The sequence below is a fragment of the Colwellia sp. TT2012 genome, assembly GCF_001440345.1.
Lineage (GTDB): Bacteria > Pseudomonadota > Gammaproteobacteria > Enterobacterales > Alteromonadaceae > Colwellia.
The window spans coordinates 173,015-230,685 of sequence record NZ_LJYX01000006.1; the positions used below are offsets into that span (position 1 = coordinate 173,015).

At 38.2% G+C, this 57,671-nt stretch carries 52 protein-coding genes and 2 pseudogenes (1 of these 54 cut by a window edge); 37 read left to right on the top strand and 17 right to left on the bottom strand.

The genetic code is table 11. The features are described from left to right. The 13 genes from ASU03_RS02540 to ASU03_RS02565 form a co-directional block, all read left to right on the top strand. A protein-coding gene (locus tag ASU03_RS02540; RefSeq protein WP_057830327.1) for an HlyD family secretion protein crosses the window boundary here: on the top strand, positions 1-1,218 show its 3' portion. It extends 27 nt beyond the left edge of the window; the window shows 1,218 of its 1,245 coding nt (coding positions 28-1,245); its start codon lies beyond the left edge, outside the window; it ends in the stop codon at positions 1,216-1,218. Beyond that, the gene (locus ASU03_RS02545; RefSeq protein ID WP_057830328.1) at positions 1,219-3,438 is read left to right on the top strand and encodes a peptidase domain-containing ABC transporter; all 2,220 of its coding nucleotides are present in this window, start codon (positions 1,219-1,221) and stop codon (positions 3,436-3,438) included. Positions 3,439-4,657: 1,219 nt separating this feature from the next. Beyond that, complete coding sequence (locus ASU03_RS19655) at positions 4,658-4,762, top strand: class IIb bacteriocin, lactobin A/cerein 7B family (protein WP_082627107.1); 105 nt, start codon at positions 4,658-4,660, stop codon at positions 4,760-4,762. Positions 4,763-4,950: 188 nt separating this feature from the next. Beyond that, on the top strand, positions 4,951-5,055 hold the full coding sequence (locus ASU03_RS19660) for a class IIb bacteriocin, lactobin A/cerein 7B family (protein ID WP_082627107.1): 105 nt from the start codon (positions 4,951-4,953) through the stop codon (positions 5,053-5,055). Positions 5,056-5,243: 188 nt separating this feature from the next. Next, positions 5,244-5,348, top strand: coding sequence for a class IIb bacteriocin, lactobin A/cerein 7B family (locus ASU03_RS19665; RefSeq protein ID WP_082627107.1), 105 nt, complete (start codon positions 5,244-5,246; stop codon positions 5,346-5,348). A 960-nt stretch (positions 5,349-6,308) separates the two neighbouring features. Further along, entirely contained in the window at positions 6,309-6,413 is a 105-nt protein-coding gene (locus tag ASU03_RS19670; RefSeq protein WP_082627108.1) for a class IIb bacteriocin, lactobin A/cerein 7B family, read from the top strand. Between the two features lie 3,005 nt (positions 6,414-9,418). Next, positions 9,419-9,619, top strand: coding sequence for a microviridin/marinostatin family tricyclic proteinase inhibitor (locus ASU03_RS02550; protein WP_057830329.1), 201 nt, complete (start codon positions 9,419-9,421; stop codon positions 9,617-9,619). Positions 9,620-9,729: 110 nt separating this feature from the next. After that, complete coding sequence (locus tag ASU03_RS02555) at positions 9,730-9,930, top strand: microviridin/marinostatin family tricyclic proteinase inhibitor (RefSeq protein WP_057830329.1); 201 nt, start codon at positions 9,730-9,732, stop codon at positions 9,928-9,930. A 110-nt stretch (positions 9,931-10,040) separates the two neighbouring features. Continuing rightward, on the top strand, positions 10,041-10,217 hold the full coding sequence (locus ASU03_RS19675) for a microviridin/marinostatin family tricyclic proteinase inhibitor (protein WP_082627109.1): 177 nt from the start codon (positions 10,041-10,043) through the stop codon (positions 10,215-10,217). 110 nt (positions 10,218-10,327) lie between these two features. Beyond that, the gene (locus ASU03_RS19680; protein WP_082627109.1) at positions 10,328-10,504 is read left to right on the top strand and encodes a microviridin/marinostatin family tricyclic proteinase inhibitor; all 177 of its coding nucleotides are present in this window, start codon (positions 10,328-10,330) and stop codon (positions 10,502-10,504) included. 110 nt (positions 10,505-10,614) lie between these two features. Then, positions 10,615-10,791 carry a microviridin/marinostatin family tricyclic proteinase inhibitor gene (locus ASU03_RS19685; RefSeq protein ID WP_082627110.1) on the top strand — a complete coding sequence of 59 codons (177 nt, stop codon included), beginning with the start codon at positions 10,615-10,617 and terminating at the stop codon, positions 10,789-10,791. Between the two features lie 68 nt (positions 10,792-10,859). Then, complete coding sequence (locus tag ASU03_RS02560; protein ID WP_157465795.1) at positions 10,860-11,864, top strand: MvdC/MvdD family ATP grasp protein; 1,005 nt, start codon at positions 10,860-10,862, stop codon at positions 11,862-11,864. Then, positions 11,854-12,840, top strand: coding sequence for an MvdC/MvdD family ATP grasp protein (locus ASU03_RS02565; protein ID WP_057830331.1), 987 nt, complete (start codon positions 11,854-11,856; stop codon positions 12,838-12,840). Before ASU03_RS02560 ends, ASU03_RS02565 begins: the two co-directional genes overlap by 11 nt. Before the next feature lie 109 nt (positions 12,841-12,949). Here ASU03_RS02565 and ASU03_RS21010 read toward each other — a convergent pair whose 3' ends face one another. The 7 genes from ASU03_RS21010 to ASU03_RS02590 all read right to left on the bottom strand — a co-directional run bounded on the left by ASU03_RS21010 (position 12,950) and on the right by ASU03_RS02590 (position 17,603). Continuing rightward, positions 12,950-13,138, bottom strand: coding sequence for a hypothetical protein (locus tag ASU03_RS21010; RefSeq protein WP_197411178.1), 189 nt, complete (start codon positions 13,136-13,138; stop codon positions 12,950-12,952). Positions 13,139-13,186: 48 nt separating this feature from the next. Then, on the bottom strand, positions 13,187-13,408 hold the full coding sequence (locus ASU03_RS21725) for an IS66 family transposase (protein ID WP_197411205.1): 222 nt from the start codon (positions 13,406-13,408) through the stop codon (positions 13,187-13,189). Continuing rightward, entirely contained in the window at positions 13,386-14,087 is a 702-nt protein-coding gene (locus ASU03_RS21020) for an IS66 family transposase (RefSeq protein ID WP_057830332.1), read from the bottom strand. The genes ASU03_RS21725 and ASU03_RS21020 overlap by 23 nt, the downstream gene beginning before the upstream one ends. After that, entirely contained in the window at positions 14,087-14,260 is a 174-nt protein-coding gene (locus ASU03_RS21025) for a hypothetical protein (RefSeq protein ID WP_197411179.1), read from the bottom strand. The genes ASU03_RS21020 and ASU03_RS21025 overlap by 1 nt, the downstream gene beginning before the upstream one ends. Before the next feature lie 306 nt (positions 14,261-14,566). Then, a complete protein-coding gene (locus ASU03_RS02575) occupies positions 14,567-14,926 on the bottom strand; it encodes a hypothetical protein (protein ID WP_057830333.1) in 360 nt (119 codons plus the stop codon). 1,101 nt (positions 14,927-16,027) lie between these two features. Next, complete coding sequence (locus ASU03_RS02585; protein ID WP_057830335.1) at positions 16,028-16,969, bottom strand: 2-hydroxyacid dehydrogenase; 942 nt, start codon at positions 16,967-16,969, stop codon at positions 16,028-16,030. A gap of 52 nt (positions 16,970-17,021) precedes the next feature. Then, positions 17,022-17,603, bottom strand: a complete 582-nt coding sequence (locus ASU03_RS02590; protein ID WP_057830336.1) for a TetR/AcrR family transcriptional regulator — start codon at positions 17,601-17,603, stop codon at positions 17,022-17,024. A 126-nt stretch (positions 17,604-17,729) separates the two neighbouring features. Between ASU03_RS02590 and ASU03_RS02595 the strand changes: the two genes are divergently transcribed. Beyond that, positions 17,730-18,785 (top strand): alkene reductase, encoded by a 1,056-nt coding sequence (locus tag ASU03_RS02595; RefSeq protein ID WP_057830337.1) that lies wholly within the window; start codon positions 17,730-17,732, stop codon positions 18,783-18,785. Positions 18,786-18,925: 140 nt separating this feature from the next. On the opposite strand, the gene ASU03_RS02600 is transcribed toward ASU03_RS02595, so the two are convergent. Next, positions 18,926-20,203 (bottom strand): bifunctional O-acetylhomoserine aminocarboxypropyltransferase/cysteine synthase, encoded by a 1,278-nt coding sequence (locus ASU03_RS02600; RefSeq protein WP_057830338.1) that lies wholly within the window; start codon positions 20,201-20,203, stop codon positions 18,926-18,928. An 805-nt stretch (positions 20,204-21,008) separates the two neighbouring features. On the opposite strand from ASU03_RS02600, the gene selD reads away from it, so the two are divergent. Both selD and mnmH read left to right on the top strand, forming a co-directional pair. Further along, entirely contained in the window at positions 21,009-22,043 is a 1,035-nt protein-coding gene (gene selD, locus ASU03_RS02605) for a selenide, water dikinase SelD (RefSeq protein WP_157465796.1), read from the top strand. After that, complete coding sequence (gene mnmH / locus ASU03_RS02610; RefSeq protein ID WP_057830340.1) at positions 22,043-23,164, top strand: tRNA 2-selenouridine(34) synthase MnmH; 1,122 nt, start codon at positions 22,043-22,045, stop codon at positions 23,162-23,164. Before selD ends, mnmH begins: the two co-directional genes overlap by 1 nt. A 35-nt stretch (positions 23,165-23,199) precedes the next feature. Here the strand turns inward: mnmH and ASU03_RS02615 are convergent, their stop codons facing one another. The 5 genes and pseudogenes from ASU03_RS02615 to ASU03_RS02635 form a co-directional block, all read right to left on the bottom strand. Then, positions 23,200-24,270, bottom strand: coding sequence for a cysteine synthase A (locus ASU03_RS02615; protein ID WP_057830341.1), 1,071 nt, complete (start codon positions 24,268-24,270; stop codon positions 23,200-23,202). Positions 24,271-24,325: 55 nt separating this feature from the next. Then, a complete protein-coding gene (locus ASU03_RS02620; protein WP_057830342.1) occupies positions 24,326-25,609 on the bottom strand; it encodes an ATP-binding protein in 1,284 nt (427 codons plus the stop codon). Positions 25,610-25,661: 52 nt separating this feature from the next. After that, a pseudogene (locus tag ASU03_RS02625) lies at positions 25,662-26,353 on the bottom strand (response regulator). Beyond that, positions 26,353-26,757: a DUF3019 domain-containing protein gene (locus ASU03_RS02630; RefSeq protein ID WP_057830343.1), complete on the bottom strand. Its 405-nt coding sequence runs from the start codon at positions 26,755-26,757 to the stop codon at positions 26,353-26,355. Before ASU03_RS02630 ends, ASU03_RS02625 begins: the two are co-directional and overlap by 1 nt. Beyond that, positions 26,747-27,640 carry a MipA/OmpV family protein gene (locus ASU03_RS02635; RefSeq protein WP_057830344.1) on the bottom strand — a complete coding sequence of 298 codons (894 nt, stop codon included), beginning with the start codon at positions 27,638-27,640 and terminating at the stop codon, positions 26,747-26,749. The genes ASU03_RS02630 and ASU03_RS02635 overlap by 11 nt, the downstream gene beginning before the upstream one ends. A gap of 165 nt (positions 27,641-27,805) precedes the next feature. Between ASU03_RS02635 and ASU03_RS02640 the strand changes: the two genes are divergently transcribed. Continuing rightward, positions 27,806-29,959, top strand: a complete 2,154-nt coding sequence (locus ASU03_RS02640) for a beta-propeller domain-containing protein (protein WP_057830345.1) — start codon at positions 27,806-27,808, stop codon at positions 29,957-29,959. 243 nt (positions 29,960-30,202) lie between these two features. Here the strand turns inward: ASU03_RS02640 and ASU03_RS02645 are convergent, their stop codons facing one another. Then, a complete protein-coding gene (locus tag ASU03_RS02645; protein WP_057830346.1) occupies positions 30,203-30,847 on the bottom strand; it encodes a cupin domain-containing protein in 645 nt (214 codons plus the stop codon). A gap of 108 nt (positions 30,848-30,955) precedes the next feature. Here ASU03_RS02645 and ASU03_RS21730 point away from each other — a divergent pair, with 108 nt between their 5' ends. Both ASU03_RS21730 and ASU03_RS02655 read left to right on the top strand, forming a co-directional pair. Then, positions 30,956-31,084 (top strand): hypothetical protein, encoded by a 129-nt coding sequence (locus tag ASU03_RS21730; protein WP_269432988.1) that lies wholly within the window; start codon positions 30,956-30,958, stop codon positions 31,082-31,084. Between the two features lie 426 nt (positions 31,085-31,510). Then, a complete protein-coding gene (locus tag ASU03_RS02655; protein ID WP_057830348.1) occupies positions 31,511-32,122 on the top strand; it encodes a 3'-5' exonuclease in 612 nt (203 codons plus the stop codon). A gap of 257 nt (positions 32,123-32,379) precedes the next feature. On the opposite strand, the gene ASU03_RS02660 is transcribed toward ASU03_RS02655, so the two are convergent. Next, complete coding sequence (locus ASU03_RS02660; protein WP_057830349.1) at positions 32,380-33,291, bottom strand: LysR family transcriptional regulator; 912 nt, start codon at positions 33,289-33,291, stop codon at positions 32,380-32,382. Positions 33,292-33,507: 216 nt separating this feature from the next. Between ASU03_RS02660 and ASU03_RS02665 the strand changes: the two genes are divergently transcribed. The 13 genes from ASU03_RS02665 to ASU03_RS02720 all read left to right on the top strand — a co-directional run bounded on the left by ASU03_RS02665 (position 33,508) and on the right by ASU03_RS02720 (position 52,738). Continuing rightward, on the top strand, positions 33,508-34,194 hold the full coding sequence (locus ASU03_RS02665) for a type 1 glutamine amidotransferase domain-containing protein (protein WP_057830350.1): 687 nt from the start codon (positions 33,508-33,510) through the stop codon (positions 34,192-34,194). A 26-nt stretch (positions 34,195-34,220) separates the two neighbouring features. After that, positions 34,221-35,429, top strand: a complete 1,209-nt coding sequence (locus tag ASU03_RS02670; RefSeq protein ID WP_057830351.1) for an iron-containing alcohol dehydrogenase — start codon at positions 34,221-34,223, stop codon at positions 35,427-35,429. 15 nt (positions 35,430-35,444) lie between these two features. Next, entirely contained in the window at positions 35,445-36,488 is a 1,044-nt protein-coding gene (locus ASU03_RS02675; protein WP_057830352.1) for an NADP-dependent oxidoreductase, read from the top strand. A 108-nt stretch (positions 36,489-36,596) separates the two neighbouring features. After that, positions 36,597-37,694, top strand: a complete 1,098-nt coding sequence (locus tag ASU03_RS02680) for a site-2 protease family protein (RefSeq protein WP_057830353.1) — start codon at positions 36,597-36,599, stop codon at positions 37,692-37,694. Between the two features lie 167 nt (positions 37,695-37,861). After that, positions 37,862-38,011: a winged helix-turn-helix domain-containing protein gene (locus ASU03_RS21360; protein WP_231731498.1), complete on the top strand. Its 150-nt coding sequence runs from the start codon at positions 37,862-37,864 to the stop codon at positions 38,009-38,011. Between the two features lie 629 nt (positions 38,012-38,640). After that, on the top strand, positions 38,641-41,697 hold the full coding sequence (locus ASU03_RS02685) for an immunoglobulin-like domain-containing protein (protein ID WP_057830354.1): 3,057 nt from the start codon (positions 38,641-38,643) through the stop codon (positions 41,695-41,697). Positions 41,698-41,826: 129 nt separating this feature from the next. Then, on the top strand, positions 41,827-42,318 hold the full coding sequence (locus ASU03_RS02690) for a TlpA family protein disulfide reductase (RefSeq protein WP_057830355.1): 492 nt from the start codon (positions 41,827-41,829) through the stop codon (positions 42,316-42,318). Next, a complete protein-coding gene (locus tag ASU03_RS02695) occupies positions 42,318-42,548 on the top strand; it encodes a DUF4266 domain-containing protein (protein ID WP_231731469.1) in 231 nt (76 codons plus the stop codon). Before ASU03_RS02690 ends, ASU03_RS02695 begins: the two co-directional genes overlap by 1 nt. A gap of 136 nt (positions 42,549-42,684) precedes the next feature. Further along, positions 42,685-43,998 (top strand): DUF3570 domain-containing protein, encoded by a 1,314-nt coding sequence (locus ASU03_RS02700; RefSeq protein ID WP_197411180.1) that lies wholly within the window; start codon positions 42,685-42,687, stop codon positions 43,996-43,998. Between the two features lie 107 nt (positions 43,999-44,105). Then, entirely contained in the window at positions 44,106-46,088 is a 1,983-nt protein-coding gene (locus ASU03_RS02705) for a hypothetical protein (protein WP_057830357.1), read from the top strand. A gap of 132 nt (positions 46,089-46,220) precedes the next feature. Continuing rightward, positions 46,221-48,266: a protein-disulfide reductase DsbD gene (gene dsbD / locus ASU03_RS02710; RefSeq protein ID WP_057830358.1), complete on the top strand. Its 2,046-nt coding sequence runs from the start codon at positions 46,221-46,223 to the stop codon at positions 48,264-48,266. 178 nt (positions 48,267-48,444) lie between these two features. After that, on the top strand, positions 48,445-49,320 hold the full coding sequence (locus ASU03_RS02715; RefSeq protein ID WP_231731499.1) for an FAD:protein FMN transferase: 876 nt from the start codon (positions 48,445-48,447) through the stop codon (positions 49,318-49,320). 391 nt (positions 49,321-49,711) lie between these two features. After that, positions 49,712-52,738 carry an ATP-binding protein gene (locus ASU03_RS02720; RefSeq protein WP_057830360.1) on the top strand — a complete coding sequence of 1,009 codons (3,027 nt, stop codon included), beginning with the start codon at positions 49,712-49,714 and terminating at the stop codon, positions 52,736-52,738. A gap of 199 nt (positions 52,739-52,937) precedes the next feature. On the opposite strand, the gene ASU03_RS02725 is transcribed toward ASU03_RS02720, so the two are convergent. Next, on the bottom strand, positions 52,938-53,405 hold the full coding sequence (locus tag ASU03_RS02725; protein ID WP_057830361.1) for a helix-turn-helix domain-containing protein: 468 nt from the start codon (positions 53,403-53,405) through the stop codon (positions 52,938-52,940). Positions 53,406-53,665: 260 nt separating this feature from the next. Here ASU03_RS02725 and ASU03_RS02730 point away from each other — a divergent pair, with 260 nt between their 5' ends. The 5 genes and pseudogenes from ASU03_RS02730 to ASU03_RS21365 form a co-directional block, all read left to right on the top strand. Beyond that, positions 53,666-53,905, top strand: a complete 240-nt coding sequence (locus ASU03_RS02730; protein ID WP_057830362.1) for a type II toxin-antitoxin system ParD family antitoxin — start codon at positions 53,666-53,668, stop codon at positions 53,903-53,905. Continuing rightward, entirely contained in the window at positions 53,905-54,198 is a 294-nt protein-coding gene (locus tag ASU03_RS02735; RefSeq protein WP_057830363.1) for a type II toxin-antitoxin system RelE/ParE family toxin, read from the top strand. The genes ASU03_RS02730 and ASU03_RS02735 overlap by 1 nt, the downstream gene beginning before the upstream one ends. A gap of 249 nt (positions 54,199-54,447) precedes the next feature. Next, positions 54,448-54,960, top strand: coding sequence for a cytochrome P460 family protein (locus tag ASU03_RS02740; protein ID WP_057830364.1), 513 nt, complete (start codon positions 54,448-54,450; stop codon positions 54,958-54,960). A gap of 411 nt (positions 54,961-55,371) precedes the next feature. Continuing rightward, complete coding sequence (locus tag ASU03_RS02745; protein WP_057830365.1) at positions 55,372-55,626, top strand: hypothetical protein; 255 nt, start codon at positions 55,372-55,374, stop codon at positions 55,624-55,626. Between the two features lies 1 nt (position 55,627). Next, positions 55,628-55,804, top strand: a pseudogene (locus ASU03_RS21365) (tyrosine-type recombinase/integrase); the annotation flags it as partial. A gap of 286 nt (positions 55,805-56,090) precedes the next feature. On the opposite strand, the gene ASU03_RS02755 reads toward ASU03_RS21365, so the two are convergent. Further along, positions 56,091-57,632, bottom strand: a complete 1,542-nt coding sequence (locus ASU03_RS02755) for a pentapeptide repeat-containing protein (protein WP_057830366.1) — start codon at positions 57,630-57,632, stop codon at positions 56,091-56,093. Positions 57,633-57,671: the final 39 nt, after the last annotated feature.

A 57,671-nucleotide genomic window follows, 5' to 3' on the forward strand; every position in this document is an offset into this window, starting at 1 on the left:
ATTTCGCATCAAGGGCAAAAGCTAGATGGTGAAGTAACTATAGCAACACATATGTCATTTAATGTCATTATCGCCTTGGTTGTAATGATTATTTTAGTAGGTTTTACGTACCTGTTACTAGGTGAGTATCATCGAAAAGAAGTAGTATCCGGTTACCTAAGGCCAACCACGGGGCTGAGTAAGGTCTATCCTGTAGTTGCAGGCCGTATTGATGAAATATTTGTAAAAGAAGGCCAGTTAATTGAAAAAGGGCAGTTATTAGCGCGTATTCGAATGGATAAGCATCTGAGTTCAGGGATAGAAGTCAGTGAGTCCATTATTCATGACCTGTTATTACAAAAGGGTTTGATAGTAAAAAATATAGCTACACAAGAAAAATTATTTGTTGTGAATAAAGCAAAGTCGTCTTCACAAATTAAAAATACACAAGCGCAATTGTTACAAGCACAAAATCAAAAGTCGCTATTAAAAGAGCGTCTAGCCTTGAGTAAAAGTAAATTAGATGACACATTTTCTTTAATTAAGAAAGGTTATGTTTCTGAACGTGAATATCAAGAACAACAAGATCGACATTTAGCCATGAAACAGCAAATTGAAGATACTCAGGCGCAAGTGTTGACGCAAATTGAACAGTTAAGTCAATTAACATTCCAAGCGCTACAATTGCCACTACAATATGAAGAAACAATAGGCCAGCTTAAATCTAAACTAGCAGGTTTGAGTCAGCAAATTTCACAAACTGATGCACAAAGAAGTTTAGATGTGCGTAGTAATAGAGCCGGTAAGATCACCAATCTTCTGTTAAAACCAGGCATGATGACACAAGTCAATAGGCCTTTAATGACCATTTTACCCGAAGGCGCTACGTTAGAGGCCGTTTTATTTGTTCCAACGAGAGCCTACGGCTTTGTACGAACAGGTCAAAAAACGCGTATTAGATATCAAGCTTTTCCTTATCAACGCTTTGGTATTTATTTAGGCGAAATCGTAGAGGTATCACAATCCGTTATTTTACCGAATGAAACAATATTACCTGTAATTTTCCAAGAACCTGTATATCAGGTCGTGGTGAAGTTAGATGAGCAAGGTGCAAAAGCTTATGGAACCCAAGTCCCGCTTCAATCCGGTATGCTTTTAGAAGCCGATATCATGGTTGATCGACGAACATTATTTGAATGGTTATTTGAACCTATATATAGCATTAAAGGAGGCGTTTAAATGGAAAACCCAAAAAATTTACTGAAATTTAGCGGATTAAAACGCTTGCCTATGATTTTGCAAACTGAAGCTGCAGAGTGTGGTTTAGCTTGTTTGGCAATGGTTAGCGGATTTCATGGTCACAAAACCGATTTAACCCAATTAAGACAATCACATGCTATCTCTCTAAAAGGGGCAAATTTAGAAGATATAATGAGCATCGCTGATAAGTTGAATTTAAGCTCAAGAGCATTAAGATTAGAGCTCGAGCACCTCCCTCAACTGAAAACACCCTGTATATTACATTGGGATATGAATCACTTTGTTGTTTTAAAAAAAGTAACAAAAAAGAGTATTGAAATACATGATCCAGCACTTGGTGAACGACGTTATACCATGGAGGAGTTTTCGAAACACTTTACGGGTGTTGCCTTAGAACTTTCTCCAACTAAAGAATTTGTATCGGAAGATAATCGCGTCAATATGCGCTTGTCAGACTTCTGGGGTGTTATAACTGGCTTGAAATCAACCTTGGCTAAAGTTTTTATATTATCACTGTTGTTGCAAGTATTTGCGATTGCAAGTCCCTATTATATGCAGCTTGTCATTGATGAAGTTATTTTAAGCCATGATCAGAACCTCTTAGCCGTTTTGGGCATAGGCTTTGGCATATTGATGCTTATTGAGATGATTACTGGCGCGGTTCGGAGCACATTATTATTACATTTTGGTAATTTAATGAGTATTCAATTAGCAGCAAATCTATTTCATCACCTAGTTCGCTTACCTTTACAATATTTTGAGAAACGACATATTGGTGATGTAGTATCAAGGTTTGGTTCGTTACAACAAGTAAAAGAGCTATTAACCAAAGGTGTCATTGAAGCCGTTGTTGATGGTTTGATGGCAATTACTACGTTAATAATGATTTTTTTATACAGTCCTAAATTAAGTGTGATTGTGCTAATTTCTATTGTTATTTATGCTATTTTCCGTATTGCCATGTACCGCCCATTAAGGCAAATGTCTGAGGAAGTTATTGTCAACCAAGCCAAAGAGCAATCTAACTTTATGGAAACGGTACGAGGTATACAAACAATAAAGTTATTTGGTCGTGAAGTACAAAGGCAAAGTGTTTGGCATAATAAATATGCGGATAGTTTGAATTCTGGTATTAGGGTTGGCCATTTAAATATCGGCTACGAAGCCGTTAACAAATTGATATTTGGTATCGAGAATGTCCTGGTTATATACTTTGCCGCTTTATTAGTTATGGAGGGTGATTTAAGTGTGGGGATGTTATTTGCTTTTATGGCCTATAAACGTCAATTTACTGAAAAAATGGCAAGTCTTATTGAAAAAGTCATTGAATTTAAAATGCTAAGTTTGCACTTTAATCGTTTAGCCGATATCTCGTTAACGAAAAAAGAAGCGAATTTACACAGCCAATCAACCAGCAAAGTATTGTCAGGTGGTATAGAACTTAAAAATGTCACTTATAGATATAACGAGCGGGAGGCACCTATTTTTTCTAATTTAAACTTGACCATTAAACCAGGGGAATCTGTTGCCATTGTTGGGCCATCGGGCTGCGGTAAAACAACCTTAGCAAAAATAATGTTAGGTTTGTTTGAGCCAGAATCGGGCAAGGTTGAAGTGGATAATATTGACATTAAACAATTAGGTTTAAGCCAGTATAGAAGTCAAATAGCGGCGGTAATGCAAGACGACCAACTGTTATCGGGCTCTATTGCTGACAATATTAGTTTTTTTGATCCCGAGCTAGATATGGCACAAGTTGAATGGGCCGCTAAAACCGCAGCAATAGATAAAGATATTATGCAAATGACCATGGGCTATAATACCTTGGTTGGTGATATGGGGGCGGCGCTTTCTGGTGGGCAAATTCAACGTTTATTCTTAGCCAGAGCATTATATAGAAAACCGAAGATACTCTTTATGGATGAGGCGACAAGTAATTTAGATACTACGTTAGAAGCATCGGTTAACTATGCGGTAAAAGATTTAGCGGTTACCCGTATCATTATTGCACATCGGCCTGAAACTATTGCTAGTGCTGATAGGGTGCTTGAGCTGAGGTACGGTAAAATTACCGAAATTGAAAAACCAGATCTGAGCGGTAGAGAAATCATGAGAAAACTACCCGAGTTAGATGTGTCAAATATTGAACCGACTGGAGTGGAAGAACCATTAGGTTGTGAGTTTGAATTAGCAAAATAACCCCCTTTCTAAAATAAATAAAAAGCCTACCTTGCGTAGGTTTTTTTTGGCTGAAATTATCCCTTCTTATTAATAGCATTTGTATTTATTAATATTACAGAGTCCAGTGAGAATAAATGTTTAATATCAATACGGCTGATTGAGTAATAGCAGGCTACAGGGATTTACAGCAAGGATATTACTGGGTATTTAGGTCATCTGAAAAGGGTTACTTAATGAGTACAATTGGTATTATATGGTTGTAAGTCTTATTTAGGTTTTAGATGTTTCAGTTTTCAATTAACTTCATTGGCATATCCATGATATCTAATCAACCATATTTCAATGGGGTAGCTATCGTTTAAATTGAGTGAAGTAATTACTGCCGATAATCAACGTATACTCATTACCTTTTAAATTGCCAAATATAAAAGGTAATAAATGTGGACAATAAAAGACTTATACCTTTCAAGTTTCCCCCAAGCCTTACCGGTTCTCAGTAACCTTATTAATTTTTTATTATTTGCATAACGTCATAGATTTATTTTTCTCTGTTAGCAGCACTATAGAAGATTTAACCAGGGACTATGCAGGAAATTCCATGCTTTATAGGAAGTTTTAACCAAGCTATTTAATAGAGGCGTTGGGTTATTGTTTATTACCAATGCAAGTTGTTAAGTACAACAAACACTCAATAATACTCGTTCTACTATTTTCAGACGTTGCGTATGCAAGTTTAAATTATCACAAAGGGTTATATTTTTAAGCCTTAATTTTTTTTGACACACAGTTAAGCACTCTTGATAGTAATAAGTTGTTTTTTTAATCTGTGTCTATTTCTTTACTTAGCCTTCATTCGTATTTCTTATTTGTTGATGTAATAGTTTGTTTTTAGCCATAAGGTTCTGATGTATCATTTTGTTTTTATTGTATTTTATTGTATTTTATTGTATTTTACTTTGACTTACTTGTTCCTTGATTTTTATTTTAATTAAGTAGATTATTCATCTCGTCAAACGTAATTAACAATGAAACATATTTTGTTAATGGTAAATTTAATACGTATTGATGTGATAAATAGCTTGAGTTGATTTTTCAATTTCATCTTGAAAAATAAAAAATTGAATATTACCAAAAGTAAATAACCAGTTGGCCCGTTTAGCAAAAACTTAAAGCCAACTAAACAACTAACCGGGTAATTACATATCAGTAAGGACCGGACATTAACAGGATAAATAAAATGAAAGAATTAAACACAGTAGAAGTACAAGAAGTAAATGGCGGCGTTATTTTAATCGCTTTAGCGTTTTGCGCAGGAGTTGCTTACGGTTATGCGATGCGGTAAGTAAATATTCATTGTTGATTTTGTGAGAAAATATTTTCAATTAAAATCAGGCAATGAACGTTTAGAATATCATTACTGAATGCACTTTAAGAGTCAGTTGGCCCGTTTAGCAAAAACTTAAAGCCAACTAAACAACTAACCGGGTAATTACATATCAGTAAGGACCGGACATTAACAGGATAAATAAAATGAAAGAATTAAACACAGTAGAAGTACAAGAAGTAAATGGCGGCGTTATTTTAATCGCTTTAGCGTTTTGCGCAGGAGTTGCTTACGGTTATGCGATGCGGTAAGTAAATATTCATTGTTGATTTTGTGAGAAAATATTTTCAATTAAAATCAGGCAATGAACGTTTAGAATATCATTACTGAATGCACTTTAAGAGTCAGTTGGCCCGTTTAGCAAAAACTTAAAGCCAACTAAACAACTAACCGGGTAATTACATATCAGTAAGGACCGGACATTAACAGGATAAATAAAATGAAAGAATTAAACACAGTAGAAGTACAAGAAGTAAATGGCGGCGTTATTTTAATCGCTTTAGCGTTTTGCGCAGGAGTTGCTTACGGTTATGCGATGCGGTAAGTAAATATTCATTGTTGATTTTGTGAGAAAATATTTTCAATTAAAATCAGGCAATGAACGTTTAGAATATCATTACTGAATGCACTTTAAGAGTCAGTTGGCCCGTTTAGCAAAAACTTAAAGCCAACTAAACAACTAACCGGGTAATTACATATCAGTAAGGACCGGACATAAAAAGGACAAATAAAATGAAAGAATTAAACAATGTAGAAGTACAAGAAGTAAATGGCGGCGTTATGATGATTTTAGCAGCTTTCGTCATAGGTAGCGCTATAGGTTATGCGATGCGGTAAGTAAATATTCATTGTTGATTTTGTGAAAAATTATTTTCAAGAAAAATCAGGCAATGAACGTTTTGAATATAATTACTGAATACACTTTAAGAGCCAGTTGGCCCGTTTAGCAAAAACTTAAAGCCAACTAAACAACGAACCGGGTAATTACATATCAGTAAGGACCGGACATAAAAAGGAAAACAAAATGAAAGAATTAAATAAAGTAGAAGTAGAAAATGTAAACGGTGGGAGTCCAGCAACAGCGATAGTTACTCTTGGTATTCTATTTTACTTTTTATACGTATATTAATGGCTGTGTTGTAGTTAGCTGTTGTTAACAACGTAACCTATTGATTTTACAGTGAGTGTTGGTGATGTGATAAAAGCGATCGTCACAAGCATGGATGCTTGTGTAGAGCCCCATGGATGGGTTTATGCGTCTCGCTTGTTTACTCACCCACACTAAACTACAACAGAACCATATTAATTCATTGTAATGTGTGCGCTATTTTAAATAGTAAATATTTGTAGCTAGCTTTGTTAAAGGTTTTGACACAGCTACGCTATAAATTTTGAGCTAAAAGCCTCTTTAAAATAATCAGTTGGCCGTTTAGCAAAACTTAAGCCAACGAAACAAACTACCCGTGATCATAAAAATGAAAGCTGGACATAAAAGGAAAACAAAATGAAAGAATTAAACAATGTAGAAGTAGAAAATGTAAATGGTGGATTTGCAGGAATAATTGTTGTTGGTGTTTTAATATATTTAGGATACATAAAAATGTATTAAATATCTGTATCTAGCTTTATTGATATTTTTTTCAAAGTTAGGTTATAAATTTTCATGCCTATGCAGATAACTCAGGATTGAACTATACTGTACATATAAACACACTGTATAGGTAGACATAATCATGAACATGCCAGTAGAAGAAGTAAACGGCGGGAATCCAGCAGTGGCAGTTGTTACTGTTGCTATTGTAATTTATTTTTTATTCATATATTAATTCATTGTAATGTGCGCGCTATTTTAAATAGTAAATATTTATAGCTAGCTTTGTTAAAGGTTTTGACACAGTTACGCTATAAATTTTTTGAGCTAAAAGCCGCTTCAAAATAATCAGTTGGCCCGTTTAGCAAAACTTTAAGCCAACGAAACAAACTACCCGTGATCATAAAAATGAAAGCTGGACATAAAAGGAAAGTAAAATGAAAGAATTAAATAACGTAGAAGTACAAGAAGTAAATGGTGCAGGCGCTACCGATCAAACAGCAGAGCAAATTATTCGTAATGGCGGTTGTGTCTTTTTACGTCCATAAGCCTAAACCAATATTAGCTATAAAGCGCTTGAACTGAGCCAATCTATTAGTGAAACCTAAAGTCAACTAATCAGGTAATTATATTACTGCTAAGTGTAGAACTGGATATTAAAAGGAAAGTAAATTGAAAGAATTAAATTACGTAGAAGTACAAGATGTTAATGGTGGTATGAGTATTGTAGAGCCGACTATAGAATACATTGTAGACTTTATTAATAAATACCTGTTTTAGATTTATCACATATGTGAATAACCCGTAGGCCCGTTTAGCAAAAACTTAAAGCCAACTAAACAACGAACCGGGTAATTACATATCAGTAAGGACCGGACATTAAAAAGGACAAATAAAATGAAAGAATTAAATAACGTAGAAGTACAAGAAGTAAATGGCGGTATTTTTATTGGTTTGTTTGAAGGGATAGTTCCAATTCCATTTTACATACCAAAGCACCTTCGTTAAACATTCAATGACTTAAATCATTAAATATAGCTTATATGATAGAACACCAGACATTTCGAGTTGGCTTTTTTGAAGTACTTTGAAAAGCCAGCTAAAAAATTTGTTATCGCTGATAAAAATATCGTTATAACAAATACAATCGTTGTCCCGTTTAGCGACAAAGGCAACAAACAACTAAACCGATATAATTTAATAAATATCGGACATTAAAAGGAAAGTAAAATGAAAGACTTAAATCAAGCGCAATTACAAAAAATTGTTGGTGGAGTATGGGCCGGAGAAAAAGGTGGAGGTTCTTGTACCCCTACCGGCCCAGTAATTATTATTAAGTAAAGTGTAAATGAGCCATAGGTAAAACTGCTTTTTAAATAACAGCTCAATACATAAGGTATTTTAATAATGAAAGAATTCACACAGCAAGATTTAAAAACAGTAATTGGTGCCGTAAATAATAATCTAGATATTATTATTTTGTTTGGTGGCTGTAAAATACTACCATAAGCATTATATTCACCCGGTTGAATTTTGGTCGCTTAACATTACCCTTCTTACAGAGGTAATTGGCTAGTGATAGCTATAGGGAATTATCTATAGCTATAAATTTAATCTACCTCATTTAATAGTAAACGTATTATCAACACCCTTCACTAGCTTGGTTCACTCCCCGTTTATCAGATACTATCAAGTCTCTCAAAATACTGTTTTTCACTTCATTGCAAACAGGTCATTATTACTATTTTGTATCATTAGGTTGTGGAATATAATTGAAGAACTCTGCACTAACTGTATTTTTTATAACGTTTTTAGTCTAACTCGACCTTTTCCAATAGTAATCAAAAAATCACAGCGACGGCATTATCATGATAGCTTTCACGTCGTGATTTTCGATAATGCTTTGCTAATTAACGAAAGTATATTGAATACCTGTTCAGAATTTACCCGTACTTTGTTGGTCAGTGTTCTTCGTTAAGTGACAATCAATATAACACCAGTAGCATGACGAGAGCACAACTCGCTAAGCACGTTCAAGCATAGCCAAGCCACATGTGTTTTAAGTTTGCTAAAATCAGTCACTCGACGAGATAAAGTTTTAATTCTACAGATTTTTTATTGATGAACACTGCTTGCGTGTTTCTATTAAACTCACGTAGTTAAGCTGACGGTTTTTGTATATTTAATTGTTAGGATTACTGCTAAAACCAAAGTTTTTAAGTTTTAGCATTTATTGGGGAAGGGGGTTATAACTAAGAATTATGAAAAATTGGCTGGCCTCCCGTTTAGCGACATAAAGCCAGCCACATCAACTACCGATTTCATCGGACATTAATAGCTAAAATATAGCAACGATGGGCACAGATGTAAATAAATAATAGCGCTATTTTACTATTTATTTAGCATCACAGTATTTTCTAAAGGGATTTTTATTATCGTTATAGTGGCAATACAGTTATTTTTTAAGGTTTTGCTATAGCCTAACGCCCATTAATGTATGCCGTGAAAAATTTTATTGCAGAGATATCTGTACTAGCAAAGGCTTAGTAGATAGCTATTGAAAGCGTTTGCACTATAGACACCCCCTTTTTTATTGCATTGAAAGTTAACTTAATCGATAAGCTTTAATATTGTTTATGTTTTTCTTCATTACCTTTTCTTATTTTAACTTAATCCAATTGTTTTATTTCATAATATTCTGTGCTAATCATTTGTTTTTAATGGTTATAATGTTTTCAATGTTGTTTTTTTACTATTTGTTTTTTTTGATTTTTTAGTTGAAGATGCTCCTGGTCGAATCATAGGCGAATGACAGAAAATAAGAGTTTTAGCTATTTATTACTATTGAATATTTTAATACCGGAGTGTCAAGCCACTATTAAAGTAAGCAAGGTGAAGTATTAACTACTACATGAATTTAAAGTGCAGTTGGCCCGTTTAGCGACATTAGCCAATGGATATATAACCCGATAACGACAAACAATAGAGTCAACGTCGGACATTAATATTAAAAGGAAAAAACAATGAACAAACCATTTTTTGCAAATTTTTTAGAAGAGCAAGATGTTAAAGAAGTATCTGGCGGTACATATAAAGGGCTTCCGATTGGTGTTGCTCCTGGCGGTGGTGGTTGTGTCATTACCGACCCACGTAAAGATCAGTTAGAAGTTACAATGAAAGCCCCTTCTGATGGTGATGAAGGTGCAGAATTAGAATTATTCTAATTTTTTAAATCTTATATTGGCCCGTTTAGCGACATTAGCCAACAAACAACTACACGACAGATACTCAAAATAGGGTAAGCGTCGGACATTAATATTAAAAGGAAAAAACAATGAACAAACCATTTTTTGCAAATTTTTTAGAAGAGCAAGATGTTAAAGAAGTATCTGGCGGTACATATAAAGGGCTTCCGATTGGTGTTGCTCCTGGCGGTGGTGGTTGTGTCATTACCGACCCACGTAAAGATCAGTTAGAAGTTACAATGAAAGCCCCTTCTGATGGTGATGAAGGTGCAGAATTAGAATTATTCTAATTTTTTAAATCTTATATTGGCCCGTTTAGCGACATTAGCCAACAAACAACTACACGACAGATACTCAAAATAGGGTAAGCGTCGGACATTAATATTAAAAGGAAAAAACAATGAACAAACCATTTTTTGCAAATTTTTTAGAAGAGCAAGATGTTAAAAAAGTAACAGGCGGCATACTTCCAGGCGATGGAGGTTGTGTTATTACCGACCCACGTAAAGATCAGTTAGAAGTTACAATGAAATACCCTTCTGATGGTGATGAAGGTGCAGAATTAGAATTATTCTAATTTTTTAAATCTTATATTGGCCCGTTTAGCGACATTAGCCAACAAACAACTACACGACAGATACTCAAAATAGGGTAAGCGTCGGACATTAATATTAAAAGGAAAAAACAATGAACAAACCATTTTTTGCAAATTTTTTAGAAGAGCAAGATGTTAAAAAAGTAACAGGCGGCATACTTCCAGGCGATGGAGGTTGTGTTATTACCGACCCACGTAAAGATCAGTTAGAAGTTACAATGAAATACCCTTCTGATGGTGATGAAGGTGCAGAATTAGAATTATTCTAATTTTTTAAATCTTATATTGGCCCGTTTAGCGACATTAGCCAACAAACAACTACACGACAGATACTCAAAATAGGGTAAGCGTCGGACATTAATATTAAAAGGAAAAAACAATGAACAAACCATTTTTTGCAAATTTTTTAGAAGAGCAAGATGTTAAACAAGTAACAGGCGGCATACTTCCAGGCGATGGAGGTTGTGTTATTACCGACCCACGTAAAGATCAGTTAGAAGTTACAATGAAATACCCTTCTGATGGTGATGAAGGGGCTGAATCAGAATTATTCTAATTTTTTAACTGAGCGGTTTGTCCGCTCTTTCTTCAAACGACTTATCAGCTATTTAAAAGATTATGACTATGAACAATACTAATGTGCTTTTTTTAACTCACAGTAAAGACTCTTATGTACCTCAACTTATAGAGAAGTGCTTAGCAAAGAAGGGGTTGAAAATGGTACGGATGAATACTGATTCATACCCGCTTAATATTAAACTAACGGCTTTTCAGAGTAATGAGGTTGTGTCAGGAGAGCTGACAGTTGATGGAGTAACATATCAACTTGATGAGTTTTGTGCGGTATATTTTCGAAAAAATATGCAAGCTAATTTAACTAGCGAACTTTCTGGTGATCTATTAAAGCAGGCAACTAAAGAAGCCTCAGCAGCTAAGAATGCAATTTTGTATGCGCTTGAATCAGTATTTTGGATCGATTATCCCTTTGATATTCAACGCGCGGAAAATAAACAGTTGCAATTACTTTTAGCTAAACAAGTAGGCTTAATAATTCCTAATTCGCTACTAAGCAATGATCCTACAAAGGTAGAGAAGTTTTACCACCAAGAGCAAGGTCATATCATTAGTAAAATGCTGACCCCTTTGAAAAATTTTATGCAATCAGCTAGCTCGTTTGTTTATACCTCAAAAGTTAAAGAAGAACATTTATCACAATTAGAAAGCTTGAAGCTATGCCCTATGCAATTTCAACAAGAAATTGAAAAAGCTTACGAACTTCGTGTCATTTATGTTGATGGTCATTTTTTTACTGGAAAAATTTCTACTACAGCTATAACTGATAGTAACAAGCCTGATTGGCGAAGAGCCAATAGTAATGATTTCTTTTGGCAAGAATACTGTCTACCAACGGAGGTTTCCGACAAAATAACTCATCTAATGAATCGATTATCTTTAAAGTTCGGTGCACTTGACCTTATTAAATCAATAAACAATGAATATGTGTTTTTAGAGGTAAACCCTTGCGGAGAGTGGGGGATGTTACAGCAAAGCTTAGACCTACCTATTGCAGAACAAATCGCAGAATGTATTCATAATAATGTAATGAAAGGAAAAAAACATGCAGCATAAAATAGTATTAATTATTACCCATAGTCATGACAATAATTCAATTGAAGAAGTTTCTGGTTTTCTAAAAGAACAAGGCATAAAAGCGGTAAGGTTTAATACTGATTTATTTCCAACTAAAATTACAATTGAATCCTACCAAGGAGATATAAATCAGCAAATATTAACTATTGAAAATGGCGAGCAATACAAACTTTCTGATATTGGTGCCATTTGGTATCGTAGATTTCATACTGGCCGAGACCTTCCTAAGGATATTGAGGCTCAAGCGAGAAAAACTTGCTTTGAAGAATCAAAGCGTACTCTGTTAGGTTACTTTGATGCGCTCGATGCGTTTAAAATGGATGATTATTGGGCTATTCGACGTGCATCATCAAAAGAATTACAGTTAATCAAAGCACGTGAGCATGGTATTGACATTCCTGACACATTAACTACTAATAGCCCTCAAGCTGTAGTTGATTTTTATCATAAACATAACGGCGACATCATTAGCAAAATGCAAACAGCCTTTGCTATTTACAGTGAAGGCAAAGAAAGTGTAGTTTATACAAATCCAATTAAAGAATCAGATCTTGAAAAGTTGGATGAATTAAAATTTTGCCCTATGCAGTTTCAACAAGCATTAGCCAAAGAATTAGAATTACGTGCCACAGTAGTTGGTGATAAGGTGTTTTGTATAGCCATTGATAGTAATAAATTTCAAGACGAAAATTATGATTGGCGTAAAAAAGGTTCATCTACTTTAGAAGCTTGGTTTCCTTACTCGCTACCAGAACATGAAGAGAAAAAGTTGATCGCACTTACCAAAGATTTGGGTCTTAATTACGGAGCAGCGGACTATATTTTAACACCAAAAGGGGAATTGAAATTTTTAGAAATCAATCCGTGCGGTGAATTTTATTGGGCTGTGAAGTATCAAAAACAAAAAATCTGTCAGGCGATTGCGAATCATCTAGCTTTAAATATGCATTGTTAGATATTTTTTAGTAAACAAAGTAAAGAGCAAAACGTAAGTAAGCATAATCAGAAGAGTATTATGCTTAACAACTTCACTAAAACCGTTCGGTTAAAAATAATTTAAGTCGTTAGTATGTCGTGAGCTTACGGCAGCATAGCGTGACATCGTGAATTTCAGGGTGTGCTTTTACTTGCTCTTTTTCTCGTTGTAAGGTGGTGAAGTAGTCAAATACATTGATGCCCGCCTCACTTCCCGTCGCGATGACAGAGGTGATCACATCGCCGATCGTCGCACCCAATAAAGTTTTGTGGAACATCGCGTTTTTCTGTCTCTTACGATGATTTTTAGCATCGCTTCAATGCGATTATTGTCGATTTTTACACCCTCTACGGTGCAAAACACAACTCAAGCCAACATAGTGTTTGATAAAATAGCGAATAGCCTTGCCTAAACCACTGTTTTCTTCAACCGTTTCATTAGCTAAATGGATTTCTCCCCAAGATTTTATTTCTGCCATGATGGGGGCTGAGTGTTTCTGATGATAAGCAGCCTTGCGCTCGGCGTTAACTTTTCTTCTTTCGTGCAGTCATCAAAGACCCATATTTCACTATAGCGTTTGAGTACATGCTCAACTTCCTCAGGGAAGTAATTGATAACATAAACAAATTGTCGTCTGGCGTGACATTACACAATGACATGGTCACATCGCGACCCGTCGGTCGATTACTCGCTAGTGCATCACTCCTGATAAGTGGTTTGGCGCATGATTGACTACGTTTGTGTAAAATACTGTCAATAAACTCTCCTGCATTGCCAATGTTGATTTCGAACAAGACTATGTGCTTATTATCCATCAGTGTCGCGATAACACTTGAGGTATAAACGCCTGATCGTAGACGCGTTTTATCACTGTTACGCACTGTTTTCTCTATCGGCTTTGCGTCAAAAATACGGTTAGTGGTGTCATCTAAATAATAATGTTTAGCGTCGCTCGCTAAATTGAAGAGTAATTGGACCACCGGATAAATATCATTACAAACAAGCTCAACTTGGTCGAATACTGTTGATGCAGTGATCTTGATCCCGAGTAACTTTTGAATACTGCTCTGTCGATAAAAAGGCAGTCCGGCCAAATATTTGTAAATCGCCATGAGTGAGCGTGCGGAATAACCATACTTTTGACCAGCGGTGCCATCGGTTAAGACCTCTGCCGGTAGTGGTGCGGTAAAGTAAGCGTCGCAGGTATTACAGCGAAGGCGCTCCATCACATGTTGCTCAGGTTTAAACGGGTTTGTGTAGTCGCTAAGGTCAACAATGCGTCGAGTAATAACTGGTAATCATCAGGACTCAACGCCAGATTATTTTCCTTGGCTTCGCTGACGCGCGTTATCAACGCTTCAAATGCTTTGCCATCAATGTCGGTAAAAGGTTTTCTCACGGGTTATCCAAAGTCAGTGTTGGGTACAGGTTGATTTTGCAGGCATTATGATCCGATAAAATGAAAAATTAAGTCTTTATATTGTGCTGTTTATTCGTTGGCGTGGATCTGTTTTTTCCCATAAGGGATCGTTATCGCACGCACCATGGTTTTATTGCGGTTTATAAAAACGAACACCGTGCCTGAACGTGGGTTGACCAAGAGTTTATGAACGACAGACAGTCGCTAAACTATCAATACCCTGACGAAAGTCTGCGGGTACAATAGCGACCAATATATGGGTATCGGCAGTAAGGTGGCTCATGATCACATCGCGCCAATTAGTGAAATGAGCAGTTCAGCATTAACTGCACCCGATAAATTCATCTGATCACCACTGGCAAAGCACCGTTCAACCTTTACAGAAGACTGTGTTGGTGAGGTGGAAATCGGTAGATGAACAAATTGCGGTTTTGTCTCGGTGGACGCAACACACTTTCGCCATTGTTTGAGCTGACGACCACTGATCTTAAGTGCGGATGTTATTTGACTAGAGGAATAATGATTGAGTAATGCGATGGCTTGCTCACGCAATATGACAGGTGTTGGCACTTGACGGCCATTTCGATTGCTACGCCAGTACTCAAAGACAGTAACGAGCGTTGATAATGGATCTGGGGGTGACATAATTGCATCCTAATAATAGAGGTTGCGTACATTAAATCAGATCAAAAGATGGAAGTTGAACTATGCTGCCGTAAGCTCACGTGTTATCCCGCATTAGCTGCTGTGCTATATATTTTGTTTTTTCCTATCATTTCAAATTTGTCTACGTTGGTATGAATATTTCTAGATAAGCATTTGAACCTGTTTACATCTAAAGTTATAGAAAATAAGGTACCTATCAGTAAGCAAGAGCAACAAGCATTATTTGAGTACATGAGAGATAAAACGGCAGAACATATTAAAGAAAAAGAGAGCTTGAAGAAAAACTATCTGCGATGCTAAAGATTACGAAAAATACCAGTGAAAAAATATAGTAACGATGAACTTTGTTGATGAACTTGAATCATCTAGTTCTTCTACGCTGAAGTCTTGGGGGGATAATGTTTTTGGTTCGTCACTTATAGCAAAATTGAATTCTGAGAAGGGTTGCTACCTTATGAACAAAAAAGTGGCAGATATGCTTCATAAGCGGGTTGATAATCCTATACATAAAAAGATATTTCCTATGTTGTTGAACTGCTAAAATCTATTGTTCAAGCATTCCCTGAAAGCTTTACCTCAAAGGGTATAAGAATTGAATCAACTAATTTAAGTGAGCAGCATGTATCATCTATACGTGTGATTTTGGAGTCTATGGAGTTGGTTGAAAAATTAACTGCACGTGACGGTGACTTGACGGATACATATAAATTTACAGAATTAGGAAAGGAAAATATTCTGTTAGTTGTAAGTGAAATAGATAATGGTTAAAGTACGAGCTTAGGGTAGTAAATCACCAAAGTAGCTAATGAATTTATTGGGCTGGCGCAGAGCTGTTCGAGTCCGACCGCTGGTAGCACTCTCCCTTGTTCTTCAAAGGCTATAACGAAACAAGCAGACTTCTAACGTCGGTTTTTTTGTGCCTGAAATTCAATCTGTACCATTGCTTGTAGCACCTAGATATTTCAAGGGTGACGGTTCAAGTTCGTCCATCGTTAATCTTTGCTGTCTCGCTGAATACGGCAGAAGAATAAAGACCAGGCCGCTAGAATAGAGTTATTGCTTCAGCCACACTGGCATTGGCTAATATCCTCGCTGAACATCTACAGCATGGGGCATGATGTTGTTTTCACGATACCTTATTATATTCTTAGCAATAACCTTTGCTGCCGAGTGCATATTGGTTGGTGCTGAAATATGGGGTAAGACAGTGATATTGGGGTTACCCCACATGGCATCGTTTGGCGTTAAAGGTTCATGTTCAAATACATCGAGCACGGCATGAGCTATATGGCCAATTTCTAATAGTTTCAACAATGCTTCGCTATCAATAACAGCGCCCCGAGAGAAATTTATTAGCTTTGCTCCCTGAGGAAGTTTACTTAATAATGCCTTATCAAGCAGGTGATAAGTCTCTGGAGTCAGCGGTAATAGATTAATTAAAATATCAGTTTTACTCAGCATTGTTTGTAAACCAGCAGAGCCTAGGTAATTTTTAATACCCTGAAGCTGCTTTGGCGTTCTGCTCCAACAACTCACTTGGTAATCTAATTTTTTAAGGCTAGCTAAAGCGGCAATGCCAAGTGCGCCGGCCCCTAAGACACTGACTCTCAGTTCTGAAGATGTTATACAAGGTAACTGCTGCCACTGTTTATTGACTTGCTGTTGAGCATAGTCGACCATGTTTTTTTGCAAATATAAGGTCCAGGCCAGTACAGATTCAGCCATTGTTTTTGCCAATTGCGGATCGTCTAACTTTACCAGCTTTATTGGCTTGTCAACGACGGCAGCGATTAACTTTTCTACCCCAGCCCATAAGCTTTGTATCCAAACTAAATTAGGGAATCGGGCCAAGTCTTTTGCCTCTGGGTTGGCCACAATGGCAATGTCGATATCTTTAGCTTGAGAGTCACTGATCTGTTCAGGTAAAAGTATGCTTTCATTGACTAATTCTTGCTTGAGTATTGCTAGCCATTGAGACTGAATATCGGCTGTAGCACCGCTGATAAAGACGATATTTTTCATAAATTAAAAACCTCTTTAAGCGCTAGTGTTATTGCGTTTTTTATGACTTAAATTACTGAGAAACATCATGATAAAGCTGCTCAGCAAGTTGTTCTAATATTTTCGCCTCAGGGTGAGTATGGGCAAAAGTTCTTAAACCATAGATACCCATTAAAAAGTACCGTGCTAGATGATCGCAATCTTTGTCCGTGCTAATACTTTTTTCGGTTTTAGCTTGGGTAAATTTTTCCGCCAGCGCCTGTTGTAACATCGATAAATTAGCCGTAATTACCTGTTGAATTTCACTGTCTTGTTCTGCTACCTCATTCAAAGCCTTGGTTAATAAACAAGCCTGAGCACTATCACAGCTAATACATTCAATAACGACATTATCAAGATAAGATTTTAAATTAAGCAGAGTTAAGTTTGAGTTAGCAAAAAACTGCTCAAATTCCGTCGCTCGGTCAACACGGTATTGTTCAAGTGAAGCCAGCAATAAACCACGCTTATTTTCAAAAGCACAGTAAATAGAGCCAGGGTGTAAACCGGTGGCTTTTTTAAGCTCTTGCATACTGGTATTGGCATAACCTTTATGCATAAAAGCTTTCATGGCTGCTCTTAGTACTTTTTCTCTATCAAACTCAGCATTGCGCATTAATTTATTGTCTTCATGTTGTCGATACCATGATTATACCTAATTTTGAACAAGCATTCAAAATAGTAGTTGAATGTTCGTTCAAATAAAGGTATCTTGAATGTACATTCAAGATAGAGAAAAATCATGACCGAAAACTTATTCCAACCCTACGCGTTAAATAACAGCATTAGTTTAAACAATAAAATATTAATGGCGCCATTAACACGCTGTATGGCTGATGATAATTTAGTACCTACGCAAGCAATGGCTGACTATTACGGCCGTAGAGCCGAGGCGGGATTAATTATTTCAGAAGCGGTCATTATTCGCCCCGACGGTCAAGGTTATCCCAATACGCCAGGTTTATTTACCCAAGCGCAAATTGACGGCTGGCAAACAGTCACCACCGCAGTGCATAAAAACGGCGGTAAAATATTTGCCCAGCTTTGGCATACCGGTCGTGTGGCCCATCCGTATTTTTATGGCAAAGGCAACGATGATGCCCCAGTATTAGCGCCATCTGCCATTGGTGTCGAAGGTAGCGTACCGAGAATGCGCGAACTAAACTATAAAACGCCAAAAGCAGTGAGCCTTGATGAGATAAAATCACTGGTGCATGATTATGCGCAAGCCGCAGAAAATGCGATTAAAGCAGGATTTGATGGTGTTGAAATTCATGGCGCTAATGGTTATCTAATCGACCAGTTTTTACATCATGATAGTAATCAACGCAGCGATGAGTACGGCGGCAGCAGTGAAAATATGATACGTTTTGCTTTAGAAGTGGTTGATGGAATTATCGAAAAAATAGGCAATGACAGAACTGCTTTAAGAGTATCACCCGGCGCCTACTTTAATATGGCCGGCGATAGTCGCGATCGTCAAGTCTTTGATCAACTGCTACCAGAGCTTGAAAAACGTGATTTGGCCTTTTTACATATTGGTATCTTTGACGATAGTATGGAGTTTGATTATTTAGGCGGCAAAGCCTCAAGTTATGTGCGAGCCAACTACAGTAAAACCTTAGTGGGTGTCGGTAGTTACACCGCTGAAACAGCAAGTGATGCCATCAATGCTAATAAGTTTGACCTGATTGCCATTGGTCGACCTTTTATTGCTAACCCTGATTATGTTGCTAAAATCCGCAATAAGCAGCCATTAGTCAGTTATTCGGATGAGATGTTAACCAGTTTAGTTTGATTAAATTGAACTGACTTCAACCGCGTTGAGGCTAACTTAGCTTAACTTAGTTTAAATACATTGAAAACTCGCCACTAGTGGCGAGTTTTATTGTTTAAGCTAAAAGCTATCTCAGCGCTTAGTTGCGATAAAATGAAAGACTACTTTTGGCTCAGAATTAATGCCTGTTCAACGTCTGCAAGAATATCTTCAATATGTTCAATACCAATAGACAAACGTACCATTTCTTTGCTCACGCCAGCCTTAGCCAATTCTTCTTCGTTCAATTGTCTATGGGTTGTTGAGGCAGGGTGACAAGCGAGCGACTTAGCATCACCAATATTAACCAGACGCACGATAAGCTGTAGTGCATCAATAAATTTAGCGCCCGCTTGTTCGCCACCTTTAATACCAAAACTTAAAATACCGCTGCTGCCTTCTGGCATATATTTCTGCGCCAATTGATAATCAGGTGAGGTCTCTAAACCAGCATAATTTACCCAGTTAACGGCACTATGCGCTGATAAATATTGCGCAACACGCATACAATTAAAACAATGGCGCTCCATACGCAGCGGCAAGGTTTCTAAACCTTGTAAAATAAAAAACACATTCATCGGAGAAATGGCTGCACCCATGCTTCTCAGCGGTACTACTCTCGCTCTAGCAATAAAAGCAGCATTACCAAAGGTTTCTGTGTAACTAACACCATGGTAAGAAGGGTCCGGCTGATTTAATAGGGCAAAACGTTGCTTATGCTCATGCCAAGGGAAATTCCCTGAGTCGACAATAATACCGCCGATAGAAGTACCATGGCCACCAATGTATTTTGTTAAAGAATGCACCACAATATCGGCGCCATGTTCAAACGGACGGCACAAGGCAGGACTGGCGACAGTATTATCGACTACTAGCGGCACGCCATGTTTATGAGCGATAGCGGCCATTTTTTCTATATCGGCAATATTGCCGGAAGGGTTACCTATGGTTTCACAAAAGACGGCTTTAGTATTTTCATCAATTAAACTTTCTAAGGCGACAAAGTCATCATGACTGGCAAAGCGTACTTCAATACCCTGTTGTGGCAAGGTATGAGCAAACAAATTATAGGTGCCACCATATAATTTATTGATGCTGACAATATTGTCGCCCACTTTTGCCAAGGTTTGAATAGTCGCGGTAATTGCCGCCATACCTGACGCTAAAGCTAAACTGGCAATGCCACCCTCAAGCTCAGCCACTCTTTTCTCTAACACCGCTTGGGTTGGATTACCAATACGGGTATAAATATTACCTTCAACTTTCAAATCAAATAAATCAGCGCCGTGCTGGGTGTTATCAAAGGCATAACTTGTCGTTTGATAGATAGGCACAGCAACGGCCTTACTGCTTTGCTCTGGAGTATAACCCGCGTGGATAGCTATAGTTTCTTTACGCATTTTTCATTCCTAAGTTACTAGTTAATATAATGATTTTTATTCATCATATCGAATAGCGTGCAACGAAGATAAGACCGTAATGTGATTAAGATAGTTTTTTTAGTTATAAAACTATCAATATTAGTTAAACAATATCCTATGATTTTGAGTGGCTTGATTTAACGCTTATGCACTAGAGTTACAGAGTTAACTAAAGGAAAATACAACTATACCCGTCACCATTCAAAGTGCTCGATTTCAGTGGGAATTAAAAGGGCTTTAGGCAAGGGAAATAATTGAAGCATAGTCATTCTATGGTTTTATTATTTAACGCGGTATAAAGTCATTTTAAACCCATCGAAGAAGCGTTTGAGCAACATCACTTCATCGTTGCTGTAACTCATAATGACGCTGCATGGATGCAGCTTGTTAGAGAATGCAGGAGCATATTCTCCTGAACAACCATTATTTCATCACAGCGCCTTGAATTGAAATTGCTCAAGCACTCTGAAACATGCATCTTGAATGGTAACGGGTATACATAGCGTTAACTAGGGCAGGCAGAATTAGCAATGAATAATATTAAGGCTAGCTATGGGGAAAACTCAGCAGTCATTCTTTTACTTTACTAACAGCTATTAAGTCACAGCACTACTTGGCTATGCTTGATAACGAGCCTACATAGGCCACCCATAATAACTTGAGCAATTTTAATTGCCACTTAAGTCCCGCACTTTGACTAGTAACGGAGATAAATAGTAATCCACAGGTGTAACCACGGAGTTATTGCTGTAAATTAGTCTCCTGCTTCTTCATTATACCAACTATCATGACAAAAATTCGTTTGACCCAATACTCACACGGCGCAGGCTGTGGCTGTAAAATTTCACCATCGGTACTTGATGTGATGCTAAAGTCATCACTGGTTTTACCCGAGAATAATGCACTTTTAGTGGGTAATAGCACCAAAGATGATGCGGCTGTTTTTGATATTGGTAATGATCAAGCAGTGATCTCAACCACTGATTTTTTTATGCCCATTGTTGATGATCCTACTGACTTTGGTAAAATTGCCGCCTGTAATGCCATTAGCGATATTTATGCTATGGGTGGAAAGCCGCTAATGGCGATAGCTATTTTGGGCTGGCCGGTAAAACTTTTAGCACCAGAAATAGCCCAACAAGTGCTTGATGGAGCAAGAATGATCTGTGCTGAGGCTGGGATCCCGTTAGCGGGCGGGCATTCCATTGATACGCCAGAGCCTATTTTTGGCTTAGCGGTTACTGGTCTGATCAATAATGCGCACATTAAGCGCAACAATACCGCAGGGGTTGGCGATCTTTTGTATTTAACTAAGCCGTTAGGTATTGGCATTATGACCACGGCTGAAAAACAAGGGAAATTGTTACCTGAGCACAGACAACTAGCACCGCAAGTGATGAAAACCTTAAATACTATTGGGCAAAAGTTTGCAGTACTGGATGTCGTTACCGCTATGACTGATGTCACTGGTTTTGCACTTTTAGGACACCTATTGGAAATGTGTCAAGGCAGTGATGTTGCTGCTGTTATTGATTTTGAGCAAGTACCCTGTATGGATTTCGTCAATGATTACATTGATCAAGGCTGCATACCTGGTGGCTGTGAGCGAAATTTTGACAGTTATGGCGAGCACGTTGGGCCGTTAAGCGCCAAGCAAAGAACAATTTTGTGCGATCCTCAAACCAGTGGCGGTTTACTTGTGGCAGTACAACCTCACGGCAAGGAAGAATTTGAAGCTGTGTGTCGAGATAATGGCCTTAACCTACAACCTATTGGCGAGCTAGTGGCGGCAACTTCACCCACCGTGAGCTTGTTGTAATGACCATCAATATTTCAACCATAGCGCGAGCCAACAGCGCAGACTTTCGCGCTATTATCCGTAATAAAATTCCTTTAATGGATGTACGGTCGCCGATTGAATTTGAAAAGGGCGCTTTTAATCAGTCGATTAATTACCCTCTGATGACTGATGATGAACGAGCGGAAGTGGGTCTTTGTTATAAGAATAATGGCCAAGCGGCTGCTATTACTTTAGGCCATAGCTTAGTTTCAGGACAGACTAAAGCGAGTCGGCTGGCACAATGGCAAGACTTTGCTCGGGATAATCCACAGGGCTATTTATATTGTTTTCGCGGCGGTTTACGTTCACAAACGGTACAGCGCTGGTTAAAGGAGTCAGGTGTTAACTATCCACTGCTTATTGGTGGTTATAAAGCCCTGCGTCAGTTTTTACTGGACGAACTGGATAAAATAGCATTACAGCCATTGATGATTTTAGCTGGCAATACCGGCTGTGGCAAAACGCCTTTCCTAAGCCATTGTGTTAACAGTTTAGATTTAGAAGGGGCGGCGGGTCATCGAGGTTCGAGTTTTGGCGGCTTCGTTACCGGACAATCAAATCAAATAAATTTTGAAAATAAGCTAGTTGAACAATACATCACGGGTAACTATAACTCAGGGCAAACCTTGCTCTTAGAAGATGAGGGCAGGGCAATTGGCAGCATTCATTTACCGGATAGCTTAAGAGAAGCCATGGTATTAGCGCCAATAGTGGTGCTTGAAGAAAGCTTAGATTATCGACTTGAGCATATTTATCAAGAATACATCATAAAAATGACAGCCCAATACCAAGCTAAATATGGTGTTGAACAAGGCTTTGTCGCCTTTAGTCAGTATTTAGAGCAAGGCCTGTTTAAAGTACGAAAGCGCCTTGGTACCGAGCGTTACGGCCAATTAAAGGCAATACAGAGTACAGCCTTAATGCAACAGAAAAATGGTCAACTTCACTATCATTTTGATTGGTTAAAACCTTTGCTCAGCGAATATTATGATCCCATGTATCAATACCAATTAGGACTCAAGGCCGAAAGAATAATTTTTCGTGGCAATAATGCCCAATGTTTATCTTTTTTGCAAAATGAGCTCGTTTTGGCTCGTTAGTGCTATTTATTTTACTTCGCTTAGCCTCACTGTAATCAGCGCACTGTAATCACCGCGCTAGCTGGCTCAGCTTGATAACGTTTAAACATGTGGGCGAGGGTTTCATGATCGGTACTAAGCTGCTTTTCTTTTAAAAAATCGGCATTATAAAGTTTACTATAAGATCGCTCTGCTAAGTCACAGCAAAAGGTGACGATAGTTTTGCCAGGGCCCATTTTTGCCGCAGCATATAAGGCTCCAGCAACATTTAACGCTGAGCTACTACCGAGTAATATACCGTCACGTTGGCTGATCTCTCGGGAAATGGTCACCAAGTCTTGATCCGGTAACCGTATGGCCTTAGTTATCTTGGCCTGACGGAAATTTTCGACAGTACGCATAATGCCAATGCCTTCGGTAAAGGAACTACCGCTGGCTTGATACTGGCCGGTTTTTAAATAGTGGTAGATGCCTGAGCCGTGGGGATCAACCAGCCATGTTTGTAATTGCGGGTTCTGCTCTGATAAATATTGAGAGTTACCTGCTATGGTGCCGCCAGTACCAACGACAGAAACCAATGCGTCAATATGGCCTTGAGTTTGTTGCCAAATTTCTGGTCCAGTATTGAGGTAATGGGCTTTACAATTACTGATGTTTTCAAACTGATCAGCCCACCAATAATCCCCATGCTGTTCACCAAGGCGTTTGGCGGTATGATAAAAATGTTTTGGATCGGCAAAGGGGCAGGCATCAACGAGTAATAATTGCGCATTATATAGCGCGATCATTTGTTCTTTTTCTTTAGCTTGTCCTCTAGGCATTACCGCTAACATGTTAAAACCATAGGCATTGGCAACGAGCGCTAAGCCAATACCGGTATTGCCGGCAGTGCCCTCGACTATGGTCATACCGTTTTTCAATTGACCACTTTCTATGGCGTCTTTTATTAACTGCAAGGCAGCTCGGTCTTTAATAGAGCCTCCTGGGTTTTGCTGCTCACACTTTAATAAAATCTCACAACCAGTTAACTCGCTCAGGCTATTGATACGTAATAAATCGGTATTGCCGATCAATTCAGTGATGTTATTGGCAATGTTATTGGTAGTGCTAGGGGAAAATATTGTCATGGCATCTTCAAAGTCGCGAGGTGTTTATAAAAGCGTAGACCCAGCTAAGGTTAAATCAAGCTGCACTTAGTGGCATAATTAAACTGAATTTTGCGCCGCCCAAGGTGGATTTTTCAATGGTGCAGTTGCCTTGGTGCCAGATCATTATTCTTTTCACTATGGCGAGACCTAGACCAAAGCCACCTTGTTCTTTGTTCCTACTTTTATCTAAACGGGTAAATGCTTGGAAGATACTTTCTTGATCCTTGTCATCAATACCGCAACCATCATCGCTCACCGAAATAATGAGTCGATCATTTTGTATACTCGCTTTAATTTCAACTAGGTTATCGGCATAACGAATGGCATTGGTAATTAAATTTTGGCTAGCTCGCTCGATTAGGTGTCCGTTACATAGACAAGAAATATCGTCTTGCAGTACAAGTGTTAGCGTTTTATTTGTGCTGCGTGTTAGCTTCTCTACTTGATTTACTAACAGCTCACTAATGTTTACCACGGTTTTGCTATGGGCTTGTTCAAGGGTTTCAATACGCGAATAATTGAGCATTTCATCGACCAGTGTTTCCATTTCCTGTAAATCGTTGGAAATACCTGCTATTTGCTCTGGCTTGGCATTGTCTAACATAGCGACAGAAAACCTGAGTCGAGACATGGGGGTTCTTAATTCATGAGATACGGCATTCACTAACTGGGTTTGCTCCGACAGTAAATGAGTAATTCTCTGAGCCATGCTTTGAAAGGTTTGCACCACTATTGCGGTCGGTGAACTTTTATTTACTTGGCAGTTTATGGCGAGATTACCCGCAGAAATATCATTGGCCATTTGTTTTAACTTGACTAAATCTAAGTAAATAGGGCGTGTCCATAAGGCGATAAAAGCCGCTAGTAGCAAATAAGATATGGTTAAGATGATATATTTTAACTGGCTGTTTTCATGATTGTTGTCTGCATGGTAAGTGATTTCGAGCGGGCCAAGCTGATATAGGCTGGTGCTATTATTTTCTTGCAGATAAATGAGCGGGCGTTGCTGATGATCATAAATAACCACGGCTTCACCTCTTAGTAGGCGTGCTTTTTGTTTACTTAACCAGGCAATATCATCTAGCGGAATTATTGCCAGCGCAATGCTAGATTGTTGTGCAAAAAGCTGCGCTTTTTTAGCATCGTTTTCTATCAGGGCTGGCAACGCCTTAGCAAAACGTATCGCCTGTTGAATTTCAGCACTATTTTCACTTTCGTCCGTTAGCGTTAAATGTTGCCATAACAATTCAGAGCCCCAGTTAATGGTGAGCAAGCCTATGGTTATTGCCAAATATAAACTAATAAATAGTTTTATCATGGTGTGTTTTTATCCAGGTATGGTCGATAAAAAACTAATTTTTTGATTAAAGTTATTGCCATGCTGAAGAGCACAATAAATAGCCCTTGCCCCAAATAGTAATGATTTTATAGGGCTTCTCGGTATCATCGGCTAATTTTTTCCGTAAACGAGATACTCTTACATCAACACTGCGGTCAAAACCATCGTAATCGCGGCCTATCATTTCTTGATGGATAAAGTCACGACTCTGTGGTTCATCTGGGTTATTGGCCAGTAACCAAAGTAATTCAAACTCATGACTCGTTAGCTCAATATGCTCTTTATTTAAATGCACTTGACGAGACTTTTTATCAATATTGAGTTGGCCAATTTGAATATTGTCTTGCGCTGTTACCTTTTGTTTTTGCGTACGCCTTAAGACCATATTGATTCTAGCGAGCAACACATGAGGCACCACAGGTTTGATGATATAGTCGTCTGCACCTTCTCTAAGCCTATTACGTGGTCTAAATCACTGTCTTTGGCGGTAAGAAAGAGTATCGGTTTGCTAAACTGCTTTCTTACTCTTCGGCAAATACTAAAGCCATCGAGTTTGGGCAGCATAATATCAAGAATAACGACATCGGGTTGTTTGGCAAGAATAAACCCTGGTGCTTGTTCACCGCTATGTAATACGGTTACTTTAAAATTATTGGCTTGCAGGAATTGCTGAATAAGGCTGGCAAGACGTACATCATCTTCAACTAATAAAATATGTAACATTAAAATAGACTCCAACCGGCGCGTAAACGGCGTCGATATTTCTTGGCAAGGCTACTATTTATGGTGATCAACTGCGTGGCAATGATATGGTGATTATCATCTTTTAAGGTATATTCCATATTTTCCTCAATGTTGATTTTAATCACAGCTGTTACTTTCTTTTGCTTAAGCCAACAGGCCACTTTTGTTATGCCCTGATAAAGACAGCTGTTAATGATTTTTGGTGATTGCCAGCTAACCGTTGCAGTCATGCTACAGGCATCTCCGGGTCTTTTAACAATACAAACTAAAGGTTTTATTGAAAATGTAATGACATTTTTTTCTTCGGCTTTATCATGTTCAGCAAGGGCTGAGAAAGAAAAAAAGCTAACAATTAATAAAATTGGCCAGGTGTTACAACGCATATTCTACCCCAACAAAAAAGGTATCAATAACATTATCATGCACCAGAGGGCTGTCGGTCAGTGAACTGTCTAACCACTCTCTTTGTAGCATTAATTTAACCGACCAATTTTTATTAAAGGCATATTGGTTAATAAACTTTATATAAGGGCTTAAACTTGCCTTACCCTGATAATATAATTCTTCGGCAACCTTATCTTGTTTATCAATGCCATAATAATAATCTACTTGTTCTTTGCTTTGCCAATTAGCCCCTACGGTCAGGGTCAAAAGATTGTTGGGTTTGGCACTAAAAGTAAACGGCTGCTCTAACGCTAGCTGACCATTTAAGCCGTTATAGACGTTATTGATATTGTGCAGTAACTTCACCTGAAGATGACTGTGCTGGAAGAAAAACCAATTAACTTGTAAGCCAGCATCCAATGCCCACTTTCTGTCTTGCACCTGGCCTAGTTCAACTTCAATAATATCAGCATCACTGCCTCCAGCACCCTCTATGGCGTCCATTGCTTCATCGAACAGGGGTTCGCTTACTATGCTGTTAGAGAGGGTATTGACAAAAATATTATTGGGGTGCCAACGCTGAAAAAATGAATTTTCACGATTTATCTGGCTAACAGCGCTAAAGGACAAAGCGCTATTTTCGTGAAATGTAAATCCTAAGGTATTGTTATCTATGAATACTTTTTCACCATAATAACTAAAATTGGGTACAATAACTAAGGGTATATTGTCGCCATCATTTAGCGGATTGGTGATGACACCAGCACCCAAAGCAATGGAAAACTGCCACTCACCTACGGGCACACAGTCGCTATCTGCAGGTGGGCATTGTGCATATACTGATGGGCTAATGATAAATAGCAGTAAAATTAGATACTTCAAGTTTATCGCTTCTGGTGAATAGCTATGGTTTTGCCTATAAGTTAACACTGATGTAAGGGTTGGTCACTCTCGATTACATAAGGTTACATTTGATTGCACCTGGCAACGGAATTATTACTGACACTCGGTAAAGTGGATTTAAACCTAACATAAGGAGAATGAATAATGTTTAATAAAAAGCTTAAGCTTTTATCGGTGTTTACTCGGTCCGAGTTCGCACTTTGTTCGGGACTTATCCTGTGTGCACTTACCTCAATGTTAACGGGCTGTATAAGTGATAACAGTAAAGCTCTGCCCGAGCTTAATGACTTACAGATGAGCTTAACGCCTTTGGTAAGGGGGACAGCCAATACCGCCACCACTTTTGAGCAGCATATTAAAAATGGTCTCTACTTACGCAGTGTGCACAATAATAATGATGTTGATGGCATGTTAGAGAGTGCCGTTGTGGCTGATCAGGTAAGCGCCGGTGATGCAGGGTTTTCTCAAATCTTTTCTCAAACGAATGTTCAGCAACAGGGCGTTGCTGAAGGGGATAGAGTTAAATATGACGGCGAACATATGTTTATCGCTAATAATCAATATGATTTTCAAATGCTTGAAAACTCAACATCGAAGGTTCAAAGCTCTGTCAGAGTGATGCAGCGAGCTAGTAATGGCGATGTAAGTGAGGCGGCCAATATTTCCCTAAATTTACCTTCAGCTAATATTAATAGTTTATACCTAAACAATAATACCTTGGTGGTTGTTTCAGATGTTTACCAAGAGCAAGCCGCCAATATGAATGGTAGCTATATTGCCGCTGATACTATTATGCCCAGTAAAACTAAATTTAATGTTTCCTTGGTCAATGTCAGTGAGCCAAAAAATAGCACCATGATAGGTTCGCTAACGTTTGATGGCCTTGTTGTTGATAGCCGCAGAGTAGGTGATACCTTATATGTGATCAGCCGCTATTCTCCTGTGGTGGATGATTTGTATTATGCTGAAAGTGAAGACGAAAAGTGGGCTAATTACCGTCGTATTATGGATACTAATATCAGTGAGTTATTGCCTAAATACCGTGATCAAGACGGCATTGAGCGAGCATTAGTAACCGCTGAAAACTGTTACTTACCTGAGAATGCCACCGATAAAGATGGCTTTGATGCTATGGTAACGTTAACGGCAATCAATATTAATAATCCGCAACAGTTGAGCTCTGTCTGTGTTAATAGCGACGTTCAAGGGATTTATGCCACAGCTTCTTCTGTGTATTTGTATAGCACTAACTATGTAAGCCAGTTTCTCTTTGACAGCCAAGCAGAGCAAACTAGCGAAGAAAAATCTGTTATTCATAAATTTACCCTTGATGGCCGTGCAATCGATTATGTCGCATCGGGCACCTTGTCGGGTCGCTTTGATTGGCATATGTCCAATTTAAGGTTTAGTGAACATAATGGCGATTTGCGGGTAATAACCACCGAAGGTAATCGCTTTTCTGGTTATCAGCATAAGTTGAATATTCTTAGACAAAATCATAAGACGTTAACCCTTATTGCTCAACTACCTAATGCAAGTAACCCTAAGCCCATAGGTAAGGTAAACAATGACGGCATAGTATTCGAAGATATTAAATCGGTGCGATTTTTTGGTGACCTAGCCTATGTGGTTACGTTTTTAACAACAGATCCACTGTATGTGCTTGATCTATCAGACTCGATGAACCCCCTTATTCGCGGTGAGCTAGAAGTACCCGGTTATTCTTCCTATCTACATCCGGTATCACCCACCTTATTATTAGGCATAGGGCAAAACGTTGGTTTAGGTATATTCGACATAAATAACGGTCAAGCACTGCCAGCAGAAGACTTTCCACTAGTTCAAGGTGCAAAAGTCACTTTATTTGATGTCAGTGATTTATCAGCACCGAAAGAAATACGCTCTTTAGTGTTTGAAGGTGCTTATACTCCTGTTGAATATAATTATCATGCTTTTACTTCTTTAGCGACTGAAGATGGCTCATATCGTATAGCGATACCTTTTGAGCGTTGGTTAACCACCAGTTATGTGCAGGAAGGGGGGGGGATAGTGTATGAATGGAATCAAGAAAACTTCCTTGGCCTATTCGAACTCAGTAATATAACTCAAGGTGATAGTAGTGCCGAACTGAATTATCTTGGCAGAGTTGATGCTATTGAAATAGAAGAGCCTTTTAATCATGCCTCTGCTTGGGATGACCGAGCGATATTGCATGATGACGATGTTTATTATATTCATGGCATGCAAGTTTGGAAATCCTTATGGCATAACCCAGAACAAGTGGTAGGGCCGTTTTAGCTTAACAACTCGGCTCAACCTTGGTGAAGTAAGTAAACGAATTCTCTTAAGGCGAGTTGAGGTGACTTACCAAGCTCTCAATAAGAGAGCTTTTTTATGCCTAAAATAACGGCAACACTTTACTTGGTTACATAAAGTCCTAGTCTGCTGATTTTCATTATTGATTATGGATTGTCGCTACCTTATATGGATCGATAGCATTTCCCGAAAGTAATACTCGCTCATCATCAATGGGGTTTTAATTTACAAGTGACCCACTTTAACCAATATAATTGTCTCTTGTTCTACATAAGGAAAATGTTCGCTCATATGCGGACTACGAAGCCAAGAGCCTGCGGGATAGCGACCATACTCATCAATGAACTCGCCACTAATGACAAATATTTCTTCGCCGCCAAAGTGCTTGTGTGGTTGGAATCGCTCACCTTTGGGCCACTTAACTAGCGCAGTGGATTCGCCTTGGTAGTTGTGCAATGGCATAACCATTAATTTGCCCATGCCCGGTGACCAGTCTGTTTTAGTGGTATCAATGATTAAATGTTCATTATCACCTGATTGAAATTGGTGCAGCTTTACTAATAATATACAGCCGTCTTTACTAAAGGGCGCGTGTCGAAAGCCCTCTGGGTTTCTAAAGTAACTTCCAGCATGATAATCACCGGTGTGATCAGAAAAGCTGCCCGATAAAACAAAGATTTCCTCACCTAGCGGATGATCATGTTCATTAAAGCTAGCGCCGGGATCAAACTTAACTAAGCTGGTGGCATGGCCTCTTTCTGCGTCCTCTCTGGCTAAGGGTTTACGCCAAACACCTGAATGCGGACTCGCTAGCCAAGGTTGTTCTTGGGTATTAATGAATACCTTTTCAGTGAAGTTCATATTAAGCATGGTTTATCCTCTAATACCCATTAATTAAATAATCTACTTGGTATAATATCCTCTATTCAATACTATACCCGTGACCATTCAAAGTGCAGGATTTTAGCGGGAATTAACATGACTTTAGGCAAGCAAGATGATTTAAGCATAGTCATTCTATGGTTTGATTATTTAACGCCGTATAAAGTCATGGTAAACCCATCGAAGAAGCGCTTGAGCAACATCACTTCATCGTTGCGTATGTAATTAAGGACGCTGCATGGATGCAGCTTAATAGAGAATGCAGACGGTACAGGAAGTACCTTATTAGATAATGCAGGAGCAATTATCCTGAGCATATTCTCCTGAACAACCATGAATAAAATACGCGCCTTGATCATGAGTCGCTCAGGTGTACACAAACGAGCATATTGAAGTCGCTTGGGTATATACCAAGTACGCACAATAGGGTTTGGCAAGCACTTTTAGCTACATTTTCATGGAGAGTAAGGCAATTAAATTTTAAATAAAATCAGAAAATAGATATAGATGACAGTAATCTTTAAGCTCATTGATGATATTGCCAATATAAAAAATACCGCCATATTATTGCGCTAAGAAGAAATAAGCTTCAAAATGAAGCTCGTCAGTTTAAAAATCTCTAACAATCATGCTAAGTAGTAATTAATTCATATGAACGCAAATTCGCTAATCATTCTCGATTTTGAAACAACTGGCCTTTCCCCTGATAATGGTGATAGAGCCATTGAAATAGGTGCGGTTAAACTTGAAAACGGTGCGGTCACCGAGCGTTTTCAAGAGCTGATGAATCCAGGACGACCAGTGAGTTATTTTATCGAAGACTATACCGGCATCACCAATGAAATGTTGAATGACGCTGCGCCGTGTCATGAGGTAATGGCACGCTTTGCTGATTTTATTCAAGGGCAAAACCTTGTCGCCCATAATGCTTCCTTTGATAAACGCTTTTTAGACAGTGAGCTAAAGCGTATATCGTCAAACTATGATGGTCAGTTCGGCTGTTCGTTACTGGTCTCGCGCCGATTATACCAGGGGGCACCTAACCATAAGTTAGGTACCTTGATTAACTACAAAGGCATAGCCTCAAAGGGCAGTTTTCATCGGGCATTATACGACGCTGAAATGACGGCCAAACTGTGGTTAGCCATGCTTGATGACATTCAACAGCAAACGAATGTTGATGAGGTACCGTTTTCTTTAGTGCAAAAATTGGCAAAAACCAATAAAACGAATGTCGGTAAGTTTTTAGCTAATTATAAATAACCGCCTGTGTTGTATTTAGTCTTGCTGAGTAAACAAACGAGACGCGTACACGCTCTTTGACATCAGGACAATATGCTCCTGCATTGTCTAATAAGTGACATCCATGTAACGTCTGTCACCGCGATATACCGTTCGTCCTGAACATAATCCCATCTATGGGGCTCTACACAAGCATCAGGACAATGTGCATCCTGAATTGTCTAATAAGGTATATCCATATACCGTCTTGCTTGTGAAGATTGCTTTTGTTACTTTAGCTAAGGTGTTCTTGTAGTTATTTGGCTGGTAAAATACTCTTTTAAAAAATTAAGTAATAACCTCAGCTTTTTAGAGTTGGCTGTGCCCGGGGGGAAAACCCCATAAACATTGATATCGCTAAGGCTGTAATCATCAAGCACAGTTTCTAAGGTGCCAGCCTTCACTTTTGGCCAAGCATCATAAATTGGAATGCGCGCTAAACCATGTCCCGCTTCAACAAACGCGGTACGTGCCGCGGCATTATTAGTACTAATACTACCTTTTGTCTCTACGCTGAACGAACGACTGCCTTTCGTTAGAGTTATTACCCCAGAGGTTAATTTGTAAATCACCCATTGATGATTAGTTAAATCTGCTGGGTTTTTCGGGCGTCCATATTGAAGCAAGTACTCAGGTGCAGCACAAAGACACGTTTTTAGGGTGGCAAGTTTACTTGCTTGTAAACCTGAGTCAGGCAAAGGCGCACCGCGAATGGCCAGATCGATGCCTTCTTTCATGATATTAACCACTTCATCAGTCAACATGACATCTAGCTCAATTTTTGGATAAATCTTCTTAAATTCATTGAGTGCTGGCACCACAGTCTGCAAGCCAATATTTACCGGGCAGGTAATTTTAAGTAAGCCGATAGGCTCATTTTTGAAATTTTCAATTTGCTGATTGGCGGCACTGGCTTGCTCGGCAATAATGCGACAGCGTTCATAGTAGGCTTGGCCGGCTTCAGTAAGCTTGATTGAACGGGTTGAACGATTAAGTAGTTTTACTTCCAACTGTGCTTCAAGCTTTTTTAAATGATAACTAACTACGGCTCGAGATAGCCCTAAATGTTTAGCGGCGGCGCTTAAGCTGCCTTGTTCAATGACTTGAGCAAAAACAACCATACTCTTCAGTCGTTCAAATGAAACATTCATAACACTACCTAGCACTCATAAAATAACGGAAAATACCATTAATTGGCTATTGTATCAATTATTAATACAATGTTGTCAGTTTTATCTGCATTGTTCATCGATGACAGTAGTTCTATACTAGCGGCATATGAATGAAGAAATATTCCTTATGGTTAGCTAAATAGCTAACTTAAATAGCTAACTTATATAATTAAATAGATGGATGGATGAATGAAGATGACTAAAAAAATATTGATGGTACTTACTTCACACGATGAGCTTGGTAACACCGGCAAAAAAACTGGTTTTTGGGTAGAAGAGTTTGCCGCCCCTTATTACGCTTTTATCGATGCCGGTGTTGAAGTAACACTTGCGACACCAAAAGGCGGGCAAGCACCTATTGACCCAACAAGTACCTTAGCAGATTTCCAAACATCAGCCACTGAACGTTATGATGGCGATGAGGTAGCACAAGCTAAAATTGCTAACACAGTGCAGTTATCTTCCCTTAGTGAAAGTGATTTTGATGGCGTGTTTTATCCGGGTGGTCATGGTCCATTATGGGATCTTACCGATAATAAAGACTCAATCGCCTTGATTGAAAGCTTTCTTAACGCAGGTAAAGCCGTTGCAGCAGTTTGTCATGCCAGTGCCGCCTTATTAAATGTAAAACAAGCGTCGGGTGAATTTGCCATTAAAGGCAAAGCAGTAACCGGTTTTACCAACAGCGAAGAAGAAGCCGTGCAATTAACCGAAGTTGTGCCTTTTTTACTTGAGGATGAACTGATTAAGCGTGGCGGCGAATACCAAAAAGCGCAAGATTGGCATGCCTTTGTTGTACAAGATGGTCTTATTATTACCGGTCAAAACCCAGCGAGTTCGGCCTTAGCGGCTGAAAAATTACTTAGCCAGATTTCAGCTTAGTTAATCTGTTTGAAATAGGAATATAGATGTTAAATTTTAATTTTCAAAACCAAACGCATATTCATTTTGGCGAAGGGACAATTTCAGTCATTGCAACAGAAATCCCTCTAAACGCTAGAGTATTAGTGGTTTATGGCGGCGGCTCTATTAAAGCCAATGGTGTTTATCAACAAGTGATTGATGCTCTTGCTAAACATACTTGGTTTGAATTTTCGGGTATAGAGCCCAATCCAACTTATGATACCTTGATGAAAGCGCAAGAAATCATTAAAGCAGAAAATATTGATTACTTACTGGCCGTTGGTGGTGGCTCTGTCATTGATGGCGCTAAATTCATTGCCGCTGCGGCCTTATATGAAGGTAATAGTGAAGGTAATACTGAAGGTAATAGCGAAGGGGATAGTGAGGTTAACGACCCTTGGGATATTCTGGCTAAACAGCAAGCGGTAACAAAAGCATTACCTATTGGTGCGGTATTAACCTTACCGGCAACAGGCTCTGAAAGTAATGGTAACTCTGTGGTAACACGAGATGGTAATAAATTACCTTTCTCTAGCCCTTTGGTTTGTCCGTTATTCGCCGTGTTAGACCCAAGTGTGACCTTGTCATTATCGGATCGTCAAATCAGCAATGGTGTCGTGGATGCCTTTGTGCATACCATTGAACAGTATCTAACCTACGGTGTGAATGGCAAGGTACAAGACAGATTCAGTGAAGGTTTATTGCTAACCTTGATTGAAGAAGGGCCAAAAGCTCTAGTACCAGCCACGAAAGAAAATTTAGAGGTTCGTGCCAATATCATGTGGTCGGCAACCATGGCGTTAAATGGTCTTATTGGTGCGGGTGTACCACAAGATTGGTCAACACATATGATAGGTCATGAATTAACCGGTGCTTTTGGTATTGACCATGCACGTACTTTATCGATTATATTACCTGCGGTAATGAAAGTGCGCCGTGAGCAAAAGCGTGAAAAATTACTACAATATGCATCACGCGTTTGGCAGATAAATGAAGGTGATGATGATGATGCACGTATCGACCAAGCTATTCTTTTAACCGAACAGTTTTTCCAACAGATGCAAGTACCAATACGTTTATCTGAGGTAGATCTTGGCAGCAAGGATATTGATCTGTTGATTAATAGACTAGAGCAACACGGTATGACTGCATTGGGTGAACATGATGATATCACTTTAGCAATAAGCCGTGAAATCTTAACAAAAGCATTGTAAGCACAAGGAAATAACATGACTCAAACAACTAAGATAAATCGCCAAATGGTTTTGGCTTCACGTCCCTTTGGTGCGCCAACAGCGGACAACTTTAATCTTGTACAAAGCGAAAAACCGACGCCTAAAGCAGGTGAGGTATTACTTCGCACTGTCTTCCTGTCACTCGACCCTTATATGCGCGGGCGCATGAATGATGCTAAATCGTATGCCGACCCAGTGGCCTTAAATGAGGTCATGGTTGGTGGCAGCGTCTGTCGAGTAGAGCAGTCAAATCATGAAGACTATAAGATAGGTGACTGGGTGGTTGCTTTTGGTGGTTGGCAAGATTATAGCGTTATCAATGGCAGTGAATTACTTAAACTTGATAACAACATGGCTAAGCCATCTCATGCCTTAGGTGTCTTAGGTATGCCTGGATTAACGGCTTACATGGGTTTACTTGATATTGGTCAACCAAAAGCAGGGGATACGGTGGTTGTTGCTGCGGCAACAGGTGCTGTTGGAAGCCTAGTGGGCCAAATAGCCAAATTAAAAGGCTGTAAAGTGGTGGGTATTGCCGGTGGCGAGACCAAGTGTAAATACGCGGTTGAAACACTAGGCTTTGATCATTGTGTAGATCATAAAAGTGAAAATTTAGCCGAGCAATTAGCGGAAGTTTGTTCATCAGGCATAGATGTTTATTTTGAAAATGTTGGTGGTAAAGTTTTTGACGCCGTTATGCCATTACTTAATAGCTGTGCCCGTATTCCTTTATGTGGCCTTATTTCTCAATATAACGCGACTGAATTACCCAGTGGGCCGGACAGATTGTCGTTATTAATGGGCACCTTATTGGTTAAGCGCATCAAAATGCAGGGCTTTATCGTCTTTGATGATTATGGTCATCGTTATAACGAATTTAGTGAGCAAATGGTGAAGTGGTTAATGGCTGGCGAAATCAAGTACAAAGAGCACATGATTGATGGGCTTGAGAACTCGGTAAGTGCTTTTATTGGTTTATTAAAAGGCGAAAACTTCGGTAAGTTAGTGGTACGTGTTGGGCCAGATGACCTAACGTAACTACGATCAACAGGATTTAATTAATAATTATCTTCGATAAACCTTGCCGCATCGCTAAATATAGTGATAATCGGGCAAGGTTTTTTTTTGTTGAGTTAGGTTAATTAAGTGCAGTTATTAGAAATAGAGTGTTTGGGTAAAACACTAAGATTAGAAGGTTCAATGGCCGGGTGGCAACAGCTTTTTTGGGACGGAAAATGTGTCTCACAAATTAATGCCAATGCCGACAATGAGTCATTTACCCATCAATTTTCCTTAAAAACCGATGGTGGTGAAGAAAGTGAGCAGGGCGAGTTACATGTCGAATTGAAGGGGTCACTGCAGTGGCAGCCCTTTGGCTTGCAGTTTAAGCTATTAGTCAATGATGAGTTGTTGCACGAAAATAGTCTTAATGAAAAAGATATCGAGCAAAGACAAATAGGCGAACACAAAAAGCAGCCGATGAAATTCAGCTTCATTGGTATGGCAGGCCTTGGCTTAAAGTTATTGAAAAGCGCCAAGGTTATAAAAGTTTTGTTTGCTGCTGGTAGTTTAGCGGCTTATAGCTGGTTATTTTCTATTGAGTTTGCCATTGCGCTGATCCTTTGTTTAGTTTTCCATGAGTATGGTCATATTAAGGCGATGAAATACTTTGGCTTGAAAACCAAAGGTATTTACCTTATTCCCTTTGTTGGTGGCTTAGCCCTTAGCGACGATAAAATTAATACCCGCTGGCAAGACATTGTTATCTCCATTATGGGCCCTTTCTTTGGCTTGATATTATCCATAGTCTGTTTAATTGGCTATTGGCTTACCGATATAGAAATACTGGCCGGACTCGCGGTATTTAATGCGCTACTCAATTTATTTAACTTGTTACCGGTATTACCGTTAGATGGCGGCCACATCATTAAAAGTATCGCTTTCTCCATAAATTCTAAAATTGGTTTAGTGGCTTGTGTGTTAGGGGCCGTGCTTGGTGTCTACATTAGTTATCATTTTGGTTTAGCGTTGTTAGGGTTTTTACTCGCTATTGGCAGTATTGAAATAGTCTTTGAATATAAACGCCGACATTTAAGTGAGTTACTACCGCTGAATCGTTATGCGCAAATTGTCTCAGCCTTGTGGTATATCCTCACCCTTGGTGGCTTAAGTGCCATTATTTGGTTTGTTGGCCAAACGGGTAATGGCGCCTTGTCATTACCCCTTAAAATATTAGCTAGTTAGGCCTAAATTTATAGTAGTAATCGTTTGAAAATAAACAAACAGCACTAACAGCATAAATCGAAGAAGATGATGATTTATTTCGTTTTGATCAATGCTGTTTTGATATTCTCAAGCGAAAGTTACTGAAAAATTATATCCCAGTAAAACTGACCAAAGAAGAATACGATATTTTAGTCGCTTTTGTTGCTAAGCCTAGTCGTGTGTTAAGTCGTGAACGATTACTTAACCTAATCGAACATAGAGTTGATGCATCAAATGATAGAACCATAGACTTACTGATGCGCAGATTGTGTAATAAAATTGAAGATAACCCCTAAAGATCCACAAATATTTACCACTATTTATGTCGTAGGTTATTTAATGAAGCGATCAAGTTGTTAACTTTTTTGTGACATACCTTAGTCATACCTCGTCATTGCTCATTTATCCAATGTGCCAAAATTCACTTGGCAATGCTTGGTGGGCACGCTATCCATCTATCATCATTTTAAAGTGACGGAAATATCTTTCATGAAGGAAGCCATTTTATTTCTTCATTTCTTTGGTTTGATTTAAAAATCATTAGTCACGATGGTAATACTATTTAAAGATATAACTGCTTTATACCCTGCTATACCAACCAAAAACCCCAAAAACACTTAGCGTGAATTTAACTCCTATAGCCTGTCAGTTTATCTTGTTGTTTTTTACAGGTTTTGCTAATGGTAATTATTATTTCTCTACAGATTTAGGCCTAGTAGACAGGGGTAAATAGTAAATAACTAGGGTATTACACATCACGAGCAACTGAACTTAACGGGGAAAATAGTTAGTTTAATTACACTTTAAGTCGATCTTAATACAAATGAGATCGATTATCATTTACAGATGTGGCACTTTGTTTTACAATCTTCGAAAAATTACTGTTGATTATTAAAAATATAGACATTTACCGGGGAAATATTTTATGAAAACAAATAAAAATTCGTTATCAATATTTAAAATGAAATCACTTTCATTGAGCATTGCCGTTATTCTTGCCAGTAGTTTAAGTGCTTGTGGCAGTAGTGATAGTGAACCAAAAGTTATTGATGAACCAGCAATTATTCAACCTGAACTTGCCAGTGGTTTATTGTGTATAGACAGCAATAATAACGGTAAATGTGATGAGGGTGAAGTTCGTCAAGAGGGCTTTTCAGCTACTGTTATCCCAGAAAATATGAAATCTAGTGACTATGCAAGATTATTAGAAATAACCGATGGCAGCTTATATGTAGCTAGTCCCGGTGCAGATGAAATAAATGTTTACAGTACAATTATTGCTAATGAAATACTCTTTAATCCAACGATTTCAGCGGATAAATCGCAAGCCGCAACTTATTTAAATGAACAGTTGTCATTGGCTACCGATGGAACAGTAACTACCGAACAAGAAGAAAAAATTAAAGCTTCAATAAAAACAGCCTTAACGACACATGCTGATGCCCACCCGTTAAAAGTAATCGCTGCTGTGGTCAGTAAATTTATCGAAACAAAAGAATTTACTATCACAGTTAACGTTGATGAAGTTAATGCTCAGCATATTGCCAAGCGCGATATCAGCCTCAAAGGTGAAAAATTAACGTGGGAACAAAGTGACCATGATGAAACACCTGATTTTATTATGCCATTAGCTGGTCGTAATATGACGGCGATGACCATGCATTACCATAACGGCCTGATGGTGATTGATACCAGCGGTGAGACACCGGTTATTAAATCAAATGGTTTATTTGCTAATGTTGAAGGTGAGCGTTATACCATTGATGCAACAACAGGCGCAAGTGAACACCGTTTACGAGGTGCTACTTCATCACCAGATGGACAATATGTTTACATTAACATCCGTCCTAGCAATGGTGAAGACTCGGTAGGGTCGAGTGATAACTATGGTTTGTTTCGAGTAGCAATAAAGGATGATGGTACTTTTGCTGCACATGATGATCCAAGTACAAAACGCTTTGTAAATGCTTACATTGGTCATTTTGAAATGGTTGGTGATAAAGTTCATGTTGAAGATTTAGATGAAGAAGTCACTTATATTCTTAACCTAGATTTAACCGATACGGGTGAAGTTGTTACTGCCAAAGATCTTGTTACTACCTCACTTGCAACGTTAATCAATGTTAAAGAGCAATTCACCTCTCCTGATGGCTTGTATTTATATGCCGCGACAGCAGGTGAAAATGGCTCGACAGATCAATTACATAAAATCAATACGACAACGGGCGTTATTGATGGCATTGCTAGTTTAGATGAAATTTTTGGCACGCTGAAATTCTTTGATAATGGTAAGCAAGCATTAGCTTACGATGATGACTATGCTGCTATTATTGATTTAGAAAATATGGTGCTAAGCCAAACCTTACCTCTAGCCAGTAGTGTTCGCTCTGGTGAGATCACCCCAGATAATAATTACGCAATATTCTCTTCAGAAAGTGACGCTGTTTGGGTCTTTGACTTGAATGCAATTGATGTAAATATAATCGCAAGTTTTAATGTTGGCGAGCGTATACGCGCCATAGCTGCCGACGATAAAGGTAATGTCTTTATTGCTGGTCGTGGCTTTAACCATGTTAATAAACTTATTAAAGGTAATGTACTTACCCCTGCACAAATTTTAGCGGCTGATAAAGCCGCGGTTGTTGAAAGTGACATTAATAATGGTTCATCGTTGTCCGTTGTTGTTTCGGACCTTTCATTAGCGACAACTATCCCCGCAGGCTCTGGCTCTACTATTACTTGGTCGTCTAATGTAATTAATGTTAATACATTGAAACCTACCAATGATGAAGAACCTAACCTAGGCGCTCTGACTCGCCCAACTAATGGACAAGGAGATCAGTCAGGTATTTTAATTGCTAATTTGAACTTCAGCTTTCGTGATATTAGTCTTGATGATTTAAAGAACTTTGATTTTAGTGTCCGTCAAATGCCTGAAATTTTACCTAGCGCAACTTCCATTCAAACAGCTAATAACTCAGCGCAATACCCAGCAGCCAATGTTGATGGCAGCATTATGTTAGCGCCAGTAAGGTTTGAAAATGCTAATGAAGAAGATGTTTATGGTTTTATTGGCATAAATCTGGTGGACGGCTTACCTGTTATTGTTTCAGGTACTGCTGAAACGCCAAAAACCTATCTTGATACCGAGTCTCTTGTGGGGGTTGGTATACATGGTAGTTATGGTATTGGTGTGAGTTCGGCTGTTGAGGTTGGTAATGATGCCGGGCAAGCGAGAATATTTACCGTGGCAATGGATGTTACCGGTGTATTAAGCAACGCTGTGACTACATCAATTGATATCACTACGGGCGTTCCACAAAAAGTAGGCTTTAACGCTGAGCAATCAATAGCATCAGTAATGATTAAAAAAGAGGATGACTCTTACATCACTGAATTTTACGCTATTGGTGATACCGGTGAAATATCGTTAACTCACACCATTAACTTAGAGCCTGCGGAATACGCAACTTACGGACCGCCAGCGATTAATAATGATGGTAGCCGTGTTTACCAACGAGACGGAGATAACGTTATTATGACAGCCGCGGATGGTGCAACTACCTCAGCTGCGGTAGATGAAATAGCGCGTGTTTGGTCACATGATAACCGTGTGTTTGTACTAACGTATGAGGGCAATATTGTTAGCTTTAATGAAACATTAGATGAATCATCAAGAAAAATGTTCTACTCCGGCACTGGCGGTCGTATGTACAGCGCAGCAGGTAGAACTTTTAACGGTAAAGATTATCTTTATATTGCAGTACAAAGAGCCGATTCAGCTTTAAATGGTATTTATCAACTAGAGATTATGGATGATGGCAGCTTAAAAGAAATCGCTTTCTCGAATACCCCAGAAGGTGATGGTGCTGATCGCATGACAGTATCTGGTGATGGCGGCACTGTGTATTTTAGTTACCGTGTCAGGAGTGGGGATAATAAAGGTAGGCATTTTGGTGTCATAGAAATGCCAAAGCAATAACTATTATTCAAATAACGACTTAAGTCCATTTTTTCGGGCTTATTAAATTACTTTTATACCTTTACCATTCAAAATGCACTCTGAAATCTGCATCTTGAATGGTAACGGGTATGCCACAGGAATACTGACATGAAATCTCCCCTATTTAGCGTAATACCATCGGTAATACTTTTAGTCTCACTCCTTTTACTAACACCTAGTTCAGCGTTTTCTGTTGAAGTTGGCGATACCCTTAGTGAAGACCTACAAAAGCAACTTAACATTCCTGAAGGACAGGTTGGCGTTGTTGATTTTTTTGCCTCTTGGTGCCTCTCTTGTGCAAAAGAAATTCCAGATATAAAAAAAATGATCAAGCAAGACAGACAACAAAAAATGTATGTCATTGGCATTGATGTTGATGAAGAGTTAGCTGAAGGCATAGCCTTTCAAAAAGAATTGGCTATAGATTTTCCCGTTATTAATGATGTTGATCAAACAATCATTAGTGAATTCTCCCCAATAGCCATGCCCGCTTTGTACTACATCATTGATAACAAAATAGTCGGTAAACATATTGGTGCTGTGGCCAATATCGATGAAAAAATTATAAATGATTTACAAAAATTAGGGGTGGAAATTTGATGAAGCAATCGATGAAAATAAAATTACTGTTAGTGGTCTGCTGCTTTGCATGCAGTGCCTGCAGCATTGTCCCAGTTAAATCATGGCAAAAAGCCACACTTGCCGGTGAAACCATGCGTTTTGGCGGACCTAACCCTATGATCAAAAAATTTGATGAGCATATTTATACCTCAAAAGAAGGTTCTAAAGGTGGTGGCGGTGTGTCAGGTGGCGGCTGTGGTTGTAACTAAAAAATACAACTGCTCAAAAGGTTAGTTAAATAACCGAACACAGAAAATAAAGCATAACCAATAGAATTAAACAAAATGAAGCAACGCCATATAAACCCAGCTCAACTAACCTCAGTTCAATATCAGGAGAATGTTTTTGAAAGCTAGCAGTAAACATTTGAAACTATTAGTCATCACCTCTGTCGCTACTGCCATTATACCTTTAACAAGTTTGGCTGAAGATAAAGTGGCCATTCAAATACAGCAATATAAAGAAAATGATGATCGCATTAAAGTTCTTGATGGAAAACTGAGTATTGAGCATGACTTTGGGCCCAATCACACCTTAAGTGGCGAGTATGATTGGGATAGCATTTCAGGGGCCTCACCTACATGGGATTCAATAACCGGTGCTTCCTCTGAAACTGCATCTGATGCCTTTACTGGCGCTTCTGCTTGTGTGCCAGAAGAAGGTGAGAATTACTATGATTACTGTCGTAATACCCGATTAATTAATGGTGTGGTTGGTGATGGTGATACTGACCTTGATAATTTTGTTTATCACAACGTACCGTTGAAAGATCATCGAGATTCACTGGCTTTTTTATATACTTACCGTACTCCGACCATGCGAAATGAGTTGAGTATTGGTGCCAGTTATTCAAAAGAGAATGATTTTGAAAATACCGGTCTATCAGTAGAATATTTAATGTATACCGATCGCAGTAAAAATAGATCAATTACTGCCGGCGTCGCCTATATGAAAAACGAGGTTTATGATTATTTAGGTGAAAAAGATGAACACGGCGAATATAGCTTGGGCGGTCAATGGCATAACTTTGATTTAATCAATGGCCAAGTCGGCATTACTCAAGTATTTGATGCAAATACTATCGCAAAATTCAGTGCCTATTACATGGTTGAAGAGGGTCATTTATCAAATCCATATTTCAATGTAGTAAGGCGTATCAATGTTATTGACTCTAGTAGCGATGAATATACTACCGCAGATATATATCCTAAATATTATTTAGCAAGAGACTCTCGCCCGGATCAACGAAAAGCAGGCGGTATTTCTATTCAAACGGCAAAATCTTTGAATGAAAATACCACCTGGCATACCTCTTATCGTTTCTACCAAGACAGTTGGGGCGTGCAATCTCATACGTTAGAGTCAAAAAGTTATCACAACATTACTGATAATGTTCGCTTCTCGCCAGTATTGCGTTTGTATACTCAAAGCGAAGCCAATTTTTTTAAAGCCCATGATGCCGTTGATAACATATTTTCTGAAACAGGTTATGCAACAGCGGATGATCGCTTAGGTAACTTTAATGCATGGACAGGGCAGCTTGGCTTGGAGTATCTAGAAAGTAAGAAGCTTACCTGGAATATAGTGTTGGGCTATCAAGAGCAATCTACAGGTCTAACCTTTGCTTGGGTCAATTTTGGCGCACAATACCGATATTAATTGTTGAATGTTAGTTATTGATGATTAGTTATAGCTCATTAGCGGTAAATAATTAGCTGTAAATCGTTAACTGTAAAAATTAGTTGTAAAATATTAGAGATAAACACATGAAAACAAATGATAAAGCCAATTTAGTTCTGCTCATGATGATGGCGATTTTATTGCCGGCCTGTGAAGAAAGTGATTATAAGGCTGGCGATTGTAGTGCTGGGTCTATTTGTGCCTCGACAAGTACATTTATAGAGCCTGAGCCAGTACCCGAGCCTGAACCAGAACCTGTGCCAGACCAAACGGCATATATAGAAAAAGATGGTGTCACAGGAAAAGTACTCGGCTCTGATTATTGGGTGAATGCCGTGGTATGTTTTGATCATAATAGAAATGGATTATGTGATACCTCAGAGCCTAGTGCCGTAACTTTTGAAGACGGTAAATATAGCTTTAAAGCCAGTGATATTATTGCCAGTATCAGTAGTAAAGCACCCTTGTTGGCTAGAAAATCTATTGAGCAAAACTCCACAGGTATTGCCTTATATGCACCAACACCGGTAAATAATACGGATAAAAATATAAACATCACAGTGTTTACTACGTTAGTTCACAGTGAAACCCAATTTAACCCCTATACGTTAGCCAATACAGCAAGCGCGCAAGCATCATTAAAAATGAGTGTTGACGGGTTGAGTATTGATGGGTTTGGTTTTGCTAATGAAGTTTTATTATCCGGACAAGATTATCTTGAGAGTGATGTTGAAGTAGGTGTTGATGATGTTATGTTTGCACAAATTGATGCTATTGCGACCAGTTTAAATCAAGCTCAATCAATAGCAGCCACTGATATCTACAAAGCCGTAGCGGCTATGTTAGACAGTATGTATCAGCTAAATACTTACACTACGTCAATTAGTCTAGACAGTATTAATGTCCAGGATATCCAAGAAACTGCCGTGGAGATAAGCCTTTCAACACCACATGTTGAGTGGGACATCGGCTATATAGAAGAGGAAAGTTCCGACCTTCATGTACAAGGTGATTATGCCGTGATCGGTTCAAAATGGCATAATCGTTTGATTGTGTTGAATTTAGCACAAGATATACCTACTACATTATCATTCAATGATTTTGCCGCATCACCTGATGTTGAACGTGATGATATTGATGGATTTACTGGCGCCTCAGAGCAAAGTTTAGCTAACATTCGCATAACACCCCCCTCATCGGTGCAAAGTATCTTAGTTGGCGTAGAGAAAAAAAATAAAAGTGGTAGTGAAGAAGGTGCGGATAGTGGCGTTGGTTTATATCGCGCTAATTTCTCAAACCCAAGTGACATCCCCTTTCAACGCTTTGCCGGGGTAAGTGAGGGGCAAGACTTTTATTCATTTCCTGATTTAAATGCCATGTCGTTATCGAGTGACGGCAGCAGGGTTGCTCTATCGGGAGGCAATAAAAAAATGGTGGTATTGCAAACTCATGACTTCAGCCTGGTGAACGAGTTTTCTTCTGATTCTAAATATCGCGCTGTTATGCTAAATGAAGAGGGTACTTTGGCTTATGTTAGTTTATCAGCACCTGATCGTATGGAAATTCTCGATGTAACAACCGGCAGTAAGCTAACCTCCCTTGCAACGGGCACTGAATATCCGAAAGAGTTCAAACTTCTTCAAGGAAGTGATCTTACCAAAATAGCTTGGTACCTAGGGAAAAGTAATATTCTTTCAATATATAACGTCACTGAGCCGAGTGTAGAGCCCGTTTTATTACATACACTAGCTGCGCAAAGTAATATTACCAGTTTCGATATTTCACCTGATGGCAAGTTAGTGATTATTGGCAGTTCAGGTTCATTAGTTGTCTATTCGATAGAAAATAACACCACCAAAGTACTGAAAACATTGTTAATTGAAAAAGAGATTGAGCTAGTCAGTACGCCACTCAAGGTAGGAACAGTGGCTTTTACTAACAATAACAGGGCCTTGATTGCGACAAAGAATGCACTACAAACGTTAGATATTAGTTTTGGTGAGCCACCTAGTGCATGGAGCGATGAAAAAAAGCAAGCGTGGTTTGATGTCCATCGCGCCAATCAATAATTAAGCTTTTACCTTTAGTCATAACTTCTACACGGCAAGAGCACTATAAATTATTATTAACGTTTTAGAGCGAAATATAGAATATGAGTCATTCCCGAGGTATCTGATCGGGAATCCATGGTACTTAGCCCCATGGATCTTCGATTAAAATATCTCGAAGATGACAAATTCTCATTATTACGCTCAATTCCCGCTGATATTTATAACGTTTTTGCCGTCATTACTTCTACTTTACGGGTTATTTTCATGAATAAATTTTTAGTTCATTTAATACTTTCTGGGTATTTTATATTTTTTAGTTCATTTGCAAGCGCGCTTGATGAGTCAAAGCTGTTGACCAGCGAACTTGCTTTTCCATTTATCGTGACATTAGACAGTCCTGAAATACTTTCTCTGCAATGGCATATTGCTGACGGATATTATCTTTATAAAAAACGCATAAAACTTTCTGTAAGCATCATTCATGACGATAGCTCAAACAGTGACGATGCCACGACAGCGCAACCAACTCAAGTAGGTAAAGCACAATTCCCTGCAAGTTTATTTATCGATGATCCTGCGTATAAAGGGTTGGAAGTCTTTAGAAATACCTTAATAGTGAAATATGCGCTTAGTGGCTCTGCCGCATCATTTGCCAATACAAGTTTAAAAATTAAATATCAGGGCTGTGCTGATGTTGGCGTTTGTTATCCACCCGTTAAAAAAATCATAAAGTTAGCGGATTTAAAACCTAGTCTTAATGTATCTAACTTAACTAACTTAACTAATGTAACTAATGTAACTAATGTAACTAATGCAACTAATGGTTCTGAGGCTGCTAATCCTAGTAGCATTGATATCGAAACTAAGGTGGAGCAAGACGTTAAATCAGAACAAGACACGATAGCGAATAGCTTAGCATCGGATAACTTTATCTTAACTTTGTTTAGTTTCTTTGGTTTTGGTTTGCTTTTAGCTTTTACGCCATGTGTATTTCCTATGATCCCTATTTTGTCAGGCATTATCATTGGCCAAGGAAAGCAACTCTCGACACGTAAAGCCTTCGCTTTATCACTGGCCTATGTTCTGGCAATGGCATTAACTTATACCGTGGTGGGAGTGCTGGCCGCTTTATTTGGTACCAACTTGCAAATATGGTTTCAAAACCCTTGGGTATTAAGCAGTTTCGCTGGTATTTTTGTGGTGTTATCACTGTCAATGTTCGGTTTTTATGATGTGCAAATGCCAGCATTTATTCAAGTTAAGTTAAATAACCTCAGCAATAAGCAGGAAAGTGGTAAATTAATCAGTGCTGCCATTATGGGCGTGTTATCAGCGCTAATTGTCGGGCCATGTGTTACTGCCCCATTAGTGGGCGCGCTTATATATATTGGTCAAACAGGAGATACTATCTTAGGTGGTGCGGCACTGTTTTGTTTAGGTTTGGGTATGGGCGCGCCATTACTCGTTATAGGTACCTCCGCAGGTAAAATATTACCTCGTGCAGGTATGTGGATGGTGGCAGTGAAAGGTATTTTTGGTGTGCTTATGTTGGCCGTTGCTATTTGGTTATTAGCGCGCATATTGCCACCAGTAATTACGCAACTATTGTGGGCACTGTTATTGGTTGTTTCTGCTGTGTATATGGGCGCTTTACGTCAACATAATAAAGATACAACACCATGGCAGTTGTTATGGAAAGGTCTTGGTTTAGTGATAATGCTAGTTGGCTTTCTTATGATTGTTGGTGCCTCAACAGGGAAAAGTAATCTGTTGTCGCCATTAGCAAACTTAGCCAGTGGTGTTAATACAACTTTACCGAGTGAACACCAGGGCATTGTCTTTAAACCCGTAAAAAGTATTGATGATTTAAAGGTAACTCTTCAGCAAGCCAGTAAAAACAAGCAAGTTACCATGTTTGATTTTTATGCTGATTGGTGTGTCTCTTGTAAAGAAATGGAAGAAGTCACTTTTAAAGATTCAGCAGTGAAATTGAAACTAGCCAAGGTACATAAGATACAAGCGGATGTTACCGCCAATGATAATATTGACAGTGAATTATTGAAACATTTTGGCATTATTGGTCCGCCCGCTATCTTGTTTTTTAATGACCAAGGTGAAGAACTAAGAAACCATAGAATAGTAGGGTATATGGATGCAGATAAATTCTTAAAACATATTGCTAAAGTGGTTGATTAGTGAATAATCACAGGCCTTACTAATACCTTACTAATACCTTACTAATACCTTACTAATACCTTACTAATACCTTACTAATACCTTACTATTAAATGGCTATTAAATAATAATTAATGATAATTAAATGATTTCGCATTCAAACAACAAGCTAAAAAAATATAGTCATCAATTTAATTGCATGACCACACCTTGTGAAGTGCAACTTTATGCTGCTGATGCTAAATCGGCGGACAAGGTTGCACGTTTGATTGAAAAAAACACGCGTAGACTAGAAAAAAAGTATAATTTTTTTAGTGATGATTCATTAATTGCCAAGATTAATAATCGAGAACAAGCGATTGTTAACATTGATAAAGAAACTCATCATGTATTGTCACTAGTACGAACGTTATCAGCTACAACCCAAGGATGTTTTGATATTACTGTCGGCACATTAAAACAATGTATAAAACAGACTACAGTAGCGAAAATAGAAGCTTGTCGAGCTAGGTTAACGCCTTTTATTGGTGCTGATAAATGGCGCTTAACAGAAAAAAGTCTCCACTTTTCAAATGAGTTTGTGAAGCTTGATTTAGGAGGCGTGATTAAAGAGTTTGCTGTTGATCAAGCCGGCGAAATAGCTAAAAATGAAAATATGGCTGCTTTAATTAATTTTGGTGGTGATATTTATGTGAATGGTAATAAGCCAGATGGCTCACCATTTAATGTAGCCATTAAAAATCCAAAGAACCCACAAGAAAATATTGCTATTTTACAACTGAGCAACCAAGGACTGACCACATCAGCTCACTATGAACGCAGCACATTAGTTGAAGGGAAAAGCTATTCACATATAATTAATTCAAATAGTAGTAATGCAAGTAGTAGCAGCAAGACTAATGACAAAGTCAGCAACACTTCAGCAATATTATCAGCAACCGTTATTTCTCATTCAGTATTAACGAGTGGTATTTATTCAACATCTCTAATGGTCAATGCTAATTTAGTTATTGAGGGTGATATCAATGTAGTTATGATTGATGAGGAATTACGTTTGCATCAAAATATTTTCTAATTGCCAATATCTAACTTCTAATTCCTGCTTATAGGGCTTGGCACTCTAAGTAGGTTTGAAGTTACTAGGAGATAAAGATAAATCAGCATTTATGTTTTTATATTTGCCTGACCTATGGTGATTCTTTTTGGCGCACGTTCAGTTTCAATATTGCCTGTGGTTAAGTAGTCTACCGCTTGGTTTAGACATTGTTTGTAAATTAAGCCGTTGTATTATAAAGGGTACAAAAACTACAAATAAGTGAATAGTAGCTGAGGTTAGATAGAGACAGTCACTTGATGTTAATAAACTGTTATTATAAATTAGACTAAGCGGTTATTGAAAAGGATAGGATAGCTTAAGATTTAAATTAGGAAAAGAATAAAGCATGAACACTAAGTAGGAATAACCATTGCCCAGACCTATTAGACTATTAATATTAGCCCTCGCTGGCTTGGTTAGCTTTTTCCCTTATCATTTTATAGCTAACTGGCTAGCAATTATCCCTGAAAGCAGTTCAAGCTTTGCCTTAACCACGTTGCAAATTTTCAGCGGCATATTTTTATATTTTTGTGTTAAAAAAAACAGCTCACGTTCATTTAAACTATTTTGGCAATACTTACTGCTAGCGATACTCGCGGTTATCGCTAGTAAATTTTTAAATGGCACACCAACAAGTATTAGCCAGCAGTTATATCAAGACTTTGCTTCACTGTTTATTTATTTCTTTATTTTATTGGCTATAGAGACCAACCCGCATTTAAGTGATATTCCACTTAATAAATATATCAGTGGCCGAGTGCCGGCTATATTTTTTACCCTGATTTGTTTTTGCTATTTTATTCTTTTACCGGCTGAATTTTCAGCTCTAATATACCAAACAGCCAAGCCCTCACTGTTATTTCATCTGCTCATAAATATTCTGATCATTGCTAGATTAATACAGTGTTTAGTGAATGCTAAAGATAACTTCTGGCGTTACACCTTTGCCTTACTCTCTTGCAGTGCCGTATTTTTATTGATAGGCAATCTCAGCGCTTTGCTTCCTCACGGTTTCCCGTTAATTAGCACCAACAGCTACTTTGTTCAGCTTATTGCTTTACTGCCATATTTTTTGCTCATTCTCACGGCAAATATCAGCTTAAAAGCCACCAAGCTACCTGCGGCTATAGCAAAAGAAAGCAGTCCAGAGTTCTACATTTTACTGCTTATGCTCATACCCACAGCAATCCATTTATATGGCTATGAGCAAAAGCTATTTTATAGTGTCGATTCCAATCTTCAATCGATTACCCTGCTTTTTTGGTTATTTGTTGCGGCGCTATTACTAGCAAATATCGCCAACAGCCGCCGTAGTCAAACTAAAAAGCTCAAACAAACTCTATTGGCACAAGAAGCTCAGCATCAACAACTCACCAGCCTAAATAATGACTTAACCGATGCGCTGATTAATAGTGAAGATAAAGCGATAGTTAACGCGTCAAATAATGCCATCTTAACTACCTCTACTACCGGTGAGATATTATCCGCTAACCCCGCCGCCGTGCAGATGTTTCAAAGTCTTGAGCAAGAATTAAAAGGCATATCAGTTAGTCGCTTATTTGCAGAAAAAGACGAAATGCACTTCTTTTTTGACTTCCAAAGTAATATCTATTCATTACAGCGTAAAGGTGAGGGTATTTCGGTGGAGTGTGTGTCGCTGCGTTCAGATGGCACTGAATTTCCGGCACAAGCAGAGTTACAGTGGGCTGAGCGGGCTAAACATCCTCTTATTGTTATTACTTTTATTAATTTATCAGCAAGAAAACATGCGGAAAAACAAGCCTTAGAATTAAAAGATAAATTCATCGCCAATATTTCTCATGAATTTAGAACACCACTAACCATAATTAACGGCATCATAGATAGATATATAGAAAAAACCACAGATGAACTAGAAAGTGAAGATCTAATAACGGCTAAGCGTAATGGTTTACGCTTAGTACGTATGGTAGAACAACTGTTAGAGCTTTCACGTTTAAGTGACAACCCACAACTGTCGCTGAGTACATACCGCTTAAAAACCCTTATGCGGATGCCTGTTGATTCCTTTTCTCGCTTGGCATCACAAAGTCATTTGAATTTTACTAGCAATATCCCGGACAATTTGTGGCTTGATTGTGATGGCCAAGCCTTTGAAAAAATCATCTTCAATTTACTTGCTAACGCGATAAAATACACCCCAAAAGGTGGTAGTGTGCAAGTGAATGCCTATGCAGAACAAGACACCATTATTATAGATATTATCGATTCAGGCATAGGTATCAGTAAAGACTGCCAAGAGAAAGTTTTTGAACGCTTTCAACGAGCGGATGATGTAAAAAACCAAGCAACCTTTGGTGTTGGCATTGGCTTATCATTAGTCAATGAACTGGTTAAAGCACACGATTGGCGCATAAGTTTAGTGAGTGAACATGGTCATGGTAGTAAATTTAGCCTGTCAATACCGCTAGCATCAGCCAATGATGTTGAGCCTGAAATATCGCTGAGTGTCTCAGAAAGTGAGGTTGCCTCATTACTAATAGAACAGCGCAGCGTAATAAGTCATCAAAGTAATCATTCACAGCAAGTGGTTTTAGTTATTGAAGATAACCTTGATATGCAAAGTCATATAAAGCAAGTTATTGAGCAAGAACATCATTGCATTCTTGCCGGTAGTGGCGAACTTGGCCTGCAATTAGCGCAAGAATACCTCCCTGATCTTATTGTTTGTGATCTCATGTTAACGGGTATTGATGGTTTTGAAGTCTTAACACAGTTAAAACAAGACGACATGACCGCACATATTCCGGTGATATTACTGACAGCAAGATCTGATCTTGAAAGTAGATTACAAGGCCTTAAGTTAAATGCGGATGAATACTTAAGTAAACCTTTCAACCAACATGAGCTATTAACTCGAATTCAAAACTTAATCGCCAACAGACAGCGGTTACAGCAGCGCTATTTACAAAAATTTAACGACCAACAAAAAGCTGAGCAAAGAGCGGAAAGAAAAATTATTAGCCAGAATAATGCGGTAAAACTCACTCAAGAGATAGTGACAGAAGGCAGTCTAGAGGATAAGTTTTTACATAAACTCGAAAAGTTAATCGCCAAACATTACACCGAACCTGAGTTAGATATCTCATTACTGGCAAAAGAACTCGCCATGAGTGATAGGCAATTGCAGCGAAAAATTAAAGTTATACTCGGCACTACGCCTAATAACTTTATCAAAGACTTTCGTTTGAAAAAAGCACAAACATTACTTATCGGTGGTGCACAAATAGGGCGTATTGCTTTAGATGTTGGCTTTTCATCACAAACCTACTTTGGCCGTTGCTTTAAGGAAAGCTTTAACTGCACACCAAAACAATATCAACAACAAATGGCACAACAAGATTCAACTAATGATTGAGTAGCTCAGCAAGTACCACACTGCGGGGATAATTCGACTCAGTAATCGTTGTTGTTCTATCACAATAAAAACAATGCCAGCCAAATGAATCCACGAACCTTCCTTAAAAATATAACGCCCAAATAATGGGCAAATGATAGTTGGTTAAAATAGGCGACGCAGGAGCAAAAGCCAACGGCTATTTGTCCTTTTAAGTGACTTAGCTGCCTTTGACTGACTCATGGTCATACCAAATACCATACTTATCACCTTGCCATTTTAACCAATGGTATAAATAAGCAGTAGCAAGCATGAGTAACCCACCAACAAGTGCAGCCTCATTTATTAGCCCTAAACAACAAAAAATAAAACCACTTATATGACCGATGGTTTCAACTCTAGACGCTGATTTTCTGCTCGGTCGAGTTTGTAAAAAATTAAATACAAACCAACACTTCAATAGTAAAGGTAAAGTTTGCCAATGGTCCGATTTTTTATCAATCATAAGTCTCTCCTGATTCAAAGTTGATACATCAACCTCAAGTACAGCAGCAAGACATTTAAGGGACTCTAAACTAGCATTTGATCCACTTTCAATTCGTTGGATCGTTCTAACATTTAATCCAGACATTTGAGCTAATTGCTCTTGTGAAAGGTGACGGCTAATACGTAGTTCTTTAAGAATCATTAAACTTACCTCTGTACTTAAGAATCACAAGTATTCCTTGATTTTGTCAATGTCGGTTACGAATTTCTCCCGACATTCACCCAACATGGCAGAATAAGTGACCCTTTAGGCAGCTAACGCCACAATAATCGGCTAAGTAATGGTTGGCTAAAATTAGCGAGGCACGAGCAAAAAGCCAACTGTGTTTGTTCGTTTAATTGCCATGTTATATTTTTTATACCATAATCTAATATATATTGGTACTTTCGAGATTTTACATTATGGCTAAAAACACAAGCGTAACATTGGGCGATCATTTTGATCAATTTATAAGCCAACAACTTAACACTGGTCGTTATGGCTCAGCAAGTGAAATTGTTAGAGCTGGATTAAGAGCTTTAGAAGATCAAGAAGCCAAGATATTAAATTTACGCAATATGCTAATCCAAGGTGAACAAAGCGGCATTGCTGATTACAGTTATGAAAGCTTATTAACCGAGTTAGATAAAGATAACCATTAATGAAGAAGTTTTTACTATCTTCGAAAGCAAAGTCAGATTTAATTAAAATAGCTAAATATAGCCAATTAACTTGGGGGCAATCACAAAGAAATGATTATTTAAAAATACTGGATAATACGTTTCAATTTTTAGCCGATGAACCAGAGTTAGGTATTAATTGCGATTATATTAGCAAAGGCTACAACAAATACCCTCAAGCCAGTCATGTGATTTATTACAATGAGCATAAAGTTAATCAAATTTTAATAGTGCGTATATTGCATAAAAGTATGGATGTAAACGCCGCACTCTAGAAAAAATATAACGCCTCATTAAGAGGCTAAAAATAGTTGGTTAAAATAAGCGACGCAGGAGTAAAAACCAACTGTTACTCGTCCTTTTAAATGACTTGTTAGAGTTTTTCCTATAAAAATCAATGAATAATGACACAATAAAATATACTAGCAAAAGATAATAAATTCTCAAGTGAAATATTTACTAACTATACTTGTTCTTATAAAAATATTGATTTAAACACTACACCTAACTCAAGGAACAACTAAATGAAAACTAGTAATTTACTAATTATGTTATTATCTATATTTTCTGTAATAGCATTTGCTACTGATAATAAAATCAGTGTAAAACCAAACTTAGAAGGTTTGAAATTACCAGAAAAATACAAAGATTGGAGAGTAATTTCTGCTTCTCATAGAACAGACAATAAAAGCATGAGAATTATTTTAGGGAATGATATTGCCATTAAAGCATCACGTTTAAATCAAACTAACCCTTGGCCAGAAGGTACTATTTTAGGAAAGCTAGTTTGGAAACAAACTACTAAAAAAAACTGGCCTACTGCAATTTCTCCAGATGAGTTTATTCATGCTGAATTTATGTATAAGGATACTAAAAAATTCAAATCCAATGGGACTGGTTGGGGGTGGGCTCGTTGGTTAGGAAAAGAACAAAAACCGTATGGTGATAAAAATGATTTAAATCAATCTTGTATAGCATGTCACACGCCCGTAAAAGGAAATGATTGGGTATTCACCACTCCAATACAGTTACCATAAAAATGTCAAAAAAAGCTATATGATTTTTATAGCTTTTATAAAAGACTGAATGTGATTTAGAACTCTGAAAACTCTAACGCCCAAATAACAGGCTAAGTAATGGTTGGCTAAAATTGTGTAGCGAAGCGAAACGTAGCCAACTGTTACGTGTCCTTGTTAATTTTCTTATAGTTCGACCAAGCCACTTATTTAATAAAGTAATTTACTATTATATATAAGTGGAACATGCTCCTGTTGGTTACGAATATTGAAAACCAAACATCCAATGTTTCTAACAATACGTTCGAACCAACAGAGCAACTCATTTCAAAACGCATACTCAGGGATTGCCGACCACGACTATCTATAAGACCTGCGAGAAACGAGATTTAAGCACATTCCATGGTTAACTTTACGCTGAGAAGCTGCAAAATGAAAGTATATAACGTGGATAATTTCGCTGCCTTAATCGGTATTGATTGGGCAGATAAAAAACATGACATCTGTGAACACCCCACCGACAAAGAAAAATACCATTACTCCATTATTAAGAGTAAACCCGATGCATTGCATGAATGGGCAATGAGTCTAAAAAAACGTTACCCAAACCAACAAATAGCGGTGGCCTGCGAACTTAAAAAAGGCCCACTCATTTATGCATTAGCTAAATACAGTGAAAAAAACTAACATTCACAAGCACGTTACTGCACATACCTTTAGGCATAGTTTTGCCACTCAGTTATTATTAAATGGTGCAGATATTCGAACTGTACAAGAACTATTGGGACACAATGACGTTAAAACCACTCAAACTTATACTCATGTTATAGGTCAACATTTTTCCGGAATCTTAAGCCCTATTGATAAAAAAATCATTAGAAAATATAGGGAAAAACATTTATTGCTAATGTCGCCTTTGCGCACGAAAGAGACATTTGCACTAGCAAATATTAATGCCAAAAACCAAACCGATTGGGGTAGTCGGTTTATGTTCACTATTACCACAAAGCGGACATTAGCATTTAACCTTTAATGCAGAAGATGATTAGATTTTGTATCGATAAAACACTCTACTTGGCTGTTAGTAAACGATAGTAAAGTGTTTGAGGATTACCCAATTAAAATGGGTGACCTAGTTGTTTTATACCAGATTACTTAATGCTTAATCTGTGCTTAGCAGCTAAACCAATCAAAAATAATAAAATCGTTGATACAAAATTTTGAAAGGAGGTCACTATTTGCAAACAAAGTCCTAACGGATTATCTTTATCAAAACCGATAGTCGCAAGCGCTGTTTTTGTCATCGAAGCAAAAGGCAACATATTACCCCAAGAAAGCTGAAAGCCTTCAAGCCAAGGAGTAGCTGGAATTCCCCAACCTGGTAGACTATACAATACTGCAAATATAAACCAAGTTACGACCAACAAGCTCAAAGGTCGCCATAGACTTGTGCCATATCCACTAAAGAATTTATAACACCATAAGCCAATAATATAAGCCCGTATCCCTTGTTTTTGTCGGTAAGTTCCCCACCATTTTCCTTTATTCAATTCTTTAATCTCTTGCTTACCTGTATTTATTTTTGCATCCATCTCAAAACCAAAAAACATTAACTCTTGTTCATGATCCTGTACTTTATTCATTGCTTGTTTAAGTGTTCGCCACGCGTCCTTATCTAGATGTGGTTCACTTGATACAGTTGGCCATTGAACTTGATAAAAAGAAGTACCTTGATTAATGTTTGTTTCATGAAACCTTGGTGGAAAGTTAAAAGTGGCATAGCTAAAATCTGTCTTAGAGGTAAAATCAACATGGTTGAAATCGGCATTTTTAATAAACTTGGCATTTTTGAAGTTGGCGCTCCCGCCAAATTCTACATTTTGGAAATCGACGTCCCCACTAAATTGAGCATGTTTGAAATTGACGTCATTGGTAAAGGCGTCCTTACTAAATTTGGCCTTTACGAAAAAGGCTCCCTCATTAAACTGGGTCTTTTCAAAACTGGCAATCCCACTAAACTGGGTTTTTTCGAAGTCGACGTTCTTACTAAATTGAGCATCGTCGAAATAGGCTAGCTCATTAAACTGGGCTTTGCTGAAATTGACGTTGTCACTAAATTTAGCATTGAGGAAATTAGCCCCGGTACTAAATTTAGCATTGATGAAATTGGCGACCCGACTAAATTCAGCATCTTTGAAATAGGCGCCGCCACTAAATTGAGCATCTTTGAAATAGGCTAGACTACAAAATTGGGTCTTTTCAAAATTGGCTATACTACAAAATTGGACGTTTCCGAAATAGGCGCCGTCACTAAATTGAGCACCTTTGAAATTGGCTATACTACAAAATTGGGCCTTATCAAAACTGATGAACCCGTTAAATTGGACATTTTCAAAATTGACTTCCCCAGGGAAAAGACAATGAGTGAAGTTAACGTTTAAACCTTCTAAGCCTTTAAAACTAGCATCAACAGCAAGCTCTTGATGCTGTTTAAGCCCAAGACTCGTATATAACTCTGTTAATTCTTCAACAGAATAAGGTCTTAATTCACTGAATATTCCCTCAATATCAGATAATTTATCATCAGCAAGAACTGTTATCGCCCACCTGTTCCAAGGATCTCTTCCTTTGTCCATCAATTTTAGGTGAAATTCGCCTGATACTGACTCTTTTATGTTTTGTGCAACAATCATTTCAAGTCCTTTTTATTAACACACATTCGCTAATATACT

What these genes read in the sequence shown, in the direction of transcription:
- ASU03_RS19660 (WP_082627107.1), top strand. Translation starts at nt 4,951, where the DNA reads ATGAAAGAATTAAACACAGTAGAAGTACAAGAAGTAAATGGCGGCGTT.
- ASU03_RS02690 (WP_057830355.1), top strand. Translation starts at nt 41,827, where the DNA reads ATGAAATCTCCCCTATTTAGCGTAATACCATCGGTAATACTTTTAGTC.
- ASU03_RS02725 (WP_057830361.1), bottom strand. Translation starts at nt 53,405, where the DNA reads ATGATTCTTAAAGAACTACGTATTAGCCGTCACCTTTCACAAGAGCAA.
- ASU03_RS02620 (WP_057830342.1), bottom strand. Translation starts at nt 25,609, where the DNA reads ATGATAAAACTATTTATTAGTTTATATTTGGCAATAACCATAGGCTTG.
- ASU03_RS02755 (WP_057830366.1), bottom strand. Translation starts at nt 57,632, where the DNA reads ATGATTGTTGCACAAAACATAAAAGAGTCAGTATCAGGCGAATTTCAC.
- ASU03_RS02555 (WP_057830329.1), top strand. Translation starts at nt 9,730, where the DNA reads ATGAACAAACCATTTTTTGCAAATTTTTTAGAAGAGCAAGATGTTAAA.
- ASU03_RS21730 (WP_269432988.1), top strand. Translation starts at nt 30,956, where the DNA reads ATGACTTTAGGCAAGCAAGATGATTTAAGCATAGTCATTCTATGGTTT.
- ASU03_RS19670 (WP_082627108.1), top strand. Translation starts at nt 6,309, where the DNA reads ATGAAAGAATTAAACAATGTAGAAGTAGAAAATGTAAATGGTGGATTT.
- ASU03_RS02560 (WP_157465795.1), top strand. Translation starts at nt 10,860, where the DNA reads ATGAACAATACTAATGTGCTTTTTTTAACTCACAGTAAAGACTCTTAT.
- ASU03_RS19675 (WP_082627109.1), top strand. Translation starts at nt 10,041, where the DNA reads ATGAACAAACCATTTTTTGCAAATTTTTTAGAAGAGCAAGATGTTAAA.
- ASU03_RS02655 (WP_057830348.1), top strand. Translation starts at nt 31,511, where the DNA reads ATGAACGCAAATTCGCTAATCATTCTCGATTTTGAAACAACTGGCCTT.
- ASU03_RS02745 (WP_057830365.1), top strand. Translation starts at nt 55,372, where the DNA reads ATGAAAGTATATAACGTGGATAATTTCGCTGCCTTAATCGGTATTGAT.
- ASU03_RS02735 (WP_057830363.1), top strand. Translation starts at nt 53,905, where the DNA reads ATGAAGAAGTTTTTACTATCTTCGAAAGCAAAGTCAGATTTAATTAAA.
- ASU03_RS02565 (WP_057830331.1), top strand. Translation starts at nt 11,854, where the DNA reads ATGCAGCATAAAATAGTATTAATTATTACCCATAGTCATGACAATAAT.
- ASU03_RS21010 (WP_197411178.1), bottom strand. Translation starts at nt 13,138, where the DNA reads ATGTTCCACAAAACTTTATTGGGTGCGACGATCGGCGATGTGATCACC.
- ASU03_RS19685 (WP_082627110.1), top strand. Translation starts at nt 10,615, where the DNA reads ATGAACAAACCATTTTTTGCAAATTTTTTAGAAGAGCAAGATGTTAAA.
- ASU03_RS02645 (WP_057830346.1), bottom strand. Translation starts at nt 30,847, where the DNA reads ATGCTTAATATGAACTTCACTGAAAAGGTATTCATTAATACCCAAGAA.
- ASU03_RS02675 (WP_057830352.1), top strand. Translation starts at nt 35,445, where the DNA reads ATGACTCAAACAACTAAGATAAATCGCCAAATGGTTTTGGCTTCACGT.
- ASU03_RS19680 (WP_082627109.1), top strand. Translation starts at nt 10,328, where the DNA reads ATGAACAAACCATTTTTTGCAAATTTTTTAGAAGAGCAAGATGTTAAA.
- ASU03_RS02545 (WP_057830328.1), top strand. Translation starts at nt 1,219, where the DNA reads ATGGAAAACCCAAAAAATTTACTGAAATTTAGCGGATTAAAACGCTTG.
- dsbD (WP_057830358.1), top strand. Translation starts at nt 46,221, where the DNA reads ATGGATCTTCGATTAAAATATCTCGAAGATGACAAATTCTCATTATTA.
- ASU03_RS02660 (WP_057830349.1), bottom strand. Translation starts at nt 33,291, where the DNA reads ATGAATGTTTCATTTGAACGACTGAAGAGTATGGTTGTTTTTGCTCAA.
- ASU03_RS02640 (WP_057830345.1), top strand. Translation starts at nt 27,806, where the DNA reads ATGTTTAATAAAAAGCTTAAGCTTTTATCGGTGTTTACTCGGTCCGAG.
- ASU03_RS02550 (WP_057830329.1), top strand. Translation starts at nt 9,419, where the DNA reads ATGAACAAACCATTTTTTGCAAATTTTTTAGAAGAGCAAGATGTTAAA.
- ASU03_RS02730 (WP_057830362.1), top strand. Translation starts at nt 53,666, where the DNA reads ATGGCTAAAAACACAAGCGTAACATTGGGCGATCATTTTGATCAATTT.
- ASU03_RS21020 (WP_057830332.1), bottom strand. Translation starts at nt 14,087, where the DNA reads ATGGAGCGCCTTCGCTGTAATACCTGCGACGCTTACTTTACCGCACCA.
- ASU03_RS02600 (WP_057830338.1), bottom strand. Translation starts at nt 20,203, where the DNA reads ATGCGTAAAGAAACTATAGCTATCCACGCGGGTTATACTCCAGAGCAA.
- ASU03_RS02615 (WP_057830341.1), bottom strand. Translation starts at nt 24,270, where the DNA reads ATGACAATATTTTCCCCTAGCACTACCAATAACATTGCCAATAACATC.
- ASU03_RS02590 (WP_057830336.1), bottom strand. Translation starts at nt 17,603, where the DNA reads ATGCGCAATGCTGAGTTTGATAGAGAAAAAGTACTAAGAGCAGCCATG.
- ASU03_RS02685 (WP_057830354.1), top strand. Translation starts at nt 38,641, where the DNA reads ATGAAAACAAATAAAAATTCGTTATCAATATTTAAAATGAAATCACTT.
- mnmH (WP_057830340.1), top strand. Translation starts at nt 22,043, where the DNA reads ATGACCATCAATATTTCAACCATAGCGCGAGCCAACAGCGCAGACTTT.
- ASU03_RS02595 (WP_057830337.1), top strand. Translation starts at nt 17,730, where the DNA reads ATGACCGAAAACTTATTCCAACCCTACGCGTTAAATAACAGCATTAGT.
- ASU03_RS02695 (WP_231731469.1), top strand. Translation starts at nt 42,318, where the DNA reads ATGAAGCAATCGATGAAAATAAAATTACTGTTAGTGGTCTGCTGCTTT.
- ASU03_RS02705 (WP_057830357.1), top strand. Translation starts at nt 44,106, where the DNA reads ATGAAAACAAATGATAAAGCCAATTTAGTTCTGCTCATGATGATGGCG.
- ASU03_RS02585 (WP_057830335.1), bottom strand. Translation starts at nt 16,969, where the DNA reads ATGAAAAATATCGTCTTTATCAGCGGTGCTACAGCCGATATTCAGTCT.
- ASU03_RS19665 (WP_082627107.1), top strand. Translation starts at nt 5,244, where the DNA reads ATGAAAGAATTAAACACAGTAGAAGTACAAGAAGTAAATGGCGGCGTT.
- ASU03_RS02665 (WP_057830350.1), top strand. Translation starts at nt 33,508, where the DNA reads ATGACTAAAAAAATATTGATGGTACTTACTTCACACGATGAGCTTGGT.
- ASU03_RS02740 (WP_057830364.1), top strand. Translation starts at nt 54,448, where the DNA reads ATGAAAACTAGTAATTTACTAATTATGTTATTATCTATATTTTCTGTA.
- ASU03_RS02630 (WP_057830343.1), bottom strand. Translation starts at nt 26,757, where the DNA reads ATGCGTTGTAACACCTGGCCAATTTTATTAATTGTTAGCTTTTTTTCT.
- ASU03_RS02670 (WP_057830351.1), top strand. Translation starts at nt 34,221, where the DNA reads ATGTTAAATTTTAATTTTCAAAACCAAACGCATATTCATTTTGGCGAA.
- ASU03_RS02575 (WP_057830333.1), bottom strand. Translation starts at nt 14,926, where the DNA reads ATGTCACCCCCAGATCCATTATCAACGCTCGTTACTGTCTTTGAGTAC.
- ASU03_RS02715 (WP_231731499.1), top strand. Translation starts at nt 48,445, where the DNA reads ATGACCACACCTTGTGAAGTGCAACTTTATGCTGCTGATGCTAAATCG.
- ASU03_RS19655 (WP_082627107.1), top strand. Translation starts at nt 4,658, where the DNA reads ATGAAAGAATTAAACACAGTAGAAGTACAAGAAGTAAATGGCGGCGTT.